This is a genomic window from Agromyces sp. GXS1127, from assembly GCF_050565425.1.
Classification (GTDB): domain Bacteria; phylum Actinomycetota; class Actinomycetes; order Actinomycetales; family Microbacteriaceae; genus Agromyces.
Window position 1 is genome coordinate 1 of record NZ_JBOCIG010000002.1, and the last position, 55848, is coordinate 55848.

A 55848-nucleotide genomic window follows, 5' to 3' on the forward strand; every position below is an offset into this window, starting at 1 on the left:
GAAATCACCCTCCAAGAGTGTCGGAGGGGTCAAGATTCAAACGTCGCCTCGGGGTCAGTATTCACCCGACGTCGACAAGCCTGCCTCGTGAGCCACCGTTCGCGATCCACTCCTCGGCGTAGGGCCCGAAGGGCGCGGTGCCGGCACGGTGGTCCCGGTACGTGCCACGCATCCGGTCGGCGCGGACTCCGGCGATGTGGTCCTGCGCTTCACGCTTCGTCGCGAACGTGCTCGGGGCGGTCATGGCGCGCCCGGCCGGGTCGGGATACCGCGCCTGCCACCGTCCTGAGGGAAGTTTCCGCACGCTCCCGAACGATGCCCGGTTGGACTTCTGCTTTCGGTCGCTCATCGGGCTCTCCTTGCTCGCGGTGGGGGTTACGGACTATCACTGACCGACCTGTCTGGAGGTGTCAATATAGCACCTGACCTGCGGTTTTCTTTCAATCCTACTCGTTCCTTCGTGTTATCTTGGGCACAACGGCACAGACGCCATCGGGGAGGCGAGGCAGGCGAGAGCCAGCCTCAGCCCGACCGCCAGAGAAGGACTCTGGGACGCACTCAACGCGACCCACAGGAGGTCCTCAACATGGCAAGACGGCCCGACAAGACCGAGGAGCGCGCCGCACTCACCGCGCGCCTCCTCGCCCACCCGATCCCCACGATCACCGTGGAGGAGTACGCGACCCTGGCCGACCGTGGACGCGCTCAGGCCTACGAGGACGTGCGCGAAGGCCGTGTCGAGGTTGACCGGCGCGGGCGCAACATTCGGGTGAAGTTGGTCCCGCTTATGCGGTCCCTCGGCTTCGACGTGGAGCCCACCCCGGCCCCGCTCCCGCGCTGAGGCAGCACCCGATGGATTCGACAACTCAGCACGAGGACGCCACAGCGGAGGCATGTGACCCGTTCGCTGGCCTCCGCGCGGCGATGGAACGGGTAAACCGCCGCCTGATCGAGTTCGAGCGAGCCGCCCGCGAAGAGGTTCCCGCATGACCGACGCACGCCTCCCCGGCCGGTGGCTCGTGGACCCCACCATTCGCACGCTCGGCGCTGACCGCTGGACCGTGTTCTCGTGGGCCCTGATGTGGAGCGCCGAGCAGGGCACAGACGGCCTGATACCGAGTCACATGCTTCCCCTGCTCCATCCAAGCGGAGCCACGACGAAGGACGCCGAAGCGCTCGTGAGCCTCGGCCTGTGGGAGGTCGAGGGTGACGGGTACCGGGTCCGAGAGTGGGGGCGCACGCAGTCCCTCGCTGCGGATGTGGAGCACCAGCGGGAGCGGAACAGGCGGAAGCAGCAGGCGTTCCGGGAGCGTGCCCGTCAGCAGGAGGACGTAACCGGTTACGTAACCGGGGAGTCCCCTAGGAGAGGAGAGGCTGAGGAGAGGCCAGGAGAGGCCAAGCCCTCCGAAGGTGACAAGACAACGCGCGCACGCACGCGCGCGAACGCTCACCGTGAAGGGCCCGACGAACGAATCCGCCGTCTCCTCGATGCCGCCGACGCGCTCGAAGCCGCGCCCAACCCGCCACCCGCCGCTGAATGGCCCGTCCGATCCATCCCCGAATGACCATCCAGACGAGAGGAGGCGGCATGTCCGCCATCGACACACCCGACCCCGACGAGTACCTCCTCGGGGACCGACCCCGCCCGCGGCGAGTCACGAAGATCGAGCGCGCCACGCGGAGGCAGGAGGCCATCGCGCTCCGCCGCGGAGGCGTCCCGGTGGATGCCATCGCCCAGCGCATGAAGGTCCACCCGAGCACCGTCTACGCGTGGATTCAGGACGCCATCCGGAACCTCCCGCGAGAGGAGGCGGAGGAACTCCGCGCCCTCGAACTCGACCGGCTCGACGCGATCTTCCGCGGCCACTTCGCTGCCGCCATCTCCGGGGACGTGCGCTCCGCTGACACCTGCCTGAAGGTCATGGAGCGCCGGGCGCGTCTCCTCAACCTGGACGCCGCCCCCACGGCCGGGCTGGAGCAGGTCGGGAACCTGCTCGACCGGCTCGTGCTCGGCACCGAGGAGGACTGAGGCATGGTCTACTCCCCTCCGCGCGAGTCCACATCTCTCGCCCTCGCGAAGCAGCGCCAACGTGACCACCACGACGTCTACCACGCCGCGCTCGCGTCGCTCCCCGCCGAACAGCGTGAAGCCGTCGCCAGGTACGTCGGCGCGGTGCGCGACGAGGCGGCCGCGCGCCGCGTGGAGGCCCGAGACGGAAGGGGCGGACGGTGAGCGCGCCCACCTACGATGCCGTGCACTACGCGCTCATCAAGACGCGAGGCTCCGCAGTGGGCGAGCCATGCTCTCACCCCACCTGCGACCGGCCCTCGACCGGCTGGGCGCTCCTCGACCACCCCACGCACATCGTCCTCAACTCCCACGGGAAGCCGGTGCGGCTCAGCATCGACCCCGACGCCTACGGCCCCGCATGCTCACGGCACAACGCCCAACTCGACCACGGCGGCAACTGGACCCTCTGCCCGCACGGACACGTCCGGTTCCTCTGGGGCACCGACTCCAAGGGCTCATGCCGGGGATGCCAGCGGTACCGGCACCGCAAGACCTCCCGCCAGAAGGTGGGGACCATCGCTCACGACGTGAGCACCGACAACACCGAAAGGGGGCGCTCTTGAACTCCGCGACGCTCATCCAGTCCACCGTCCAGGCTCGCGCCGACCTCCTCGCCACAGCCCTGATCCGCGACCCGCACCTGACGCCGGAGGGCCTCCGCGCCCGCCAGCGCCGCGAGGTCGAGGCCATCCGCGGACGCCTCGCCGCGCTCATGCCCCCGGAGCCCACCGCGCCCGACCGTCAGCCGGTCCTCGACGCCCTCACCCCGAAGGGTGCCGACGACATCGCGCTCCAGGCGCACCAGTGGGCGAAGGTGCGCGCCCTCCTCGACGCGGGGCGCGACCTGCCGACCATCATCGCGGACGCCGACCGAACCCGGCTCGCCGCGATCCTCGACAACCTGGAGACGATGCCCGAGGTCCTGGAGGACTCCCAGCCGGCCTCCGTGGTGGAGTTCATCCAGGGGGCCGTGTGGGACCGGCTCGTGCAGGTGGACCCTGCCGCCGAGCGCGTGGCCGTCGTCGAGCGCACGAACGCGCCCGCGGTGGCGTGGCGCACCATCCTGAAGGGCCTGCGCGAGACGGGCGAAATTCCGTTCGCGGGCCTCGTGCTCCTCCAGCAGTCGGATGCCGAGGCCTTCGACCTCCTGGTGGACGGTGACGCGGCCGTAGCCCCGGCACCGTCCGCGAACGCGATCCCGCTCCTCGTGGGCTCGCTGGAGCGAGTGCCCGCAGAGGCCTGAGCCCTCCCGGCGGCCGAGGGGCGGGCTGGCCTACCCGGCTGGCCCACCTCTCTGGCTGTCTCCGCCCGTCTCCGGCGATCGCACCGCGTCTGGCCCCGCTCCACCCGCAGACGAGGGCCGCGGCTGCAGAGGCGGCGCAGGCGGCGTCATGCGAGCGGACCTAAGCCACTCGCATCGTGCTTCTGCGGGTTCCCCTTCGGCGTTCGCCACGTGATCAGGTCCCTGATGGAGTGATCCTGTCCGTGCATCGCGCTGAGATACGAGACTAGGTACCCCTGATTGGCGGTCTCGCGACGCCGCTCACGCTCCTCGCGCCGCTCGCGCTCCTCCCGCTTCCAGGTGGCGAGCGCGCCAGGGAAGTCCAAGTCGATGAACTCGCCGTCCTCCAATCGCGGGGCCGTGCCCACAACCGTCTCCTCATCCACGGTTACCTGCACGCGCACATCTGCCGCGGCGTCGGAACCCAGGTTCTTGACGCGATACACGCCCGGACGCTCCCAACGGCAATCCCAGTCGATGCGGTGGAGTTCCGCGGCCCGCTCCACCTCATCCTTCGCGATCCGGTTGGCCTCCTCCGCGATCCGGTTGGCCTCGGCCGCGAGGTCATTCGCCGCCTTCGCCTCGTCGCGCGCCTTGCCTGCCTGGACGAGGCCCACGATGCCCACGACCAGGCCGCCCGCACCGAACAGCGCCGCTGCGCCGACTCCCCACCACGTCGCTATCGCGTTCGCCCACTCTGCCTCTTCCACAGGGCGAGGCTACTGGGGACCTCAGACGGGCTCCGCGAAGGCCCATCGTGCAAGAGTCAGGGACCGCGAATCGATGCCCTCCAGACCCCTCCCGAGTCCGTCGAGCGCGTGCCATCCGCGTGCCACTAGGGGCCGTCACGTGCCATAACTCGGGATCACAGACGATCACGACGGATGCCCCAGTTCTGCGCGGTCATGCGGGATTCCGGGGATCGGTGTAGCGCCGGGCACCTATCTTCCAAACTGATGGTGCGGGTTCGATTCCCGTCATCCCCTCCGTGTGGGAATTCCAGATCAGCGTCGTTTCTGCGTGCGCTGAGCGCAGGTCGGGGCGTCGCGTCCGCTCACGCCCGCCTGCGGGCTCCCAGCACCTGCACGACGTGCGTGAACGTCATCAGCAGGATGCCGCCGAGGAGGTTCCCCGCGGCGGCGATGAGGAAGCCCGTCGCGAGGTCGCCGGCATCGACCGCGGCGCCGAGCCACCACCCGAGCAGGAGGTGGGTCTCCGACACCACCACGTGGTCGAAGGGTCCGAGCGCCACGAGGAACCCGACCAGGTAGGCGAGGCCGGCACGCGCGACGACCTGGTCGGTCGCGTGCAGCAGGTACGACATGAGGGTGATGAGCGCGCCGGCGGCGACGCTCCGGGCCAGCGTCGCCCACCCGTCCCGGCTCGCGAGATCCTCGGCGATCCGCACGAGGACCTCCGGCGCACCGTCGGGAAGCGCCTGCGGCACGACGAAGATCGCCGCCATCATCGCGGCGCCGGCCAGGTTCAGGACCAGGACGATTCCCCAGAGCCGCAGGAGCCGCAGCACCCGCGCGCGACCGGGTTCTTCGAGGACCGCCGCGACCGGGTCGAAGAAGTTCTCGGAGAACAACTCGGTCCGGCCGACGACGAGGAACACGAACCCGATGCCGAACGCCAGGGCTCCGGCGATGCGGCCCGGGCCGGGACCGAGTGCCGATCCGACGTCCGCATCCGTGATGGCGAGCGCCACGATGCCGAAGACGATGGTGATGCCCGCGATGAGGGCGCCGGCAGCCTGCTCGAGGGCGGGCATCGCCAGTCGATGCCGGCCCTCGGCCTTCGCGCGGTCGTACATTGCGGTGCTCGTCGACGTCCGGCTCATGGGTCGGCACGGTAGCCGCCGTGCGTCGGCGCCGCGAGCGCCTTCACATATCCCGGCGATCGCGGTATCCGACGCGGGCCACGGCGTGGCCGTGCCCGCCGAACGGTGTCAATCCCCCTGCGAGTACGCGGGGAATCCGGCGGCCCCGGCGTACGTTGGCCCTACCGTGGCATCCGTACGGAACCAGTGGAAGGGGACCACATGACCGACTCGAAGACCGCACCGAAGTCCAAGGCGCCGATGAGCGGCGCCGACCCCGAGGTCGCCTCGGGGGTCTCTCAGTTCTTCACCCCGCTCGTGCACGAGCTCACCGTGCTGGCGATCAACGGCAAGCAGGCGCACTGGAACGTGCGCGGCCGCGACTTCCTCGAGGTCCACGAGTTCCTCGACACGGTCGTCGACCACGCTCAGGAGTGGGCCGATCTCGCCGCCGAGCGCGTCGTCGCATTGGGGCTGCCGATCGACGCGCGACTCGCGACGATCGCCTCCGAGACCGACGCCGCGAACCCGAAGGCCGGCTTCAAGCAGTCGGATGACACGATCGCCGACGTGGTCGCGCAGATCGACGTCGCGACCGCTCGCGTGAACGCCGCGATCGAGGGGCTGGAGGAACTCGACCCGGCGAGCCAGGACGTGGCCATCGCCATCCGCCAGGGTCTCGACAAGGACCGGTGGTTCCTCGCCGCGCACGTCAGCGTGAAGTAGCGCGGAACCGCACGCCGCACCGGGAGGTGCGGCCGGACGGGCCCGGGTGCAGAATGCCGCCATGGTGGATGCACCCGGGCCCGACCCGTCTCCGCCGCCGAGCGACGGCCCTGCGGCGACCGCGGCCGACCTGACCGACGCGCAGAAGTCGCTGCGCGCGCAGATGCTGGCGACCGAGCACTGGAGCCTCCTCGCATCGCGGAGCACCACGCAGAGCGAGGTCCTGACGCGCATCGCGATCTTCCTCACGCTCGTGTCGGCAGGGCTCGTGACACTCGGCGTCCTGGGCAACGCGACGCAGTTCCGGGGGTGGTTCGGCGTCGCCGCGCTCGGCGTGCTGCTGCTGCTCGCACTGCTCGGCCTCATCACGCAGAAGCGCGCGTTCAATGCGTCGCTCGACGACCTCATGTACGTGGTGGCGATGAACCGCCTGCGGGGCGCCTACCTCGATCTCGACCCCGGCCTCGCGCCGTACTTCATCTCCTCGGCGGATGACGACGAGGCCGGCAGCATCCGCACGTACTACGCGTTCGGTCCGCGTCCGGGCCAGATCCTGGCGAGTTCGGCGATGATCATCTCCGTGGTCGAGGGCGCGGTGCTCGGGCTGTTCGCCGGCGGGGTCGTCCTCGGCCTCGGCGGCGCGATCTGGCTGGCGATCACGGTCGGCGTGATCGTCGGCGTCGGGTCGCTCGTCCTCTGGATGGTGGTCGGCTTCCGCGGCTATCGCGACCTCTTCGACCGACACGAACCGCTGCGCACCACGAGCGGCGCATGACGGGCATCGGCGATCTCCGGGGCTAGCGGCGCAGCCAGGCGAGCACCGCGAGCACCCGGCGGTGGTCGGTGCCGGAGTCCTCGAGGCCGAGCTTCTGGAAGATCGCGGTGACGTTCTTCTCCACCGCGCCGACGCCGATGAACAGCTGCGAGGCGATGCCGGCATTCGTCCGCCCCTCAGCCATGAGCTCGAGCACCTCGCGCTCGCGCGGGGTGAGCGAGGCGAGCGGATCGCCGCGGCGGGCGAGCAGTTCGCGCACGACCTGCGGATCGAGCACCGTGCCGCCGTCGCGGATCCTCAGCACGGCGTCCTGGAGGTCGTCGAGCGACGCGACGCGGTCCTTCAGCAGGTACCCCATGCCGCCCTCCGCCGACGACAGGAGTTCGTGCGCGTAGGTGCCCTCGACGTACTGGCTGAGGAGCAGCACGCCGGTCCCCGGACGCCGCCGGCGCAGTTCGATCGCGGCCCGCACGCCCTCGTCGCGGAAGGTCGGCGGCATGCGCACGTCGAGCACCGCGACATCCGGTTCGGCCGTCGACAGCTCGGCGAGGAGCGCCTCGGCATCGCCGTAGGCGCCGACCGTCTCGAACCCGGCCTCGTCGAAGAGTCGGACGAGCCCCTCGCGGAGGAGCATCGAGTCCTCGGCGAGGACCACGCGGACGGGTCGGCCGGACGGCACGGTTTGGCTCACGCGGACACCCTATCGACGGGAGTGGACGGGAAGTGCGCGCCGATCACCGTCGGCCCGCCGGCCGGGCTGTCGACGAGGAGCACGCCGCCCAGCCCGCGAACGCGCTCGTCGAGGCCCGCGAGGCCGTGCCCGGGCACCGCGGCCGCTCCCCCGCGGCCGTTGTCGGTGACCCAGAGGTCGAGCCAGCGCCCGGTCGCGCCCGTGTCGCGTTCGGCGACGCGCAGGCGGACGGCGCTCGCGCCCGAGTGCTTGGCGGCGTTCGTGAGCAGCTCGGCGGCGATGAAGTAGGCGTTGCGCTCGATCGCGGCCGGGAGCGCGGCATCCGCCGGAAGCAGCCATTCGAGCTCGACGGGCACCGGACTGCGCGCGGCGAGCGATTCGAGCGCGCTCGCGAGCCCTCGGTCCTGCAGCAGCGGCGGCGCGAAGCCGCGGGAGAGGGCTCGGAGCTCGTCGAGCGTGTCGCGCGCCTGGTCGCGCGCCTCCCCGAGGAGCCCCTTCGCGGCCTCCGGGTCGGCGTCGAGCTTGCGCTCGATCGCGGCGAGGTCCATCTGCAGGCGAACGAGGCGCTGCTGGGGGCCGTCGTGGATGTCGCGTTCGAGGCGCCGGAGCGCGGCATCCTCGGCCTGCACCGCCGCGCCGCGCGAAGCGGAGAGCTGCTCCACCTGTCGTTCCAGCGCCTCGGAACGCCACGCGCCGAGGATGCCGCGACCGATGCCGTCGTGCATCCAGGTGAGTCCGGCGGCGACGAGCGGGAGCGTGAGGAGGAACACCGCGCCGAGGACGAACTGGGCGATGGACTCGAGCACGAGGGGGTCGAGGGCGAGCGTGTCGGACGTGCCCGGCGCGATGCGGTCGAGGAGCCACTCGGCAGGCCAGACGTCGCGCGAGTCGTTCGGCAGGAAGACCGCCCAGATCCAGTACGTGATCCCGCCGAGTGCGATCGAGACCCAGACGACCGTCACGGTCCAGCTGAACAGCGAGACGATCGGCGCGACGACCATGCCGTGCAGCAGGTACAGCCAGTAGTGCCCGTCGACGAACGGCGCGAAGAACGCGCGCCACGGGCCGTCGCCGGCGATGACCGGGCGGTCCCATCGGGGTCGGCGGATCGCCGGCCGCCCCGCCCACTCGAGCCGGACGAGCTCGAGCACGCCGAAGCCGCGGGCCGCGTACAGCGCGGCGACGACGATCGCGAGCCCGACGACGACCACGAGCAGGCTGACGCCGGTCGAGAAGAGCGTCACGAGCGTCACGAAGGCGACGAGGGCCACCGGGAATCCGAGGAGCAGGTAGCCGAGTTCGCGCGGCAGGCCCGCCCAGAGGCGGCCGTAGCCGCGGCGGCGGGGCGCGGCATCCGTCGGGGTGGCGGTCGCGCCGGGCACGGCGGGGTCAGTGAGCGTGGTCATCGTCGGTCTCCTCGGTCATCGTCGCACGCTGACCGGGTTCGACGACCGTGAACCGGCCCATCATCCCCTGGTCCTCGTGCAGCAGCAGGTGGCAGTGGTACATGTACGGCGTGTCCGGGTCGGCGTAGTCCTCGAACCGCAGGACGAGCTCGTACCGGCTGCCGGGGCGGGCGAGGATCGTGTCCTTCCACCCGGCGAGCTCGGCGGCAGGCGGGGCGCCGTCGACAGCAGCGATGCGGAACTGCACGTCGTGCACGTGGAAGCTGTGCGGCATCTCGCTGACGTTCTCGACGACCCAGCGTTCGGTGGTGTCGACCGTGACGGTCTCGTCGACGTGGTCCATGCGCATGGTGCGGCCGTTGATCTCGAACCCGTCGAGGCGGAACGTGCGGGTCGTCGCGACGTCGCCCTCGTCGACCTCGGGCAGCTCGGCGAGCCGCGGGGGCAGGTCGGGCGCGGGGTCGAGCGTGTCCGCGGCGCGCAGTTCGAGCACGTCGAACGCGTCGGTCGCGCCGTTCATCGCCGCGATGGGCGGCTTCAGGCCCGCCGCCTCCGGGGTCATCACCGACTGGAGCCGCAGCTGCTCGCCGGGCGTCATCCGCACCAGCACCTCGGCGCGCTCGCCGGGCGACAGCACGACGCGGTCGAGGGCGACGGATGCCTCGAGCAGCCCGCCGTCCGTCGCGATGAGGTCGACCGCGCGCCCGTCCTCCCACCCGAAGGCGTAGGTGCGCGCGGTCGAGGCGTTCAGCAGGCGCAGCCGGACGAGCTCGTCGCCGACCTCCGCGTACGGGGCGCGGGCGCCGTTCACGACGAGCTCGTCGCCCATGCGGCCCGCGAAGCCGCGGGCGGCCGACTCGAGCCGGCCGTCGTCGGTGAACGCGGCGTCCTGCACGACGACGGGCAGGTCGTCGACGCCGTACTCGCGCGGCAGCGGCAGGGACGTCTCGACGTCGTCGCGGACGAGGAACAGGCCCGCGAGGCCGCGGGCGACGTGCTGCTCGGTCTCGCCGTGCGGGTGCGGGTGGTACCAGAGCGTCGCGGCCTGCTGGTCGACCTCCCACTCGGGCGACCAGGTCTCCCCCGGGTCGACCATCTGGTGCGGTCCGCCGTCCATCTCGGCGGGCAGGTGCATGCCGTGCCAGTGCACGGTCGTGGGCTCGTCGAGCGCGTTGGCGACGTCGACGCGGATCCGCTCGCCGCGCTCGGCGACGATCGTGGGTCCGAGGTAGGCGCCGTCGAACCCCCAGGTCTCGCTCGGCACGCCGGGCGCGAACTCGGTCGTGCCGGCCTGCGCCTCGAGCGAGAACACGCGCGTGCCGTCGGCGGCGACGCTCGACTCGGCGAGCGGCGGGACGGGCAGGGCCGTGTCGAAGTCGACCTCGCCGATCGTGGAGACGGGGGTCGGGCCGACGAGCCCGCACCCCGCGAACGCGAGGGCGACGGCGGCGCCGATGGCCGCCGAGGCGGCCGTGGCGGCGAATGCGCGCGGACGTCGCAGCCGCGGTCGCGGGCGTTCGGGGCGGGGAGGCGGGGCGGTCCGGTCGATCATGCTTCGAGCCTCGCGGGCGACGCTCCCGCGACCCAGCCGACGGCCACCCGGGTCGGCACGGGGGTTCGCCGCCGTCCGCGCGGGGGTGGACCGGAGGCGGGCTCGCGCGCCGGCGGATCAGAGGGCGTCGTGCGTCGCGCGTCCGCCGAGCAGCGTGAGCGCCACCGGCATCCGCCTGAGGTCGTCGACGGATGCCGCGAGCGGATCGCGCTCGACGACGGCGAGGTCGGCGACCATGCCCGCGCGCACCTCGGCACCGGCGCCGTCGGTCGACGCGGCGAGCGCCGCCCGCGCGTCGAGGGCCTGCTCCGGATGCCACGGCTCGCGGCCGCCGCGGGAACGCCCGACCGCGGCGGCGATCGCGATCCACGGGTCGAGGGGTGCCACGGGTGCGTCGGAGCCGAGCGCGAGCTCGACGCCGGCCGCCGCGAGGTCGCACAGCATGAACGCACGCTCGGTGCGGCCGGCCCAGTAGACGTCGGCGACGTCGCGGTCGTCCATGGCGTGCTCGGGCTGCACGCTCGCGACGATGCCGAGCGCGGCGAAGCGCGCCAGGTCGTCGCGTCGCAGCAGCTGGGCGTGCTCGATCGACGCGCGCCCGTGCCAGCCGACGGGCCGTACGGCCTCGAGCGCGTCGAGCGCGCGCTCGTTCGCCCGGTCTCCGATCGCGTGGACGGCGGGCGCGAGCCCGATGCGCTCAGCATGCCGCAGGTGCGGGACGAGTTCGTCGTAGGGCACGTTCACGACGCCGTGCGGGTGCTCGTCGGCGCCGAGCCCGGGGTACGGGTCGACGCACCACGCCGTGCGCGTGTTCAGCGAGCCGTCGGTGATCACCTTGTACGGGCCGACGCGCACGAGTCCGGCGGTGCCCGCCACCTCGTCGCCGGTGCGGAGGCCCTCGACCTCGGCGCGGTCGAGGCCCTGCGTGTAGACGCCGAACCGCACGCGGAGCGCGTCGGCGCCGTTCGCCGCGCGGCGCGCCCAGTCGTCGCGGTTCCAGCGCATCTCGAGGTCGACCACGCCGACCACGCCGCGCGCGGCGGCCGCTCGCGACGCCTCGTCGACCCACGCGTCGAGCACGTCGTCGGGCAGGTCGTCGAGTTCGCGCACGAGCCGGAAGCAGTCGTCCTCGCGGAGCACGCCGCTCTCCCCCGCCTCCTCGGCGAGCCCGTGCCGCCGCGCGGCGGCGCGGTTCACCCAGCACGAGTGCAGGTCGGCGGCGACGAGCACGACCGGCACGTCGCCGGAGACCGCATCGAGCGCGTCGATCGTCGGGGCATCGGGCCAGAGCCCGTCGCGGTAGCCGAAGCCGACGACCTCGTCGGCGCCGCCGGTGACGGATGCCGCGACGAGCGTGACGGACTCGGCCGCCGACGCGACATGGCCGAGGTCGAGTCGCCGCGACACCATCGCCCACTGCGAGAGGTGCACGTGGCGATCCCACAGCCCGGGGACGATCCAGCGGCCGGCGAGCTCGAGGCGCCGGGCGCCGGGGATCGGCGCGACGCTGCCCGCCGGGGCGACGGTGCGCACGACATCGCCGTCGACGTGGACGTCGACGGGCAGCGCCTCGCCGGGCAGGCGCCCGCCGGCCAGGACCAGCGATTCCTCCGGATCCGGCGTCGCAGGGTGGTCGCTCATCGGTGCTCGCTCATTCCGCTCCTACGCCTGGCAGTTCGGGCACCAGTACAGCTTCCGGGCGCCCATCTCCTCGAGGAGGATGTTCGTCCCGCAGACGCGGCACGGCAGCCCCTCGCGCTTGTAGACCCAGTGCCGGTCGTCGCGGTTGGCCATCGCGGCGCGCCACGCCTCGCCCTCGAGGCCGTCCATGGTCATCATCTGGCCCGTCTCGACGCCGATGCGCAGCAGCCGGGACCAGTCTCGCCAGAGTTCGCGGACGGTCTCCTCGGGCACGAGCCGGCCCGGCGTGTGCGGGTTCAGGCGAGCGCGGAAGAGCAGCTCGGCGCGGTAGACGTTGCCGATGCCGGAGACGACGTTCTGGTCCATCAGCAGCAGTCCGATGGGCGTGGGCTTCCGGCGGACGACCCTCGTGAAGCGATCCTCGGCGTCGGCGCCGGGATCGAGCAGCGGGTCGGGGCCCAGCCTGGCGACGACCGCCTCCACCTGGGCCGGGTCGAGCACCTCGCAGGCGGTGGGTCCGCGCAGGTCGGCGACGACGGTGTCGGTGAGCAGGCGCACGCGCACCTGCCCGACGGGCTCGGGCGGGAAGGCCTCGAGCTCCGCGCCCTCCTTCTCCGACTCCGACATGCGCAGCCTCGTGCGCCGGGGCGCGCCGATCGAGGTGACCGAGTTCTCGCCCGCGGAATCGAACACGACGGCGTCGGGGTTCGGGCCCCCGAGGAAGGTGCCCCTCTGGTTCGTCTGGCCCATGCGGCCGTTCGCCGAGGCGATCGTGGCGTCCATCAGGATGTCGCCCGCGAAGTCCCACGCGCCGTACATGCCGAGGTGGACCCGGAGCCACCGGTCGCCCTCGAAGCCGAGGAACATCTGCTTGCCGACGGCGCGCGCGTCGGTCATCCGCCGCCCGTCGAGGTCGGCCGCGCCCTCGGCGAACCGGCCCTGCGGGCTCGACGCGCGCACGAGCCGGCCGACGAAGTTGCGCTCGAACTGCCGGGTGATGCGGTGGACGGAATGGCCTTCCGGCACCGGCTACTCCGCGGGCGCGCCGACGGCGCGACCGGTCGACCCGTCGACGTCGACGCCCTTGCCGGCGATGTCGCCCGTGGTCTCGTACTCGGCGAGCTGGCCGATGCGGCGCACGTGCCGCTCGTCGCCCGAGAACGGCTCGGCGATGAACGCGTCGATGTAGCGGATCGCCTCCTCCACCGTGTGCTGGCGGGCACCGATCGAGATCACGTTCGCGTCGTTGTGCTGGCGGGCGAGGATCGCGGTGTCCATGCTCCACACGAGCGCGGCGCGGATGCCGGCCACCTTGTTCGCCGCGATCTGCTCGCCGTTGCCCGACCCGCCGAAGACCACGCCCAGCGTCTTCACGCCCGCGGCCTGGTCGCGCACCACGGCGAGCGCGGCGTTGATGCAGAAGGCCGGGTAGTCGTCGAGCGCGTCGAACTCGGCGGGGCCGTGGTCGACGACCTCGTGCCCGCCGTTGGTGAGGTGCGCCTGGAGCGTCCGGCTGAACTCGAGGCCGGCGTGGTCGGTCGCGATGTGGATGCGCATGCGCCAAGTCTAGGGATCGCCGGTCCCCTCCCGGGCCGGATGCCGCGCGGCTAGGCTGATCTGGTTGCCCGCGCCACGAACGCCGGGCCGACGCATCCGTTCGACGCAGATGGAGACCTGAGTGCCTGGAGAGAACCTCACCCGCATCGAGGCCGAGGAGCGCGCCGCGCTCGTCACGGTGCACGACTACGACGTCCGGCTGGACGTCACCACCGGTCCGGAGGTGTTCCGGTCGGAGACCACCGTGCGCTTCGCCGCCCGGCAGGGCGCGGCGACCTTCATCGACGCGATCACCGCGGCCGTGCACTCGGTCACCCTGAACGGCCGCGAGCTCGACCCCGCCGAAGTGAGCGACGGCGTCCGCATCCGGCTGGACGACCTGGCCGACGAGAACGAGCTGACCGTCGTCGCCGACGGCCGCTACATGCACACGGGCGAGGGCCTGCACCGGTTCGTCGACCCCGTGGACGACGAGGTGTACCTCTACACCCAGTTCGAGGTGCCCGACTCGCGTCGCATGTACGCCGTCTTCGAGCAGCCCGACCTGAAGGCCGCGTTCCGCTTCACGGTCACCGCGCCCGCGCACTGGCAGGTCGTGTCGAACTCGCCGACGCCCGAGCCCGCCGACGCGCACGAGGGCGCGAAGACGTGGGCGTTCGAGCCGACGCCGCGCATCTCGAGCTACATCACGGCGCTCATCGCCGGCCCGTACGACGTCGTGCGCGACGAGCTCACCAGCTCCGACGGCCGCGTGGTCCCGCTGGGCGTGTTCGCGCGCAAGAGCCTGTCGGAGTACCTCGACGCCGACTACGTGTTCGAGAAGACCAAGCAGGGCTTCGAGTACTTCGAGCGCAAGTTCGGCGTGCCCTACCCGTTCGCCAAGTACGACCAGCTCTTCGTGCCCGAGTACAACGCCGGCGCGATGGAGAACGCGGGTGCGGTCACGTTCACCGAGGTGTACGTCTTCCGCTCGAAGGTGACGGATGCGATCCGCGAGCGCCGGGTCGTCACGATCCTGCACGAGCTCGCGCACATGTGGTTCGGCGACCTCGTGACCATGAAGTGGTGGAACGACCTCTGGCTGAACGAATCGTTCGCCGAGTGGGCGTCGACCATCGCGACCGCCGAGGCCACGGAGTGGGAGGGCGCCTGGACGACCTTCAACGCCATGGAGAAGAGCTGGGCGTACCGCCAGGACCAGCTGCCGTCGACGCACCCGATCGTCGCCGAGATCCGCGACCTCGAGGACGTGCTGGTGAACTTCGACGGGATCACCTACGCCAAGGGCGGCTCGGTGCTGAAGCAGCTCGTCGCCTGGGTCGGCGTCGACGAGTTCTTCGCCGGGGTGTCGGCATACTTCCGCAAGCACGCGTGGGGCAACACGACGCTCGCCGACCTGCTCGCCGAGCTCGAGACCGCGAGCGGCCGCGACCTGTCGGGCTGGGGGAAGCTCTGGCTCGAGACCGCCGGCGTGAACACGCTGCGTCCCGAGATCGAGACCGGCGACGACGGCCGCATCACCTCGTTCGCCGTGCTGCAGTCGGCGATCGAGGAGTACCCGACGATCCGCCCGCACCGCCTCGCGATCGGCTTCTACAACCTCGCCGACGGCAAGCTCGTGCGCGACCACCGCGTGGAGCTCGACGTCGACGGCGAGCGCACCGAGGTCGCCGAGCTCGTCGGCCTCGCCCGCCCAGACCTGGTGCTGCTCAACGACGACGACCTCGCCTATGCGAAGATCCGCCTCGACGCGGCCTCGCACGGCGTGGCGCTCGCGAACCTGTCGGAGATCGAGGACCCGCTGGCCCGCGCCCTCGTGTGGAGCTCCGTGTGGGATGCCACGCGCGACGCCGAGACCCGGGCGAGCGACTACCTCGCGCTCGTGCTCGGCAACATCGCGAGCGAGACCGAGTCGACGACGCTGCGCATCGTGCTCGCCAACTCGATCCTCGCGGCGAGCGCGTACACCGACCCGGCCCGCCGGGCCGACACGCTCCGGCTCCTCGCCGACGGCTTCTGGGACCTCGCGCAGGAAGCCGAGGCGGGCAGCGACGCGCAGTTCCAGTTCGTGAAGTCGTTCGCCGCGATCGCGGAGCACGGGTCGAACCTCGATGCGCTCGAGGACCTGTACGCGGGCACGGCGTCGCTCGAGGCCCTCGCCGTCGACACCGACCTCGGCTGGGAGCTGCTCATCGCCCTCGCCGCGGCGGGCCGCGCGAGCGACGCCGAGATCGAGGCGCGCCTCGCCGAGGACGACACCGTCACCGGACGCGAGGCCGCCGCGAAGGCGCGCGCCGCGATCCCCACGGCCGAGGCGAAGGAGCGCGCCTGGGCGTCGCTCGTCGACACCGACACCGCGACGAACTCCATCGTCCGCGACACGGCGATCGGGTTCGTGCGGTCCGCAGACCTGACGCTCCTCGAGGGCTTCGTCGAGCGGTACTTCGCGATGATCGGCCGGGTCTGGACCGAGCGGAGCTACGCGATCGCGGAGAAGCTCGTCGACGGCCTCTACCCGTCGACGCTCGCGAACCGCACCCTCGCGGACGCCTCGCGGAGCTGGCTCGACGCCAACCCCGACGCACCCGCCGCGCTCCGCCGCCTCGTGGTCGAGAACCTCGCGGGCGTCGACCGCTCGCTGGCCGCGCAGGCGCGCGACGCTCAGGCCGCCTGATGTCGGGGCGCCCCGACCTCACGCGGGCGGAGGCGGAGGAGCGCGCCGCGCTCCTCTCCTCCCCCGCCTACGAGGTCACGCTCGACCTCACGGGCGACGACGGCCGGTTCCGGTCCGACACGCTCGTCCGCTTCGCCGCGACGCCCGGCGCCTCGACCTTCATCGAGGCGACCACGGCCGACCTGCACGAGGTCGTCCTGAACGGACGCCGGCTCGACGCGGCGGAGGTGTCCGACGGGTTCCGGATCCGGCTCGACGGGCTCGAGGCCGAGAACGAGCTGCTCGTCCTGTCGACGCGGGAGTACACGAACACCGGCGAGGGCCTGCACCGGTTCGTCGACCCCGTCGACGGCGAGGCGTACCTCTACACCGAGTTCGCGGTCGCCGAGGCCAACCGCGTCTACGCGGTGTTCGACCAGCCCGACCTCAAGGCGTCCGTGCGGTTCACGATCACCGCACCCGAGCACTGGAGCGTGCTGAGCAACGCGCCCTCGCCCGAGCCGCACCCCGCGGCATCCGGCACCGCGGTCTGGGCCTTCGAGACCGGGCCCGTCATCTCGAGCTACATCGTCGCGATCATCGGCGGACCGTACGCGTCGTGGCACTCGTCGGCGACGAGCCGCGACGGGCGCGAGGTGCCGCTCGGCCTCTTCACGCGGGCCTCGCTCGCGCAGCACGCCGAGCCCGACGTGATGTTCGAGCTCGTCCGCGACGGCCTCGCGTTCTACGAGGACGCGTTCGGCGTGCCGTACCCGTACGGCAAGTACGACCAGGTGTTCGTGCCCGAGTACAACTGGGGCGCCATGGAGAACGTCGGCGCGGTCACGTTCAACGAGGGCTACCTCTTCCGCTCGCGCGTGTCCGACGCGCGCCGCGAGCAGCGCGCGATCGTGGTGCTGCACGAGCTCAGCCACATGTGGTTCGGCAACTCGGTGACGATGCGCTGGTGGAACGACCTGTGGCTCAACGAGTCGTTCGCGACCTGGGCGTCCACGCTCGCCACCTCGCGCGTCACGGAGTTCACCGACGTGTGGGCGACGTTCGCGACCGACGAGAAGACGCACGCCGCCGAGCAGGACCAGCTGCCCTCGACCCATCCGATCGTCGCCGAGATCCGCGACCTCGGCGACGTCGAGGTGAACTTCGACGCCATCACCTACGACAAGGGTGCGTCGGTGCTGAAGCAGCTCGTCGCGTGGGTCGGGCTGGAGGCCTTCCAGCGCGGCGTGGGCGCGTACCTCGCCCGCCACTCGGGCGGCAACGCCACGCTCGCCGACCTCCTCGAGGAACTCGAGCGCGCCGGCGGCCGCGACCTCGCCGACTGGTCGGCGAAGTGGCTCGAGACCGCGGGCGTGAACACGCTGCGGCTCGAGGTCGAGACGGATGCCGCGGGCGTGATCACCCGCGCTCGGGTCAGGCAGTCGGCGGCCGCGTCGCACCCGACGCTGCGCCCGCACCGCGTCGCGATCGGGTCCTACGACGACGTCGACGGTCGGCTCGCGCGAGTGCACCGGGTCGAGCTCGACGTCGACGGCGCATCCACCGAGGTGCCCGAGCTCGTTGGCCTCGCTCGGCCCGCGCTGCTGCTCGTGAACGACGACGACCTCACCTACGCGAAGGTGCGACTTGACGACGCCTCGTTCGCCGTCGCCCGCGACCGGCTGTCCGCGCTCGACGATCCCGTCGCCCGCGCCGTGATCCTCGGGTCGGCGTGGGACGGCGTGCGCGACGCCGAGATCGCCGCGTCCGACTTCGTGCGGCTCGTGGTCGCGAACGTCGGGCACGAGACGCAGTCGGCCGCACGAGCGCTCGCGCTGTCGCGGCTCGAGCTCGCGGCATCCAGGTACCTCGCCGACCACCACCGCGACGTGCTCGCGGAGGAGGCCGCGGACGCGATCTGGGCTCTCGCGGAGCTCGCTTCGGAGGGGTCCGACGCCCAGCTCCAGTTCGTGAAGGCCTTCACCCGGCTGGCCTGCGCACCCGCGCACGCCGACGTGCTCGAGGCGCTCGCGACCGGGGAGACGCGCCTGCCAGGGCTGCAGGTCGACCTCGACCTGCGCTGGGAGATCGTGATCGCCCGCGCGACGCTCGGCGCGGCCACGGACGACGAGATCGCCGCGGCGCTCGCGGCGGACGACACCGCGAAGGGCCGGCAGCTGGCCGAGACCGCGCGCGCCGCCCGCCCCGACCAGGCGTCGAAGGATGCCGCGTGGCGCCGGGTCGCGACCGACACCTCGCTCTCGAACGACCTCGCGCGCGCGATCGCCGACGGCTGGCAGCGCACCGCCGATCCCGCGCTCCTCGCCGGGACGGCCGGCGACTACCTCGGCATGCTCGACCGCGCCTGGTCGGAGCGGAGCTACACGATGGCCTCCCTCATCGTGCGACGCCTGTTCCCGGCCCCCGTGGTCGACACGGCACTCGCCGCGCAGGTCCGCGACTGGCTCGACGCGCACCAGGAGCCCGCGCCGCTGCACCGCCTGGTCTCCGAGCAACTCAGCGAGCTCGAGCGCGCGCTCGCCGCCCGCGAGTACGACGCGGCCACAGCCGGCTGAGCGGACCCGTTCGCATCCGACGCGGCCCGTCGGTCGCCCGCACCGGGCGCCCGACGGGCCGCCGGCCGCTCCGGGGGCGCGTCCAGCGACCGCCCCGATCGCCCTCAGTAGAATTCGAGCATCATGCGCCCGTCCGAACCGACCGACCCCGAGCAGGTCGACATCTGGGTCCAGCTCGACGGCTTCTGGCAGACCTGGTACGGCCAGGTGCTGTCGAACGTCATCCAGGTCGCCGCGATCGTCGCGATCGCGCTCATCGTGCGGTGGCTCCTGCACATCGTGATCCGCCGCACCGTGAACCGGATCGTCACGGGCGTCAAGCGCAAGCAGGACGTGACCGACACGCAGGCGCTGAACGCCGCCTCCCCGCTCGCGGCGGTGCGCGTCGTCCAGCGCACGCGCACGCTCGGCTCCGTGCTCACGAACATCGTCAACGTGACGATCGCCGTGATCGTGGTGCTCCTCGTGGTGCAGGTGCTCGCCCCCGACATCCTCGGCTCGTTCACGCTGCTCTCCGCCGCGATCGGCGCCGGCCTCGGCTTCGGCGCGCAGAACATCGTCAAGGACGCCCTGAACGGCATGTTCATGGTCGTCGAGGACCAGCTCGGCGTCGGCGACATCGTCGACCTCGGCCACGCGACCGGCATCGTCGAGGAGGTCCGCATCCGGGTGACCTCGGTGCGCGACGTCAACGGCACCCTGTGGTTCGTCCGCAACGGCGAGATCACCCGGGTCGGCAACATGTCGCAGGGTTGGGCGCGCGTCATCATCGACCTCGCCGTGCCGTACACGGCCGACGTCGAGGAGGTCGAGACGGCCATGCTGGCCACGGCGAGCGAGATGGCCAAGTCGGGCAAGTGGCGCTCCCGCGTACTCGAGAAGCCCGAGATCTGGGGCCTCGAGTCGGTCTCCGACGACGCGATGGTCATCCGCATCGTGATGAAGGTCCGGACCTCCGCCAAGGACGACGTCGCGCGGGAGCTCCGGGTGCGCCTGAAGCGCACGCTCGACGCGATGGACCTCAGCCTGCCGAGCCTCTCCAGCGTCGTGCTCACGGGCTTCGAGGGGGTCACGCGCGTCAAGGGCGCGAAGCCGCCGAAGACCGAACCGAACCCCGTGGTCGAACGACAGCAGCCGAGCAAGCGCCTGCTGCGCGCGATGCGCGCCGCCCGGACCGTGACCGGCACGGGCAGCATCCCCACGACGCCGGACACCGATGCCGACACCGGCCCGAAGGACACCCCGTGAGCCTGCCCGACAACCTGCCCTCGCCGAGCTTCTACGACCAGGTCGGCGGCCACGAGACCTTCGCACGGCTCGTGCACGAGTTCTACCGCGGCGTCGCGGAGGACCCGGTGCTGAAGCCCATGTACCCCGAGGAGGACCTCGGCCCGGCCGAGCACCGGCTCCTGATGTTCCTCGAGCAGTACTGGGGCGGACCCACGACCTACGGCGAGCAGCGCGGCCACCCGCGCCTGCGCCTCCGGCACCAGCCGTTCCGGGTCAACCCCGACGCGCGCGACCGCTGGCTCGCGCACATGCGCGCCGCCGTCGACACGCTCGACCTGCCGCCGGTCGCGGAGGCCACGCTGTGGGACTATCTCCAGCGGGCGGCCTTCGCGATGGTCAACACCTTCGAGGACTAGCCCGGCGGTGCCGAGGCACCGCCCGCATCGCCCGACACCCGCCCCGAGGCATCCGCGCCCCCTGAACCGGATGCCGCCCCGCCCGAGACGAAGGAGTCCCCCGTGGCCGACCCGACCACTCCCCCGGCCGCCACCGCCGAGTTCGACGCGATCGTCGTCGGGGGCGGCCTGTCCGGCCTCGTCGCCGCAGCCGAGCTCGTCGACGCCGGCAGGCGCGTGGCGATCCTCGACCAGGAGCCGGAGGCGAGCCTCGGCGGGCAGGCCTGGTGGTCGTTCGGCGGGCTCTTCCTCGTCGACTCGCCGGAGCAGCGACGGCTCGGCGTCCGCGACTCGCTCGACCTCGCGCGCCAGGACTGGCTGGGCACCGCGGGATTCGACCGCGACGAGGACGAATGGGGCCGGCGCTGGGCCGAGGCGTATCTCGAGTTCGCCGCGGGCGAGAAGCGGGCGTGGCTCCGCGAGAAGGGCCTGCGGTTCTTCCCCGTCGTCGGCTGGGCCGAGCGCGGCGCCGGCATGGCGATCGGGCACGGCAACTCCGTGCCCCGGTTCCACATCACGTGGGGCACCGGGCCGGGCGTGCTCGAGCCGTTCGTCGCGCGCGTCCGCGCGGGCGAAGCGGCCGGGCTGGTGTCGCTGCGCTTCCGGCACCGCGTCGACGAGCTCGTCGTCGAGGGCGGAGCGGTCGTGGGCGTGCGGGGCGCCCGGCTCGCCTCCGACGACGCCGAACGCGGCCAGGGCTCCAACCGCGACGTCGTCGGCGACTTCGAGCTCCGCGCCCCCGCCGTCGTCGTCGCCTCCGGCGGCATCGGCGGCAACCACGACCTCGTGCGGGCCGCGTGGCCGGAGCGGCTCGGCACGCCGCCCGCCGAGCTGCTGTCGGGCGTCCCCGAACACGTCGACGGCCGCATGATCGGCATCGCCGCGACATCCGGTGCCCGGGTCGTCAACGGCGACCGGATGTGGCACTACACCGAGGGCATCACCAACTGGGACCCGGTGTGGGCGCGCCACGGCATCCGCATCCTGCCCGGTCCGTCCTCGATGTGGTTCGACGCCACGGGCGCGCGACTGCCGGCGCCGCTGTTCCCGGGGTTCGACACGCTCGGCACGCTCGAGCACCTCGCGCGGTCGGGTCACGGCCACTCGTGGTTCGTGCTGACGCAGAAGATCATCGAGAAGGAGTTCGCGCTCTCCGGGAGCGAGCAGAACCCGGACCTGACGAACAAGGACCTCAGGCTGCTCGCCGACCGGCTCGGCTCCGGGGCGCCCGGCCCGGTCGAGGCCTTCAAGGAGCGCGGCGTCGACTTCGTCGTCGCGGACACCCTCCCGGAGCTCCTCGACGGCATGCGCCGCCTCTCGCCCGACGGCGTGCTCGACGCCGACAACGTCGAACGCGAGATCGTCGCGCGCGACCGCGAGGTCGACCACGAGTTCTCCAAGGACCTGCAGCTCACCGCGATCCGCGGCGCCCGGAACTACCGCGGCGACAAGCTCATCCGGGTCGCTCCCCCGCACCGCATCCTCGACCCCAAGGCGGGGCCGCTCATCGCGGTGAAGCTGCACATCCTCACGCGCAAGAGCCTCGGCGGCATCCAGACCGACCTCGACTCGCGCGCGCTCGGCGCCGACGGGGCGCCGGTGCCCGGCCTCTATGCGGTCGGCGAGGCCGCGGGCTTCGGCGGCGGCGGGGTGCACGGCTATCGCGCGCTCGAGGGCACGTTCCTCGGCGGCTGCCTCTTCACGGGGCGCGCTGCGGGCCGCGCGATCGCGGCGGGGTGACCCGAGCCGACGGATGCCGCGGCTACGCCTTGAGCGTCCAGGCCTTCCGCCGCACGAGCACGTGACCGCGACGGGAGCTCAGCCTCGTCCAGGGGCCGGTCTCGAAGAGGGCCGTCGGGTCGTCGCCGAGGAAGCCCAGGCTGAACGCCGCGAACGCCGCGCCGGTCGGCACGTACTCCAGCCCCTCGATGCCGCGTCCCCACACCTCCGAGCGGACGCGCTGCACCAGCTGCTCGCCGGTCCCCTCGGGAATCGCCTCGGCGACCTCGTCGATCCCCGCGCGCGCCGCACGCTCGAGCGTCGCGGCATCCGTCTCGCCGAGCGGGCGCCACCCGCCCCGGGGCGGCGAGATGCCCGCCCATGTGACCGTGTTCACCTCGGGCGGGCGGGTCATGGTCACCGGTCGCGATTCGTCCTCGTCGCCGATCTCGCCGCGCGCGCGGACGATGCGGTCGACCACGGACCGCATCGGCACCACCACGTCGAAGTCGTCGGTCTCGAAGAGCTGGAAGGTCCGCAAGCCCAGCACCGTCGGGCTCTCGTCGAGGATGCCTCGCGGGTAGAGGATCGCGGTGTACACGGCCAGGATCCCGTTCGCGGCGACGAGGCGCACCGAGCCGTCCTCCACGCGCGACGCGCGCTGGAGGTACGTGTGCAGATCGCCGAGCGACAGGCTGTCGGCAAGCGTGAATTGCTGGACCATGGCCTGTCTAGACTACCGAGAGAGCGCCGCGGCCCCGGCCGTCGGGCGCCCCCGATCGGCGGGGCGACGGGCGACCGACCCACACGGAGGAACCATGAGCGGTCCGATCGAGGGCCTGTTGAGCACGCTGCGACTCACCGACACCGGAGCGCGGACCGACGAGGACATCTTCACCGGACCGTCGCAGTGGATGCCGCGGGGTCGCGTCTTCGGCGGGCAGGTGCTCGCACAGTCGATCGTCGCAGCGAGCCACACGGTGCCCGACGACCGGCCGATCCACTCGATGCACGGGTACTTCCTGCGCCCGGGCGACGTCAAGCACCCGATCACGTTCTCGGTCGATCGCATCCACGACGGCCGGTCGTTCTCGACGCGGCGCACGCAGGCGTTCCAGCACGGGCTGCCCATCCTCTCGCTCATCGCCTCGTTCCAGACGCGAGACGACGGGCTCGAGCACCAGATCGGCATGCCGCACGACCTGCCCGACCCCGAGACGCTGCCGTCGACCGCCGACGTGCTGGGCCACCTCGACCACGACGTCGCACGGTACTGGTCGAGCGAACGCGCCTTCGACGTCCGTCACATCCCGTCACCGGTGTACCTCACGGTCGAGGGCGAGCGGATGCCGCACCAGGTCGTGTGGATGAAGGCCTACGGTCGACTGCCCGACGACCCCCGGCAGCACCGCGCCGCGCTCGCGTACGCGAGCGACTACTCCATCCTCGAGCCCGTGCTCCGCGCCCACGGCGTGGCCTGGGCGACGCCCGGCCTGAAGGTCGCGAGCCTCGACCACGCCATGTGGTGGCACCGCGATGCACGCGTCGACGAGTGGCTGCTCTTCACGATGGACTCGCCGTCGGCGAGCGGCGGGCGGGGCCTCTCGCTCGGGCGGATCTACACGCGCGACGGGGTGCTCGTCGCGAGCGTCGCGCAGGAGGGCATGGTCCGCGTGCCGGCGCCGGTGCCGGCCGCCTGATCGGCCGGCCACGACGCGCTGCCTGTGCGATCGCGGCGAATGCGGCATCCGTCGCCCGTTCTGCCGCAGAATGGCAGCATCGCCGCGCCCCGCGGCCCGATCAGGGAGGCAGCACCCGTGGACGATGCCCGTGAACTCTCGCGCCGCACGGCGCTCGCGCTCGGCGGGAGCGGCGCGCTCGGCGGCGCATTGATCCTGGCGGGCTGCGCCCCGACGGACTCCGGCGACAGCGGCGGCGACGGCGCCGGCGCCGACTCGGGCTCAACCACCGACGGCGGGTCGGGCGACGGCGCGTCGGCGCCGACGGATGCCGCCGGCGAGGACGTGGCGGCACTCGCCGACATCCCGGTCGGCGGCAGCATCAGCGCGACCATCGGCGGCGAGCCCGTGCTGCTGTCCCAGCCGACCGCGGGCGAGGTCGTGGCGTTCAGCGCGATCTGCACGCACCAGCGGTGCACGGTCGCGCCCGAACGCGCCTCGTTCGTGTGCCCGTGCCACGGGTCGATGTTCGACCCGACGACCGGCGAGGTCGAGCAGGGGCCGGCGCTCGAGCCGCTGCCGTCCGTGCCGGTCACGGTCGACGGGGACCGAGTGATCGCCGGATGAGCGAGTTCTTCGACTTCCAGGTCGCGGGGCTGCCGATGCACGTGCTCCTCGTGCACGTGATCGTGGTCGGGGTGCCGCTCCTCTCGGTGCTGCTCGTCGTCCTCGCGGCCTGGCCGGCCGCCCGGCGGGTGCTGTGGCTGCCGACGTTCCTCGGCGCACTCGTGCTGGTCGCGCTCGCGTGGCTCACCGTCGAGGCGGGCGAATGGCTCGTCGAGCGCGTCCCCGAGGCGCCGCTCATCGACGCGCACGCCGACCAGGGCGACGACATCCTGCCCTGGGTGGTCGCGCTCGCCGTCGTCGCGGCGCTCGTCGGCGCGCTCGCCCTCGTCGAACGCTCCGCCGCGCGCTCGGTCACCGACGCGGAGGTCGCCGCGGCGCGCGGGGTGTCGACGCCGGCTCGCCGGAGCCCCGTGCGCGTCGCGATCTCGATCCTGCTGCTGGCGGCCGCGATCGGCGTCGGCGTCGCGGCCGTCTGGACGACCGTGCGCATCGGCGAGGCCGGCAGCCGCGCCGTGTGGGAGGGCTCGTTCAGCGACGAGCCCCTCGAGGACCGATAGGACGGATGCCGCGCCGGCGCGTCAGCGGCGCCGGAACGCGACGGGATCGCCGAGGTACGGCTCCCAAGCGACCCGCTCCGCGTCCGTCATCCGCCGCGGCGTCTCGGTCGCCGCGTCGACGAGGACGATCGTGGTCGCCGCGCGCGTGTACAGCGTGCGCGGCTCGACGCCGGCGGGAGAGAACACCTCGTAGCAGACCTCGAGGCTCGCGCCGCCCATGCGACCGATCCAGAGCTCGATGTCGAGCGGAAGCCGCTGGTACGGGATCGGCGCGAGGTACTCCACCTCCTGGCGCGCGATGAGCGACAGCGTCGCCGAACCCGGCGAAGCGTCGATCACGGCGGTCGAGGCGCCGACCGCGTGCTCGGCGGTGCCGTCGTCGTTCACCCAGAACGCCTGGATGCGAGCCTCCTCGAGGAGGCTCAGCATCCGGGCGTTGTTCACGTGGCCGTACGCGTCGAGGTCGCTCCAGCGCAGCGGCGTCGGCACGTGCAGCCGCATGTCAGTCCCTCGTGAGCTTGCGGTAGGTGGAACGGTGGGGCTTGGCCGCGTCGGGTCCGAGACGCTCGACCTTGTTGGCCTCGTACGCCTCGAAGTTGCCCTCGAACCAGTACCAGTCCGCGGGGCTCTCGTCGGTGCCCTCGTAGGCGAGGATGTGCGTGGCGATGCGGTCGAGGAACCACCGGTCGTGGGTGATCACCACGGCGCAACCCGGGAACTCGAGCAGCGCGTTCTCGAGGCTCGAGAGCGTCTCGACGTCGAGGTCGTTCGTCGGCTCGTCGAGGAGCAGCAGGTTGCCGCCCTGCTTGAGCGTCAGCGCGAGGTTCAGGCGGTTGCGCTCGCCGCCCGAGAGGACGCCCGCACGCTTCTGCTGGTCGGGCCCCTTGAATCCGAAGGTCGAGACGTACGCGCGGCTCGGCACCTCGGTCTTGCCGACCTGGATGTAGTCGAGGCCGTCCGAGACGACCTCCCACAGGGTCTTGTTCGGGTCGATGCCGGTGCGCGACTGGTCGACGTACGAGACCTTGACCGTCTCGCCGATCTTGAGGCTGCCGGCGTCGAGCGGCTCGAAGCCGACGATGGTCTTGAAGAGGGTGGTCTTGCCGACGCCGTTCGGCCCGATGATGCCGACGATGCCGTTCCGCGGCAGCGTGAAGCTCAGCCCGTCGATGAGCATCCGGTCGCCGAAGCCCTTCTCGAGCTTCTTGGCCTCGAGCACGACGTCGCCGAGGCGCGGGCCGGCGGGGATCTGGATCTCCTCGAAGTCGAGCTTCCGGGTGCGCTCGGCCTCCGCCGCCATCTCCTCGTAGCGTGCGAGACGCGCCTTCGACTTCGCCTGGCGCCCCTTCGCGTTGGACCGGACCCACTCGAGCTCCTCCTTGAGGCGCTTCTGGAGCTTCTGGTCCTTCTTGCCCTGCACCTGGAGGCGCTCGGCCTTCTTCTCGAGGTAGGTCGAGTAGTTGCCCTCGTACGGGTAGAGCCGGCCGCGGTCGACCTCGCAGATCCACTCGGCGACGTGGTCGAGGAAGTACCGGTCGTGCGTGACGGCGAGGACGGCGCCGGGGTACTTGGCGAGGTGCTGCTCGAGCCAGAGCACGCTCTCGGCGTCGAGGTGGTTGGTCGGCTCGTCGAGGAGCAGCAGGTCAGGCTTCTGCAGCAGCAGCTTGCAGAGCGCGACGCGGCGCTTCTCACCGCCGGAGAGCACCGAGATGGGCGTGTCGCTCGGCGGGCACCGCAGGGCGTCCATGGCCTGCTCGAGCTGGGAGTCGAGGTCCCAGGCGTCGGCCGCGTCGATCTCCTCCTGGAGTGTGCCCATCTCGGCGAGCAGCGTGTCGAAGTCGGCGTCGGGGTCGGCCATCGCGGCGGAGATCTCGTTGAACCGGTCGATCTTCGCCTTGATCGGCCCCACGCCCTCCTGGACGTTCTCGAGGACGGTCTTGGTCTCGTCGAGCTCGGGCTCCTGCATGAGGATGCCGACCGAGTAGCCCGGCGTCAGTCGTGCCTCGCCGTTCGACGGCTGGTCGAGCCCCGCCATGATCTTCAGGATCGTGGACTTGCCGGCGCCGTTCGGGCCGACGACGCCGATCTTGGCCCCGGGAAGGAACGCCATCGTGACGTCGTCCAGGATCACCTTGTCGCCGACCGCCTTGCGGGCGCGGACCATCGAGTAAATGTAGTCAGCCACTGGGTTCCTCACGAGTGGAGTGCACGGTTCAGCCCTCCAGCCTAGCGGCCCTGGACGGGCGGGCCGATCGCCGCCTCCGCGACGCGCGCTACCGCTCGGCGGCGCCCGTCGCGCCGACGAGGCACCCGCCCGTCCCGAGCACGGCGGCCCCCATGCTCCGGTACCCGCCGGAGGCCCCGCCGTACTGGCCGACCAGGCACCGGTCGTCGACACGGACCGCGAACTGGATCGAGTCGGCCGGCTCGCCGAGTGTCGTCGTGTCGGACGTGACCTCGATCGCCCGACGGTCGAAGCCCGCCTCGGCGAGCGCGGCGACGAACGCGGTGCCCCCGGCCGAGGCATCCGCTGCGATGACGGCGCGGTTCACCGCGTCGAAGCGGTCGAGGTCGTCGGCTGCCGGCTCGGAGGCGGCGGGTCCCTCGGCGACCGCCGACGCGGTGGGAGACGCCGTGCCGACGGGGTCGTCGGAGAGCGGGGCGCCCGTGCATCCGGCGAGCGCGCCGGCCACCACGGCGACGAGCAGCAATGGAGGGAGCGACCGCTCGCGACCGCACGCGGCGACCGACCCCACGTTCCGCCCTCGATGGATCCCCACGGGGGTCGAGTCTAGGACTGGCCGGATCCGCGACGGGCCTGCCGTCTCGGATCCCGGCACGGCGCGGTGGGACGCGCGATCGGCGCGTCGCGGGCCGGACCGGTCGTCGGCGGCCGTCCCGTCGATACAGTGAGCGCCATGATGGCCATGGCGGCGGCGGGGAACGGCCTGGTCCACGCCGTGTTCGTCGCGGTCGGGGTCGTCGCGGGGGTCGCCCTCTTCGCTTGGGCTCGGCGTGCAAGCGGCCGCACGGACGACCGCCTCTGGGTCATCGCGGGCACGTGCCTCGCATTCGGCGCCATCGGGTCGCGGGTCGGCACGTGGTGGCAGCAGTTCGACCCCACCGCGAACGAGTCGCTGGCGCAGTGGTGGATGGACGGCAGCCGGAGCGTGCTCGCGGGGCTGGTCGGCGCCTGGATCGGCGTCTACGTCGGGAAGTTCATCACCGGCTACCGGGAATCGACCGGAGACCTGTTCGCCCCGGCGGTCGCGCTGGCGATCGGGATCGGGCGGATCGGCTGCCTCATGACCGAACTGCCGGGAAAGCCGACGGGTGCCGGGTGGGGCATCGTGCTCACGCCCGCGCAGGCGAATCTCCTCGGCGGCCCGGCCGACGTCGGGCTGCACCCGACCTACCTCTACGAGGTCCTCTTCCAGTTCGCCGCGGTCATCGTCCTGCTCGCACTGCGCACGCGGATGCGACGTCCGGGCGACCTGTTCGTGCTCTACGTCGCCGCGTACGCGGTCTTCCGCTTCCTCGTCGAGTTCGTCCGGGCCAACGAGGAGGTCTGGCTCGGGCTCACGCGACCCCAGTGGTTCCTGCTCGTCGTCGCGCCGCTGCTCGCCTGGCGGATCGCCCGGCTGGGGCGCCCCATACCCGTGCCCGACCCGTCCACCGCACCCACGACCGGAGGAACAGATGTCCGACCGACCCCCCGCACCGCCCGAGGACCCCGGCCCTCCTGACGGCCCGACCGAGCCGCCGGCCGGCTCGGCGGCCGCCCCGCCAGCCGCTCCTTCCCGCGGCCGCAGCGGCTCGATCTGGCTCGGCATCGTCATCGCGGTCGTCGCGGCGGCGCTCGTCTGGGTGGTGCCGTTCGCGGGCGTTGCGGACTCGGCGCAGCTCACCGTCTTCCTGTCCCTGCTGCTCGGAGTCCCCGTCGCGCTCCTCGTCGCGGGGATCGTTCTCGCGGTCATCCCGCGCACGCGGCGCACGGGCGGCGGACTGCTCATCGGCCTCGGCGCCGCCGTCCTGATCACAGGAGGCGTGTGCACGGCCATGCTCGCATCCTGGAACGTGTCGGCATGAGCCCCCTCGACTCGACCCGCGGCCGGCCGCTCGGTGCCGGGCAGCCCCTCCGCGGCGACCGGATCCACCGGTACGTCACCGCGTACTGCCCGGAGTGCCACGACCCGGACGCCGCCCTCGGGGAGGTGCGGCGGCTGTCCGGTGCGTTGATGGTGCGCGACGGCCGCGTCTGGCTCGAGCGCGGCTGCCCGACGCACGGACTCGTCACGACGCTGTACGACGAGGACCCGGAGATCCTCCGCTACCTCGAACGGTGGCAGGCACCGACGAAGCGGCACGTGCCCGACCGCCCCGGCAACTGGCTGCCCGTGCCCGAGGCGTACGCGTACGGGCTGCCCGAGATGCAGACCCAGCACACCTGCATCCTGCTCGAGGACGTCACGGAGCACTGCAACCTGCGCTGCCCGACGTGCTTCACCGCGTCCGGGCCGCAGCTGCGGGGCGTCGCGCCCCTCGAGGCCGTGCTCGCCAACGTCGACGCCCGCCTCGAGCGAGAGAACGGCCGACTCGACGTCCTCATGCTCTCCGGCGGCGAGCCCACCCTGTACCCGTGGTTCGAGGAACTGCTGCAGGAGCTGGTCGAGCGTCCGATCGTGCGGATCATGGTCAACACCAACGGCATGCTGGTCGCCACCGACGATCGCACCCTCGAGCTGCTCGCCCGGCATCGCGATCGCCTCGAGGTGTACCTGCAGTACGACGGACCGTCGGCCGAGGCGTCCGTCCACCACCGGGGCGGCGACCTGACGCGCTTCAAGGACCTCGCCATCGAGCGTCTGTCGACGGCCGAGGTCTTCACGACCCTCACCATGACCGCCGCGCTCGGCGTCAACGACGGCGACATCGGCGCCGTCGTCCTGCGCGCGCTCGAGACGCCCTTCGTGAGCGGGGTCGCGCTCCAGCCGGTGTTCGGCTCCGGACGGGGGCAGCACATCGACCCGATGGACCGCCTGACCCATACGGGCGTGCTCGCACGGCTCGGGCCGCAGACCGGCGGAGTCGTCAACTGGCACGACCTGACGGCGCTCCCGTGCTCGCACCCGCACTGCGCGTCGGTCGGGTACCTGCTGAAGGACGACGCCGGTGTGTGGCGTTCGCTCGTCGCGATCGTGGGACACGACGAGCTCCTGCGGTGGCTCGAGATCGCTCCCGAGAGCCTCGCGAACCGCGTCGCGGATCGCGCGATCCCGCTGCAGATGCGGGAGCTGGTGAAGAACTCGTTCCTCGACCTGCTCAGCGAGCAGGCATCGCCGGCGGACAGCCGGACCGCAGCCCTCTGGCAGAACATCTGCCAGCAGTGCGACCTCGGCATCGGCACGCTCGCGACGCTCGCCGCGAGTCGGCTGCCCGGGCAGCGCGATCGCATGCGTCGCCTGATGGGCGAACGCGTCAAGCGCATCACCGTGAAGCCGTTCCAGGACATCTCGACGATGCTGGAGGAACGGCTCGTGCAGTGCTGCGTCCACGTCGGGACCATCGGCGACGACGGCCTCGACCAGTGCGCCCCGTTCTGCGCGGTCCAGGCGTGGGGACCCCTGTCTCGCCAGCGGCTGAGCACCGCCTCTGCGCGCGCAGCCGATCCCGTCGGCGTCGGCGGGCCTGCGTCGACGACGACGCTGTCGAGCGTCGAGGACCTGCTCCGCACCGCACGGACGGCACGATGAGCGAGCGGGAGGCCGCCGCAGAGCGGATCGCACGCGGCCCGACGCCGGCCGACCTCGTCTCGCGCCGCGAGCACGCGCTCCGGAACGACGATGCCGCTCCGACGGCAGGCCCGGACGACCCGCTTCGGCTCTGCATCTTCGCGACGGTCGCGCTGCTCGGGTGGGCGCTCGGCCCGGTCGCCCTGATCGTGTTCGCCGCCGTCGGGTTCGCGGCCTACTGGCGGGCCTGGCGTGCGGGACTGACGCGCTCGCGCTGCTGGCTGCGCGACACCCGGTTGGTGCTCCTCTACCTGGGAGTGCTCGCCGCGGCCGGCGTCGCCGGTGCGGTCGTCTGGGCGACCGCCCTCGCGGCCCGGCTCTGACGGCCGGCAGGTGACCCGGGCTCGGCCCGGACCGCAGGGCGAATCGCCCGCACGCACGCCGGTCGCCGGGTCGCCGACCCGGCGACCCTCGGGCCGCATCGCGTGCGGATCAGCGTGCCGTCATCGCCTCGAGCTCGGCGCCGTCGGGCTCCAGCGCATCGTCCGCCCCGTCGATCTCGAAGGCGTCGTCGCCGAGCACCTGCGCGCCGTCGTCGCCGACCGGGACGGACCAGTCGGCGCCGGCCCCCCACTCGGTCACGTCGGTGCGCGCCGGCTCCGCGCCGGCGTTCGACGCGACATCCTCCGGCTCCGACTCGCCCGCCGGATCGACCAGCCGGGAGCCGGACGTCTTCGAGTAGACGGCGACGCCCCAGGACAGGTCGTGACCGATCGCGTCGGCGTCGATCTCGATGGCGGTGCCCGAGCGTTCGGCGGTCTCCCACGCGCGGATGCGGAGCCGGCCGTGGACGACGACGCGCTCGCCCTTGCGGAGCGAGCGCGCGGTGTTCAGCGCCAGCTGGCGGAACGACGAGACCGTGTACCAGTTGGTCTCGCCGTCCTTCCAGGCGCCGGTGGCGCGGTCGAAGATGCGGCGCGTGGACGCCAGCCGGAAGTTCGTGATCGGCAGGCCGGTGGCGGTGACGGTGTGGCGGGGGTCGCTGCCGATGACGCCGGTGATGGTCACGAGGTCGGACATGGGGTGCTCCTCAGGGCTCGACGCCGCCGCGGATCGACGGCTCGCGACATCCGGGGCCCTCGTGCCGGAACGACCCCGGATGCCGCTTCCGACAGCGTGTCGGTGCGCCCGGGACACCATCGGCGGCGCGACCCGACCCGTGGAACCGAGCGAGGCCGCGCCGGCTGGTGAGGAGGGGTCAGGCGACGATGTAGTCCGCGTACGAGCGACGGATCTTGTTCACCTTCGGCAGCGCGACCGCGAGGCAGTACCCCTGGCCCGGGTTCTTCGCGAAGAAGTCCTGGTGGTACTCCTCCGCAGCGAAGAACTCGCCGAGCGGCTCGATCGTCGTGACCACCTCGCCGGGCCACCAGTCGGCGGCGCGCGTGCGCGCCGCCTCGAACAGCTCGCGCTGCGCCTCGCCGTCGAAGAACATCGCCGAGCGGTACTGGGTGCCCACGTCGGCGCCCTGCCGGTTCAGCTGCGTCGGGTCGTGCAGCGTGAAGAACACGTCCAGCACGACCTCCCGGGGCAGCACCTCGGGGTCGAACCCGACGCGCACGACCTCGGCGTGCCCGGTCGCCCCCGTGCAGACGAGTTCGTAGGACGGGTTCGGCGTCGTGCCGCCCGTGTACCCCGAGACGACCTCGTGCACGCCGCGCAGGGTGCGGTACACGGCATCCAGGCACCAGAAGCAGCCGCCGGCCAGAACGAAGCTCTCCATCACGGCCCTAGGCTACCGGCATGACCTTCGTCGCCTCCCCCGATCGCTACGACCAGATGACCTACAACCGGATCGGGCGGAGCGGCCTGAAGCTGCCGGCCCTCTCGCTCGGCCTCTGGCACAACTTCGGCCAGGATCGTCCGCTCGACACGCAGCGCGCCATCGTCCGTCGGGCGTTCGACCTCGGCATCACCCACTTCGACCTCGCGAACAACTACGGCCCGCCGCCCGGCAGTGCCGAGGAGAACTTCGGCCGGCTCCTCGCGACCGACCTGAAGCCGTATCGCGACGAGCTCATCGTCTCGTCGAAGGCGGGCTACCTGATGTGGGACGGCCCCCACGGCGAGTGGGGCTCGCGGAAGAACCTGCTCGCCTCGCTCGACCAGAGCCTCGGCCGTCTCGGGCTCGACTACGTCGACGTGTTCTACTCGCACCGTCCCGACCCCGAGACGCCGATCGAGGAGACCATGGGCGCGCTCGCGCACGCGGTCCGGCAGGGCAAGGCGCTCTACGCGGGCATCTCGAACTACTCCCCCGAGCAGACGCGCGCGGCCGCGGCGGCGCTCGCGGCCGAGGGCGTCCCGCTCACGATCCACCAGCCGCGCTACTCGATGTTCGACCGGCACATCGAGGACGGCCTCTTCCCCGCGCTCGACGAGGTCGGGGCGTCGGCCATCGTGTTCTCGCCGCTCGCCCAGGGCCTGCTCACCGACCGCTACCTGTCGGGCGAGGTTCCTGCGGGCTCGCGGGCCGCGACCAGCCACTTCCTGCCGGCCGAACGCATCAGCGAGGACTACCTCGCCCGCGCCCGCGCACTGAACGCCATCGCCGAGGGCCGCGGCCAGTCGCTCGCCCAGCTCGCGCTCTCGTGGGTGTTGCGGGTGCCGCAGGTCGCGAGCGCCCTCATCGGGGCCTCGAGCGTCGCGCAGCTCGAGCAGAACGTCGCCGCGCTCGATGCGGCGCCGCTGGCCGACGACGAGATCGCGGCGATCGAACCGCACGCCGCCGACGGCACTGCGCTGGACTGAGTCGGATGGCGCGGCCGCGGCGGCGCGCGACGGCGCCGCGGTCGCGTGGCGCGCCGGGCCGCTTCGACGGCGTCGCCCTCGCCCGGCGCTAGCCTGCGCTCATGCAGTGGTGGAATGACTTCGTCGCCTGGCTCCTCTCGGACGAGACCCGTCCCGTGCTCTTCACGGCCGGCGTCGTGTTCGTCTCGGTCCTCGTCTCCGGGGTGCTCTCCGCGTGGATCGCCCGCTCCGCGGTGCGCGGCCTGATCCGCCAGCGCGACCGCGAGCTGCGTCACGCGGCGATCGCGACGCTCATCGACGCCGCGACGGAGGCGTCGGTGTGGAACTCGCTGACGCCGCAGGAGCAGGTGCTCGCGGACCGCGCGGTCGGCCAGGCCGACATCCAGGTGCGCCTGCTGCCGCTGCGCGGAGCGGATGTCGCCGCCGACTGGGCGGCCCACCAGCTGCACGAGCTCAAGCGCGCCTCGGCGACCTTCGGGTACCAGCTCGACCCCGCCGTCGCGGAGTTCCGCGAGCGGATGCTGGAGTGGCAGCGCCATCCGTCGCGCACGCGGCGCGACTTCCGCAACGACCTCGAGCGGTGGCGATTGCAGCGCGACGAGCCGGCGCAGGAACTCGCGGCCGAGCAGGACACGTGGGTGGCCGAACAGCACCACGAGCGCTACACGCAGGCCCCGCTCGTCGAGGATGCCGCGACGCAGCCGGTCGAGACCGCGACGCCCGCCGAGGCCGACGCGGTCGCCGACGCGGACACCGACCGGCGCGCGGTCGTCCAGCGCGACTGAGCGCCGCGCACGACCGAGCCGCGGGCCGCTAGTCGCGCCACCACGCGTCGAACATCGTGACCGGCTCGGCGCGCTTGTGGCGCGTCTGGAGGAAGCGCGCCTCGATCTTCTCGGCGACGAGGTCGTCGATCTCGCGGCCCTCGAGGAAGTCGTCGATGTCGCGGTAGCTGAGTCCGAGGTTCGCCTCGTCGGCCTGACCGGGGTCGTGGTCGAGCAGGTCGGCGGTCGGCGTCTTCAGGTACAGGCGCTCGGGTGCGCCCAGGTGCTGGAGCATCGCCCGGCCCTGCCGCTTCGTGAGTCCAGAGAGCGGCAGCAGGTCGGCGCCCCCGTCGCCGAACTTCGTGAAGAACCCCGTGACCGCCTCCGCCGCGTGGTCGGTGCCGACGACGAGCAGGCCGCCCTCGCCCGCGAGCGCGTACTGGGCGACCATGCGCATGCGCGCCTTGACGTTGCCCTTGCCGAAGTCGCTGATCGGGCCGCCGACGGCCGCCTCGAAGTCGGCGGCGAGCCCGTCGACCCCGCCCTTGACGTTGAACTCGACAATCTCGGACGGGCGGATGAACTCCAGCGCGAGGTCGGCGTCGGCCGCGTCGCGCTGCACCCCGTACGGCAGCCGCACGGCGAGGAACCTGGCCGGACGGCCATCGGCCTCGAGCTCCTCGACGGCCAGCTGGCAGAGCCGGCCGGCGAGCGACGAGTCCTGCCCGCCGCTGATGCCGAGGACGAAGCCGTTCGCCCCGGAGGCGGCGAGGTAGGCCTTCAGGAAGTCCACGCGCCGGCGGACCTGTTCGGCCGGGTCGATGGAGGCTTCGACGTGCAGTTCTTCGATGATCCGTGCCTGGAGGTCGCGCATGCCACGACGATACGACACGCGTGTGACGAGCGGATGACGCATCCGGCCGCAGCCCGACCGGGAACGGGGTCGGATAGCATTCGAGCGACGAAGGGGGCCCGCGTGCAGGTCGACGTACCCACTCTGGTGCTCATCCCGACGATCGCGGCGATCGCCCCGCTCGCGACCCGGGCGTTCGGCCGGTGGATCGCGATCCCCGTCGTCATCTTCGAGATCGTGCTGGGCATCGCGCTCGGTCCCTCCGCGCTCGGGTGGGTCCAGCCCGACGCGTTCATCGAGCTGCTGTCGGACTTCGGCCTCGCGATGCTCTTCTTCCTCGCCGGCCAGGAGATCGACTACGAGGCGATCCGGGGCCGACCGCTCGCGCGCGCGAGCATCGGATGGGCGATCTCGCTCGTGCTCGGCCTCGCCGCGGGCTGGTTCGTCGAACCCGACGCGGGAGCGGTGTTCATCGGCATCGCGCTCACCTCGACCGCGCTCGGCGCGCTCCTGCCCATCCTGCGCGACGCCGGACTGCTGCGCACGCCGTTCGGGGTCTCGGTGCTCGCGATCGGCGCGGCGGGCGAGTTCCTGCCCCTCATCGCGATCTCGATCTTCCTCTCGGGCCGATCGCCGCTGCACGCCGCGATCGTCCTCCTCGCGTTCGCGGTGATCACGGGCCTCGCGATCTGGCGCGCGTCGAAGGGCGACGGACGCAGGCTGCACGAGGCGATCGCCGCCACGCTGCACACGAGCGGGCAGTTCGCGATCCGCCTGGTGATGCTGGTCCTGCTCGCGCTCGTCGGACTGTCGATCGTGCTCGACCTCGACATGCTGCTCGGCGCGTTCGCCGCGGGCGTGATCGCCCGGCTCCTGCTCGAGGGTGCTCCGGAGTCGGATCGACGCACCATCGAGGTCAAGCTCGACGGCATCGGGTTCGGCGTGTTCGTGCCGATCTTCTTCATCTACACGGGCGTCACCTTCGACCTCGAGGCGCTCTTCGCCGACACGCGGACGGCCGTGCTGCTGCCGCTGTTCACGGTGCTGCTGCTCGTCGTGCGCGGCGTGCCCTCCGCGCTGCTCGCGCCGCCCGGCGCGCCCCCGCACGAGCGCGTGTCGACCGGCCTGTTCGGGGCGACGGGCCTGCCGATCATCGTCGCCGTGACGGCGATCGGCGTCGAGGCCGGCGACTTGGACTCCGGCACGGCGTCGGCCCTCGTGGGGGCGGGCCTGCTGTCGCTGCTGCTGTTCCCGTTGACCGCCATCGCGATCACGAATCGCGGGTCTCGGCGCCCTCGGCAGGAATCGAACCTGCGACCAAGAGATTAGAAGGCTCCTGCTCTATCCGCTGAGCTACGAGGGCCGATCGCCACCACGATACCCCAGCCTCCTCGGTCGTCCCCGGCCCGCGCGCACGGCGACGTGTCGGCGCCCGGCGATAGACTCGCGGCATGGCTTCCTCGAGCGACCGACTGGTCTGGATCGACTGCGAGATGACCGGGCTCGACCTCGAGGTCGACGAACTGGTCGAGATCGCGGTCGTCATCACCGACTACGACCTCCAGCCGGTCGACGGAGGCCTCGACATCGTCATCAAGCCCGACGCGAGCGCTCTCGAGTCGATGGGCGACTTCGTACGGGCGATGCACACGCAGTCCGGCCTCATCGAGGAGATCCCCAACGGCGTCTCTGTGGCCGACGCCGAGTACCAGGTGCTGGAGTACGTCCTCAAGCACGTCCCCGACGAGCAGAAGGCGCCGCTCGCCGGCAACTCCATCGGCACCGACCGGGCGTTCATCAGCCGGTTCATGCCGCGCCTCGACGCGCACCTGCACTATCGCAACGTCGACGTCTCGTCGATCAAGGAGCTCGCGAGGCGCTGGTACCCCCGCGCCTACTTCAACGCTCCCGCGAAGGACGGCGGGCACCGTGCGCTCGCCGACATCCTCGAGTCCATCCGCGAGCTCCAGTACTACCGTCGGGCGGTGTTCGTCGCCGATCCCGGGCCGACCAGCCAGGAGCTCCAGGCGATCTCCGCCGAGGTGGCCGCCGAGGTGGCCGCCGAGGGCGACGCCGTGTCCACGAGCACCTCGAACGTGGTGTAATCTCGTAGGGTTGCCGCTCGTGCGAACGAGCCGGAACATGGTGGGTATAGCTCAGTCGGTAGAGCGCCTGGTTGTGGTCCAGGAGGTCGCGGGTTCAAGCCCCGTTACTCACCCCAATGGCACCTGAACCGGTGCTGCATCTTCCGGGCAGGGCGCGGGTTCGAGCCCCGTCACCCACCCCATTCGCCTCCAGGACGGAGCAGTTCGTGGAACTCGACGCCGAGGCCTTCGAACGGCTCGTCGTCGATGAACTCGACGAACTGCCCGACGACATGGTCGACGGACTCGAGAACGTCGTGTTCGTCGTCGAGGACCGCCCCGAGGACGGCTCGCTCGATCTCCTCGGCCTGTACGAGGGCGTCTCGCTGACCGAACGCGACCGGTACGGCTTCGGCGAGATGCCCGATCGGATCGTCCTCTACCGCGAGCCGCTCCTCGCGGTCGCCGAGACCGAGGATGAGCTCCGCGACGAGATCCACGTCACCCTCGTGCACGAGATCGCGCACTTCTACGGGATCGACGACGACCGACTGCACGAGCTGGGCTGGGCGTGACCTCGCGCGCGCTAGCCTGATTCGCATGAGCCCCTCCCCCGGACGCGTCATCGGCATCGCCGTGGGCGCGCTCGCGATCCTCGGCATCGGCGTCTACGGGCCGGCCATGCTGCTGGGTCCGCTTCCCGACGTCCAGGTCCGGGTCGATGCCGAGCAGGCCGCGGCACCGGCGACCGCCTCGGTGGCGCTGCCCGCCGAGGACGCCTCGGCGGTCGCGTTCATCGGCGACGACGGGGAGGCGGTCGGGGTCGCGGCATCCGCCGACGACGAGCCGTCCCCGATCGGCGGCGCGGCGAAGCTGGTGACCGCACTCGTGGTCCTCGACTCGCTGCCGCTCACCTCGGACGACGACGGCCCCTCGATCCGCATCGGCGCGGAGGACTACTCGGACTACCTCCGCTACTCCGGCGAGGGTTCCCGCACCGTCCAGGTGTCGCCGGGCGACTCCTGGACCGAGCGGGACGTGGTGCGGGCCGTCGTCCTGGGATCGAGCAACAACCACGCGGACACGCTGGCGAGGTGGGCGTTCGGCAGCGTCGACGCGTACGTCTCGACGGCGAACGACTGGCTCGAGGAACAGGGGTTCGCGACGGTCAGGGTGGTGGATGCCACCGGCCTCTCGGGCGAGAACGTCGGGACGGCGACCGAGCTCACGCAGCTGGCGGCCAGAGTGCTCGCGGAACCCTCGCTGTCCGCGATGTTCGAGGGCGACGACGACGCGCCGACGCCGACCGACGACCGCCGCATCCCGGACGCCGTCGCCCACCTCGGCGACGAGGGCATCCGGGCGATCAGCCGGAGCTTCACCGACCAGGCCGCGATCACGTTCGTCTGGACGGCCGAGCTGGTCTCCGGCGACGACCGCCGGACGATGGTGGGAGCGATGACCGGCGTCGACGACTACGAGACGCTCGACCCGGCGGTCCTCGGCGCGGTCGACGCGATGCAGGCCGCCTCGGAACCGATCGAGGTCATCACCGCCGGTGCGGGCTACGGCGAAGTCGACTCGGCCTGGGGCGATTCCGCGCGACTGGTCGCGGCCGCGGGGCGGACGGATGCCGCGTTCGGCGCGGTCGCGGGAGACGCGACCGTCGACGTCGAGCCCTTCAGCACCGCGCCCGCGGGGCGTCAGGTCGGCACGGTGACGGTCGTGATCGGCGAGCGCGAGGTCAGCTCGGCACTGGAGCTCGACACGGCCATCTCCGATCCAGGCCCGATCTGGCGCCTCACCCATCCCGGAGAACTCATCGGGGCGTTCCTCGACGACGGCTCCTGAGCCCGGTCGGGGCGCCGTCCGGACCGCTCACGCGGCCGGTCTGCGGGCCCGTCAGTCGTTCTCCTCGTCGGACTCGACCGGGTCGGAGTCCGTGGCGTCGAAGCGGAATCGGACCCGCAGCTGACCGCCGACGTCGCGCTGGTCGACGGCGTCGTACCAGAACAGCGATTCGAGCCCGTCGACGGCGGCCACCATGCCCACCCGCTTCTCCGGCTCGCCGCGGACGAGGGCCCGCTGCTCGAAGTCGCCCTCCAGCGGCCCGTCGATGAACTCCGCCACATACGTCGCATCAGCCATGTGCCGAGCGTAGTCCCGGGCGGGTCCGCAGCACAGCACCCGCGTGGATCAGGCGAGTCGCACGCGGATCGCGTCCTCGCGGTCGGCTCCGGACTGACGCCGGTAGCGACGCCAGTCGGACTCCCATCCGGCCCAGAACGCGTCGAACGCGCCCGAATCCCGTCCGAGTGCCCGGTCGCGCCGCGTCGCGTACGGCGCGTCGAGCCACACGCGCACGGCGTCCGGCGCGCCGGTGCCGGCGAGGAAGGCCCCGCAGCCTTCGAGCACGAGCGGGCGGCCGGGCGGGCGCCGGTGCGTCCCGCCGGGACGGTCGCCGTCCCAGTCCCACCGGTCGAGCGTGCCGACGCGGTCGGCCACGTGCGGCTCGACGAGCCGAGGGCCGAGGGCGGCGGCCCCGCGACGGAGGCCGTGCCATCCGGGAATCGCCTCGTCCACGCGGACGAGCGAGGGGGATCGGCCCGGCCACGTCGCCACGAGCGAGGCCGCGAACGTGCTCTTCCCGGCGCCGCTCGGCCCGTCGACGAGGACGATCGGATGCCGCCGCGCCAGCGCCGCACGAAGCGCCGCCGAGACGCCCGGCCGCAGCGCGAGCGCGCCGGCCGCGCTCACGCCCACACCGGGTGGTAGGTGCCCGCCCAGACCGCCCCGGCAATCGCGGCCGCCGCGATCACCGCCGCGATCGCCACGAGCACGACGTCGGGAACGCCGACCCGCGACGGTCGCGCCCACGTTCGCGTCGTGTCGGCACCGAATCCGCGCGCCTCCATGGCGGTCGCGAGCTTCGACCCGCGCCTGAGCGCGAGGACGAGCAGGCCGAACGCCATGGTCGCCGCCCGGCGCACGGCGCCGTGGTCGCCGATGCCGCGAGCCCGGCGTGCGAGCCCCATCGCGCGCCAGTCCTCGACGAAGAGCCCGACGAGGCGCGTCGCGGCGAGCGCGCCGAGCACGAACCGCGCGGGCAGCCGCCACACCTGCGCGAGTCCGTCGGCGAGGTCCGTCGGGTCGACGCGGAGGAACAGCAGTGCGGCCGGCAGGCCGATGGCCAGCACGCGGAGGGTCACGGCGATCGCGAGCTGGATCGAGCCGTCGGTGACCTTCGCGAGCCAGAACTCCCAGTACACCGTGCCCGACGGCCGGCCGTAGAGGAGCATGCTCATGCCGGCGAGCGGCGCCGCGACGAGGATCGGCCAGGTGCGACGCACGAGCAGACCGGGGGTCACCCCCGCGAGCGCGAAGAGCACGAGCTGGATGCCGAGCGCGATCGCCGCGCTCACCCAGTCGACGGTGAGGAGGAGCGGCGTCGTCAGCACCATCGCGGCGGCGAGCCGGGTGGCCGGGTTCACTCGGTCGACGAACCGGAGCGCGGGGCCCGCGGGCGCGTCGGCGATCTCCACGGCGCTCATGCGCGCCCACCCCGGGTCGCAGCGGCATCGAGCGGTGCACGGACGTCGAGCGCGATGCGATGCGCTCCGAGCGAGGCGATGAACGCCGCGTCGTGCGTCACCGACAGCAGCGTCGTGCCGTCCCGCACGAGTTCGTGCAGGAGCCGGACGAGCTCGACCCACCCGAGGCGGTCCTGGCCGAACGTCGGCTCGTCGAGGATCACCGCGCTCGGACGGGTCGCGAGCACCGCTCCGACGGTGAGCCGCCGCGCCTCGCCTCCCGAGAGGGTGAACGGGTTGGCCGCGGCGAGGTGGTCGAGGCGGAGGCGCTGCAGCACCTCGTCGACGCGGGCGTCGACCTCCTCCTCCGGGAGCCCGAGCGCGCGCGGTGCGACGGCGACCTCGTCGCGCACCGTGCCGGCCACGAACTGGTGCTCGGGCTCCTGGAAGACCGTGCCGATCCGGGTGAGGAGCTCGCGGGAGCGCCATCGGACGGGGGCGTCGCCGATCCCGCGCGCGAGCGCGGGCGCGGCGACCACGCGCCCGGCACGCGGCGCGAGCAGCCCGCCGAGCGTGAGCGCGAGCGTCGACTTCCCTGCGCCGTTCGGTCCTGTGAGGACCGTCGAGGATGCCTCCGGCACCACGAGCTCGAGGTCCTCGTGCAGCACGGCGCCCCGCGCTCGAGCGATGGCGAGCGCCTCCGTCGAGAGCGCGGCGCCCGCCTGCGCCGCCGCCGCGGCGGTCGCCTCCGGCACCTCGAGCGGCATGCCGGGAACCCAGACGCCCGCCGCGGCGAGCGACTCGCGGCGCTCGTCGAGCACCGAGTCCGGCGGGCCGTCGGCGAGCAGCCGCCCGTCCGCCCCGAGCACCACGACGCGATCGACGAGGTCGATCCAGACGTCCACGCGGTGCTCCACGACGACGAGCGTCGCGCCCGTCCGGTCGAGCACGCGCCCGACGGCCTCGCGCACCTCGGCGACACCGGCGGGGTCGAGGTTCGCCGTGGGTTCGTCGAGCAGGAGCAGGCCCGGCCGCATCGCGATCGCGCCCGCGAGCGCCATCCGCTGCTTCTGCCCGCCCGAGAGCCGCGACGTCGGATGATCGAGCGGCAGGCCGAGGCCGACCGCGTCGATCGCCCCGCGGACGCGCTCCCAGATCTCCGCTCGCGGAACGCCGAGGTTCTCGCAGCCGAAGGCGACGTCGTCGCCCACGCGGGCCAGGATAACCTGCGAGTCGGGGTCCTGCAGCACGAGACCCGCTCGTCCGCGCGCCTCCGCGGGCGCGCGACCGTCGAGGAGCAGCCGGCCGTGGTGCTCGCCCTCGTCGTCGCCGCCGAGCACGCCCGCGAGGGCGTGCAGCAGCGTCGACTTGCCCGAGCCCGACGGACCGAGCAGCAGCACGCGCTCCCCCGGGTGGATCCGCAGGTCGATGCCCTGCAGGGCCGCCCGGCGGCGGCCGGCGTGCCGCCAGCCCCACCCGGCGGCCTCCACGCGGGCGGGGCCGGCGGCCAGCGAAGCCCGGTCCATGCTCAGACCCGCCCGGTCACGTCCCGTCCGGCGGCGAACCGGTTGAGCGCGCCGGTCGCCGCGAGTGCACGGACGACGATCCAGCCCAGCAGGCCCGCGAGGAGGGCGCCGGAGACGACCACCGTGCCGAAGTACAGCGCGAGGAACTCGGCCGACTTCTGGAGGTTGCCCGAGAGGAACAGTTCGAGGGTCCACGCTGCGGCGCCCGCGGCGGCGCCCGCGAGCATCGCGGTCACGACGCCGAATCGGCGGTAGCCGGTCGCGAGGAACACCAGCTCGGCGCCGAGTCCCTGCGCAAGGCCCGAGTAGATCGTCTCGATGCCCCACTGGTTGCCGATGAGCGCCGACACGATCGCTGCGAGGAGCTCGACGTAGAGCGCGGCGCCGGGCTTGCGGATGATGAGGCCGCCGAGCACGCCGCCGATGAGCCAGATGCCGACGGCGATCCCGCCGAGGCCGGGCGTCAGTGCGTCGGCGGCACTGAACCACGCGTAGCCGACGTTGTTCCAGATGAGGAAGACCAGGCCCGTCGCGACGCCGATCACGCTGGCGACCACGATGTCGACGACGCGCCAGCGGGTGCTGCGCGCGGCCGCGGACTCGCGATCGCCGTTCGTGCCGGCCGTGGGGGTCTGGTCGGTGGATGTCTCGTGCACTGTCGTGCCCTTTCGTCTCGAGGAAAGCGGCACGGGAATGAGATCGGATGCCCTCCCTGCGCTGGCATGACCCAGATCAGGTTCGACGGTCGAAGGTTGAGAACCTTCCTCTCAGCCCGGCTCACCGGACTCCCGTGTTCGCCCCCGAGTATACGCGCGTCGCGCACCCCGACGGCACGCCGGACGTCCGATGACCGCGCATGACAAGGAGCGGATGCCGCGTGCGGCCGCGGCGCCCCCGGACTACTTCTTCAGCGCGCGGATCACCATCCGCAGCGCCTTGCCCGTGACCACGACCAGCGGGATGGACACGATGAGCAGGCCGAGCACGTTCGGCTCGAACCGGACATCGCCGCCGCGGCCGACGTAGGCGCCGAGCGGAACCGACCAGCCGCCGCCTCCGCCGCCGGAGCCCTCGCCCTGCTGGTCCGAGCTGTCGGTGCCGCTGCCCGCGCCGCCGCCGAAGCCGTAGGCGCCGAGGGCGACCGGCACGACCTCGGCGCCCCCGATCTCCACCTTGTCGGCGTACGAGGTGCGGACGCCGACGCCGGCGACCTTGTCTGCGAGTTCGAGCACGAAATCAGCCATGCGGCCACGGTACCGGCGCAGCGTGAGCGTCGGAAGGGCGTTGACGGATGCCGCGGGCACGCGTCCGCTCGCTCGGGCGCCCTGCACGTCTCACCAGAACGAACGCGGCCCGGTGGGCGGGTGCTCCTCGGTCGCATCGCGCACGGTCGGCGCCGCCGACTCGACCGCGGGACGCACGAGCGCGGCGGGCCGCACGGCCCCGCGCCCGAATCGCCGGACGACCTCGTCGATCGTGCGCTCGGCGTCGCGCCACTCCTCGTCGGGGTCCCACAGCGGCGCCCCGTCGCCGGCCGGTCGCAGCTGCTCGGCCCGCACGCCGATGAGCCGGACCCGCCGCCCGTCGCCCACGAGGTCGCCGAGGGGCACGAGCGCCTCCTCGTAGATGCGGCGCGCGACATCGGTCGGCTCGGCGAGCGTGCGCGATCGCGTGACGGTCGTGAAGTCGCCGTACCTGAGCTTCAGGGTCACCGTGCGGGCGAGCACGCCCGCGCGTCGGAGGCGCACGCCGACGTCCGTCGCGAGCCGGAGCAGCTCACGGGCGATCTCGTCGTGCGCGACGAGATCGTGGTGGAACGTCGTCTCGTGCCCGATGCTCTTCTCCGTGCGCCGCGTCTCGACGTCGCGCGGGTCGATGCCGTTCGCGAGCCGCGCGAGCCGCGCCGCGAGGGCCGGACCCACCGCGCGGGTCAGTGCCTCCTCCGGCATCTGCGCCACATCGCCGACCGTGCGGAGCCCGAGCTTCAGGAGCGACTCCTCGGTCACGCGCCCGACGCCCCACAGCGCCGATACCGGCAGCGGGTGCAGGAACGCGGTGGTCTCGGACGCGGGGACGACGAGCATGCCGTCGGGCTTCGCGCGGGACGACGCGACCTTCGCGACGTACTTGCTCGCGGCGACGCCGACCGAGCACGTCAGGCCGGTCTCGTCGTGCACGCGACGGCGGATCGTCCAGGCGATCTCGGCCGGGCTGCCGTGGAGCCGTCGCGCGCCGGAGACGTCGAGGAACGCCTCGTCGATCGACAACGGCTCCACGAGCGGGGTGAGCTCGCGGAAGATCGTCATGACGCGCTCGGAGTACTCGGAGTAGCGACGGTGGTCGCCGCGGAGCACGACCGCGTTCGGGCACCGCTGCAGGGCGAGCGACATCGGCATGGCCGAGTTGACGCCGAAGCGCCGGGCCTCGTAGCTCGCCGCCGCCACGACGCCGCGCCCCGCGGTGCCGCCCACCAGCACGGGCCGGCCGCGCAGCTCGGGCCGACGGAGCAGCTCGACGGACACGAAGAACGCATCCATGTCGACGTGCAGGATCGGCGTTCCGGAGTCGTCGACCGGCGCGATCGTCACCTGGCGCGACGAGCCGTCCTGCTTGCTCACGGAGCGACCCTACCGCTCGCCGCCGACACCCCGGTCAGAAGCCGAAGTCGCCGAAGTCCCCGCCGCCGCCGAAGTCGCCGAAGCCGCCCCAATCGCCGCCCGCGTCGCCCGCACCCGCGGCGTCGACCGAGCCCGCGTCGGCGCCGGCGCCGGCATCCGCGCCGCCGTCCCCGGACGCGTCGAACGCGGACGGATCGGGCAGGAACGCCTGCGCGATCGCCGAGCCGATCACGACGCCGGCGACGGTGCCGAGGAGCGAGCCGCCGACCATCGACCCGAACGACGGCCCCGGCCGCACGGCCGACGAGGCGCCCGCGGCGCCCGGCGCAGCGGCCGTTCCGGCGAAGGCGCGCTCCATCGATCCCGGCCGGCGCAGCTCCTGGCGCGTGGCCGCCCGTGCCAGGGATCGAGGATCGTCCGCGGTGAGCCGCTCACCCTCGGGCGCCTGCTCGGCCAGCGAACGGAACACCTGCTGCCGCTGCTCGGGCGTGAGCTTCGCGAACGCCTCGGCGTGCACCGCCTCGATCGACTCGGGCGGCGCCGTGCGCAGCAGGTAGCGGTAGCGCTCGATGGCGAGCTCGTCCTCGCTGGGACGTCGCGCCTGCGGCGCTGGCGGTACGGAGGGGGCGGGTCGTGCCGAGCGGTCGTCTCCGCCGCCGAAGAGTCGGTCCAGGAATCCCATGGTGTCCTCGCAAAGGGGTCGGAGGGCTCACGCTACCCACGCACGCCAAGAGCGCGCTGTGAGACGACGGATGCCGCGGCGCGACCACGCGCTCCGCGGCATCCGCATACGTGGTGACTCAGGTGTCGGCGGCGGCGCGCTCGAGGACGAGCTCGCGCACGCGCGCCGCGTCGGCCTTGCCCTTCATCGCCTTCATGACCGCGCCGATGACGGCGCCCGCGGCCTGCACCTTGCCGTCGCGGATCTTCGCGAGCACGTCGGGCTGCGCCGCGAGCGCCTCGTCGATCGCGGCGATGAGCGCGCCGTCGTCGGAGACCACCGCGAGCCCGCGGGCGTCGACGACCTCGCGCGGCGAACCCTCGCCCGCGATGACGCCCTCGAGCACCTGGCGCGCCAGGCGGTCGGTCAGGGTGCCCTCGTCGACCAGCGCTGCGAGCTCGGCCACGTGCGCCGGCTCGGCGAGGCCCGCGGCATCCGCGCCCTGCGCGTTCGCGATGCGGGTGAGCTCGCCCGTCCACCACTTGCGGGCGGCCGCGGGGGTCGCACCGGCCTCGACGGTCGCGGCGACCTCGTTGAGCAGGCCGCCGTTGGCGACGTCCTGGAACTCGAGGTCGGTGAAGCCCCATTCGGACTTCAGGCGGCGGCGGCGCGCGGCGGGCGGCTCGGGCAGCGCGGCACGCAGCTCCTCGATGACGGCCGGGTCGGGCTCGACCGGGAGCAGGTCGGGCTCGGGGAAGTAGCGGTAGTCGTCGGCGTCGGACTTCGGACGCCCCGGGCTCGTCGTGCCCGTGTCCTCGTGCCAGTGGCGGGTCTCCTGCGTGATCGTGCCGCCGTCGGCGAGGATCGCCGCCTGGCGCTGGATCTCGTAGCGGACCGCGCGCTCGACCGAGCGCATCGAGTTGACGTTCTTCGTCTCGGTGCGCGTTCCGAACTTCTCCCGGCCCTTCGGGCGGAGCGAGACGTTCGCGTCGCAGCGGAGGTTGCCGCGTTCCATGCGCGCCTCGGAGATGCCGAGCGAGAGCACGATGTCGCGGATCGTCGCGACGTACGCGCGGGCGAGCGCCGGAGCATCCGCCCCGGCCCCCACGATCGGCTTCGTGACGATCTCGACGAGCGGCACGCCCGCGCGGTTGTAGTCGACGAGGGAGTACTCGGCGCCGTGGATGCGACCGGTCGAGCCCACGTGGGTGAGCTTGCCGGCGTCCTCCTCCATGTGCGCGCGTTCGATCGCGACCTCGAACGTGCGGCCGTTCTCGAGCTCGACCTCGACCGAGCCCTCGAAGGCGATCGGCTCGTCGTACTGCGAGATCTGGTAGTTCTTGCCGAGGTCGGGATAGAAGTAGTTCTTCCGCGCGAACCGGCTGGACGGCGCGATCGAGCAGCCGAGCGCGAGCCCGAGCGAGATCGAGAAGCGCACCGCGGTGCCGTTCACGGCCGGGAGGGAGCCCGGCAGGCCCATGTCGACGGGCGCGACGAGCGTGTTCGGCTCGGCGCCGTGGAATTCGTCGTTCGCCGGGTTCGGCGCCGACGAGAACATCTTCGTCTTCGTGTTGAGCTCGACGTGCACCTCGAGGCCGATCACCGGCTCGAAGCGCTCGAGTGCCTCGTCGAAGTCCATGAGTGCCACGCGCGCCATCAGACCACGCCCTCCTCGGTCGCCTTGAGTTCGTGGGTGGAGAGGTCGGGAGCCTGCGCGAGCAGCGGACCGCCCCAGCGGTCGACGAGGAGCGCCTCGAGGGCGCCGCCGACGTTGTAGAGGCGGGCGTCCTCGCGCGCCGGCGCGAGGAACTGGATGCCGACCGGCAGGCCGTCCTCCGGGGCGAGGCCCGCCGGGACCGAGATGCCCGGCACGCCCGCGAGGTTCGCGGGGATCGTCGCCACGTCGTTCAGGTACATCGACAGCGGGTCGTGCAGCTTCTCGCCGAGCTTGAACGCCGTGGTCGGCGCGGTGGGCGTGGCCAGCACGTCGACCTTCGCGAACGCCGCGTCGAAGTCCTGCTGCACGAGCGTGCGCACCTTCTGCGCGCTGCCGTAGTACGCGTCGTAGTAGCCGGCCGACAGGGCGTAGGTGCCGAGGATGATCCGGCGCTTGACCTCGGGGCCGAAGCCCGCCTCGCGCGTGGCCGCCATGACCTCCTCGACCGTGCCGCCGCCCTCGGGGACGACGCGGAGGCCGAAGCGCACCGAGTCGAACTTCGCGAGGTTGGACGACGCCTCGGCGGGCAGGATCAGGTAGTACGCGGCGATCGCGTACTCGAAGTTCGGCGCACTGACCTCGACGATCTCCGCGCCGTTCGCCGCGAGCAGCTCGAGCGACTCGTGGAAGCGCTGACGGACGCCCGCCTGGAAGCCGTCGGAGTCGAGCTCCTTCACCACGCCGATGCGGAGGCCCGAGACATCCGCTCGGCGCACCGCCTCGGCCATCGACGGCCACGCGTCGGGGATCGATGTCTGGTCGTGCGGGTCGTGCCCGGCGATGACGTCGTGCAGCAGCGCTGCGTCGAGCACGGTGCGGCTCACGGGGCCGATCTGGTCGAGCGACGAGGCGAGCGCGATCGAGCCGTAGCGGCTGACCCCGCCGTAGGTGGGCTTGGTGCCGACCGTGCCCGTGACGTGCGCGGGCTGGCGGATGGAGCCGCCCGTGTCGCTGCCGAGCGCGAGCGGCGCCTCGAAGGCCGCGACGGCCGCGGCCGAGCCGCCGCCCGAGCCGCCGGGGATGCGGTCGAGGTCCCACGGGTTGTGCGTCGGGCCGTAGGCGGAGTGCTCCGTCGAGGAGCCCATCGCGAACTCGTCCATGTTGGTCTTGCCGAGCGGGACCATGCCGGCCTCGCGGACCTTGCGCACGGGCGTGGCGTCGTACGGCGGAACCCAGCCCTCGAGGATGCGCGAACCCGAGGTGGACGGCATCCCCTTGGTCACGAGGACGTCCTTGATCGCGATCGGCACGCCGGCGAGCGGGCCGAGCTCCTCGCCGGCCGCGCGCCGGCGGTCGACGTCGGCGGCGGCCTGGAGCGCCTCGTCGTTGACGTGCAGGAACGCGTGCACCGCGCCGTCGACGGCGGCGATGCGGTCGAGGTGGGCCGTGGTCGCCTCGACCGACGAGACCTCGCCGGTGGCGAGCTTCGCGGCGAGGTCGGCGGCGCTCAGCCGGATCAGGTCGCTCACTGCTCCTCCCCCAGGATCGCCGAGACCACGAAGCGGGTGCCGTCGTGCTCGGGCGCGCCCGACAGCGCCTGCTCGACACTCAGGACGTCGGCCGGCACATCCTCGCGAAGCGGGTTGTGCAGCGGGATCGGGTGGCTCGTGGGCACCACGTCGGGCGTGGCCACCTCGCTCACCTTCTCGACCGCCTGCATGATCTGGCCGAGCTCCGTCGTGAGGTGCTCGATCTCTTCCTCGGTGAGCGCGATGCGTGCGAGGTTCGCGAGGTGCGCGACCTGCTCGGCGCTGATTTCAGACATGCTGCTCCGTCGTCCGGGAATGGGGATGCAGCGATTCTATCGAGGCGCGACGGAGCGGCCGACGCCGGACCCCGGCCCTCACACGTCGAGCGCCGCCGGACCCTGCGTCACGAGGACCGCGAACTGCGCCGCGTCGATGATCCGGACACCGAGCTCCTCGGCCCTGGCGAGCTTCGAGCCGGCGCCGGGGCCGGCCGCCACGAAGTCGGTCTTCTTCGAGACGCTCGACGCCGCCTTGCCGCCGGCGGCGATGATCGCCTCCTGGGCGCCCTCGCGGGTGAATCCATCGAGGCTGCCGGTGGCGACCACCGTCAGCCCGGCGAGCACGCCGCCCGCGTCGGCGGCCCGGCCCGGCCCCGGGTGCCCGGGGGTCGCGAACCGCACTCCGGCCGCGGCCCATCGCTCGACGATCTCGCGGTGCCAATCGACCTCGAACCACTCGAGGAGCGAGTCCGCGATGATGCCGCCGACGCCCTCGACCTCCGCGAGTTCCTCGCGGCTCGCCGAGCGGATCGCGTCGAGCGAGCCGAAGTGGTCGGCGAGTGCGCGCGCGGCCACCGGCCCGACGTGGCGGATGTTGAGCGAGACGAGGATGCGCCAGAGCGGCTTGGTCTTGGCCTTCTCGAGTTCGGCGACGAGCTTCGTCGCGGCTTCGGAGGGCAGGAGCTCGCGATGGTCCTTCCGGATGCCGGCGGCCCGGCGCTCGGCCGGCGTCATCCGCTCGGCACCCGGCGGATAGGTGATGCGCACCTTCTGGAACGGCGCCCGCCGGACCTCCTCGCCCGTGACCGGGTCGGTTCGCGGCTCACCGGTCTCGGCATCGCGGACCACGACCTCGATCGGCACCAGCTCGTCGACGGTGAGCTCGAACAGCCCGGCCTCCGTCGCGAGCGGAGGCGTCGCCGGCACGTACGGTTGCGTGAGCGCCGCGGCGGTGACCTCGCCGAGCGCCTCGATGTCGAGCGCTCCGCGCGAGCCGATGTGCTCGACGCGGCCTCGCACCTGCGCGGGGCAGCTGCGCGCGTTCGGGCAGCGGAGGTCGATGTCGCCCTCCTTCGCCGGCCGGAGCGGCGTGCCGCACTCCGGACAGCGTTCGGGCATACGCCACTCGCGCTCGGTGCCGTCACGCAGTTCCTCGACGGCGCCGAGGATCTCGGGGATGACGTCGCCGGCCTTGCGGAGCACGACGGTGTCGCCGATCAGCACGCCCTTGGCCCGGACGACCTCCTGGTTGTGCAGCGTCGCCTGCTCGACGGTGCTGCCCTGCACCTTGACGGGCGCCATCACCGCGTACGGGGTCGCCCGGCCGGTGCGACCGACCCCGACGCGGATGTCGAGGAGCTTCGTGTGCACCTCTTCGGGCGGGTACTTGTAGGCGATGGCCCAGCGCGGCGCGCGGCTGGTCGCCCCGAGCTCGTCGTGCAGGGCGAGCTCGTCGATCTTCACCACGATGCCGTCGATCTCGTGTTCGACGTCGTGCCGGTGCTCGCCGCGGTCGGCGATGAAGGCCGTCACCTCGTCGATCGTGTCGAACACGCGGGAGTGCGGCGAGACGGGCAGCCCCCAGCCTGCGAGCAGCCCGTAGATCTCGGACTGGCTGGAGACGGGCGGGTCCGCCCACGCGCCGATGCCGTGCAGGTACAGGGCGAGCCGGCCGAGCCGCTCGCGCATGAGTTCGAGTTGGAGCGCGGTCTTGTTCTCGCGCCGCTGCCTGAGGCTGCCCGCGGCCGTGTTCCGGGCGTTCGCGAACTCGGGGAACCGGGTCGGGACGGACTCCTCCGCCCGGCCCTTCGCCCGCTGCTCGGCGGCGAACTCGGCCTGGAGCGCATGCTGGCGACGGTTCAGTGCCTCGAAGTCCTCGGAGCGGAGGAAGACCTCGCCGCGGACCTCGAAGAAGGGCGGGAACCCCTCGCCCTCGAGCCGCCTCGGGATCGCCGGGATGAACTCGACGTTCTCGGTGATGTCCTCCCCTACGCGGCCGTCGCCGCGGGTGGTCGCGGTCTCGAGGACGCCGTCGCGGTAGCCGAGGCTGATCGCCAGGCCGTCGATCTTGAGCTCCGACAGCCAGCGGACGGGACGCCCGGCCGCCGCCTGCGCCTTGCTCGCCCACTCGGCGAACTCGTCGAGGCTGAACACGTTGTCGAGGCTCAGCATGCGCTCGGCGTGCTCGTGGGGCGGGAACCCGACGGAGACGAGCGCGGCGCCGACCTGCTGCGTCGGGCTGTCCTGCCCGGCGAGCTCGGGGAAGGCGCGCTCGATGGCCTCGAGCCGGTGGAAGTCGGCGTCGTACTCCGCGTCGCTGACGAGGCTCACGCCCTCCGAGTAGTACGTGGTCCGATACCGCTCGATGCGCTCGCGGAGGGCCTCGGACTCGCTTCGGGCGTCGTCGAACCCGGTGGGGATGTCGGTCACGTGAGCCATCCTAGGAGCGCCCTCCGACGTCGCCCTCGCATGGGAAGGGAGCGCACCCGAGGCGGGTGCGCTCCCTTCCCGAGGCCGGATCCGCGACGATGCGCGAAACCGGCGGGCGTCACCGGACCGGCTCGGTGCCGAAGCCGACCGCGTCGACCTTCCGGTGGTAGCGGGTACCGGCCTTGCCGCCGAGGACGGCGCCGCCGAGGCTCGCCGCGAGGACGATCACGAGCGTCGCGATACCGGCGATCGTCAGCTCGCCTTCGGTGACGGGGATGCGCGGGAAGGCGTTCAGGCTCGCGAGGACGTCGTACTGGCTGCCGGCGATCGCAGCGATGACGGCGCCCACGACGGCCACGATGATCGCCCAGAGCCACACGGCGAGGCCCTGCTTGAGGCCGTTGAAGCGCGCCATCCGTCCGGCGACGTAGCCGCCCGCGAAGTAGGCGACGAACAGGATGACGAGCAGCACGATGGCGCCGACGATGCCGACCGTTCCGGCGTTCGCGGCCGCCGCCTCGTCGAGGTCCTCGCCGAGGGTCCCGAGACCGAGCGCGGCGCCGGTCGCCGCGAGGAACGCGGTGAGCAGGACCGCCACGCCGACGGCCGTCAGCCAGCCGAAGAAGGCGGAGCCGAACTTCATGCCCCCGAAGCGTTCGCGCTCGCGATCGAGCATCGCCGCCCGCATCGCCGGATCGGCCACCACGGGCCGGTCGTCGTGCGCGATGCGCCCGTCTCGGTCGACGACCTCGCGGTCGTCGCGGACGCCGTCGCCGTCCCGGTCGGCCGCCGTGCGGTCGTGGACCGGATCCGCGCGGCGGCCCACCGCCTCGCGGTCGTCGCGGACGCCGTCGCCGTCCCGGTCGACGACCTCGCGGTCGTCGCGGACGCCGTCGCCGTCCCGGTCGGCGGGAGTGCTCGCGAATCGGTCGCGGGCGGGTCGATCGGATGAGGTGCTCATGATGGGTCCCCTCTCTCTCGTCGCCGCGGGGCATCGCCCTGCCGGCACGACAGCGACCCTACGCGGGGCCCGCGACGGCCGCGCGGGCCTTGACAAACCGCCCGCTTCCGCACTCGCGGCGTGCAGCGAACATCCAGCAGGCACTCAGGCGTGCGGCGAATCGACGTCCCGGTCCGGCTCCGGGGCCGGATCCGACCCGGAGCGGCCCGCTCAGTCGTCGAGCCCCACGCGGTCGACCCGGCGGTGGTATCGGACGCCGACGACCCCGCCCAGCACGGCGCCGCCGAGGGCGACGACGCCGGTCGCGACCGCGGCGATGATCCCGGCCGTCAGGAGCACGTCGCCGGGGACCGGAACGCGCGGCACCGCCGCCGTCGCGCGCGCGAGGACGTCGTACCGCCCGTCCAGCAGCACCACGCCGATGGAACCGGCGATCCCGATCGCGATCGCCCACACCCACACGGCGATCCCCTGCGCGACGCCGCTGAAGCGCGCCATCCGCCCGGCGACGTACCCGCCGCAGTAGGAGGCGGCGAGCACCATCGCGAGGAGCGCGCCGACGACGACCCATCCGGCCGAGGTCGCGTCGAGCGGACCGATGCCGCCCGACGCCCAGGGATCCGGGACGACCCCCAGTCCGAGCATCTCGTCCGCGACGACGAGCGCCGCGGCGAGCAGGACCGCCGTCGCCGCGGCGACGAGCACGCCGAAGAACGCGGCGCCGATCCTCGGACCGCCGAACGCCTCGCGCTGGCGCTCCACGACCTCCTCGGGGGTGACCGGCCGGGCGTGGACGGCGTCGTCGAACGCGTCGGGGCCGGGATCGATGACCAGCGTCGGCTGCGTGGCCGGTGCCGGGTCGAGGTTCCGGAACGGATCCGCCGGGTCGCGGGCGTGGTCGACCGGCGGGAACGAGTGCGAGTACGTCATGGGGAACTCCTCACGCGACGTCGCCGGGGGTGCGACGCCACCCTGCGACCCTACGCGAATCGACCCCCGAATGGGGGACAGATTTCACTCAAGCGTCGACGGGGACCGCGCTCACGGTGCGGTCGATCGTGCATTGGCCGAGCACCCGGGTGCCGACGTACACGACCGCCGTCTGGCCCGGCGCGACGCCGTCGAGGGGCGTCTCGGGAGTGATCACGAGCTCGGCGGAGCCGGCGGCATCCGTCGTCACCCTCGCGATCGCGGGCACCGGGTCGGCGTGCGCCCGGATCTGCACCTCGCAGCCGAACGCGTCGCCGTCGGCGCCGACGAGACCGGATGCCACGGGGCCGGCGCCGGCCCAGGAGAACCGGGTGCCGGCGACCTCGGCGACGGCGAGCGCCGCCTTCGGGCCGACCACCACGGTGCGCTCCTTCGGCCGGACCTCGAGCACGAACCGCGGCTTGCCGTCGGCCGCGGGCGTTCCGAGCCGGAGCCCCCGCCGCTGGCCGACCGTGTACGCATGCGCGCCGTCGTGGGCCCCGACGACGGCGCCCGAGCGGTCGACGATGTCACCCGGCGCCGCGCCGACCTTCTCGGCGAGCCAGCCCTTGGTGTCGCCGTCGGAGATGAAGCAGATGTCGTACGAGTCGGGCTTCTGCGCGACCGACAGGCCGCGCCGCGCGGCCTCCTCGCGGACGAGCTGCTTCGACGGCGTGTCGCCGAGCGGGAAGTACGCGTGCGCGAGCTGCTCGGTCGTGAGGACGCCGAGCACGTAGCTCTGGTCCTTCGCCTCCGCACTCGCGCGGTGCAGCTCCCGGCGGCCCGCGGCATCCGTCGTGATCTTCGCGTAGTGGCCGGTGGCGACGGCGTCGAAGCCGAGCGCGAGCGCCTTCTCGAGCAGCGCGGCGAACTTGATGCGCTCGTTGCAGCGCATGCACGGGTTCGGCGTGCGGCCGGCGGCGTACTCGGCGATGAAGTCGTCCACGACGTCGGCCTTGAACCGCTCGGAGAAGTCCCACACGTAGTACGGGATGCCGAGCACGTTCGCGGCGCGCTGGGCGTCCATCGAGTCCTCGATGGTGCAGCAGCCGCGACTGCCGGTGCGGAGCGTGCCGGGCATGCGGCTGAGCGCGAGGTGCACGCCGACGACGTCGTGACCGGCATCGACGGCGCGCGCGGCCGCGACGGCGCTGTCGACGCCGCCGCTCATCGCTGCCAGGACTCGCACGCCTCCCAGTCTACGAACCACCTCCTGAACGGATGCCCCGAGGCCGCCCTCAGCGGTCGAAGCTCGTGACCCGGTCGGCCATGCCGGCGCGGGTCGCGCGCTCGACGGCGGCCGGGAGCGCCTCGAGGAACGCGTCGACGTCGGCGCCGGTCGTCGTCCGGCCGAGCGTGATGCGCAGCGCACCGCGCGCCTCGGCCTCGGTGCGACCCATGGCGAGCAGCACGTGCGAGGGCTCGGGCACGCCGGCCTGGCACGCCGATCCGGTCGAGACGGCGACGCCCGCCGCATCCAGCAGGAAGAGCAGGGAGTCGCCCTCGCACCCCGGGAACGAGAAGTGCACGTTGCCGGGCAGTCGTCCGGCCGGGTCGGGGTCGCCCGACAGGCGCGCGTCGGGCACGGATGCCGCGACCGCCGCCACGAGACGGTCGCGCAGGCGCGACATCCGTTCGTCCTCGGCCGCGGCGTGCGAGGTCGTCGCGCGCGCGGCCGCGGCGAACCCGGCCGCCGCCGCGACATCCTGCGTGCCCGAGCGGATGCGTCGCTGCTGGCCGCCGCCGTGCAGCAACGGCTCGATGCGGGTCGACCGGTCGAGGACGAGCGCGCCGATGCCGACCGGTCCGCCGACCTTGTGCGCCGACACGCTGATCGCGACCAGCCCCGCACCCGGAGGGGCCGTGGTCTCGCGGCGGATCGCACGCAGGTCGATCGCCACGTGCCCGTACGCGGCGATCGCGTCGACGTGGAACGGCACGCCCGCCCGCGCGCAGAGCTCGGCGACCTCGAGGACCGGCTCGATCGTGCCGACCTCGTTGTTCGCCCAGAGCATCGTGACGAGCGCGACGGATGGCGCATCCCGCGCGAGTTCCGCGGCGAGCGCGTCGACCGGCAGACGTCCGACCTCGTCGAGGGGCAGCTCGACGACCTCGGCCCCGGCGGTCTGCCCGAGCCACTCGACCGTGTCGATCGTGGCGTGGTGCTCGCCGCCGGGCAGCAGGATGCGGTGGGCGCCGGCCTCGGCACGCCGGCGCCAGAAGAGGCCCTTGATCGCGAGGTTCACGGCCTCGGTGCCGCTGCCCGTGAAGACGACCTCGATCGGGTCGGCGCCGAGCGTGGCGGCGACCTGCTCGCGCGACTCCTCGAGCAGGCGCTTGGCGTGCTGCCCCGCGCTGTGGATCGAGGCCGGATTGCCGACGAGCCCGAGTGCGTGCGTGATCGCGTCGATCGCCTCCGGGCGGAG

At 72.6% G+C, this 55848-nt stretch carries 57 protein-coding genes, 2 tRNA genes and 1 riboswitch (1 of these 60 only partly in view); of the genes, 27 read left to right on the forward strand and 32 right to left on the reverse strand.

Going from position 1 to position 55848, the window contains the following annotated elements; all coding sequences use genetic code 11:
* The first annotated feature begins 586 nt into the window (after window positions 1–586).
* The 6 genes from ACQ393_RS02960 (at window position 587) to ACQ393_RS02985 (ending at window position 3314) form a co-directional block, all read left to right on the forward strand.
* A complete protein-coding gene (locus tag ACQ393_RS02960; RefSeq protein ID WP_430645343.1) occupies window positions 587–841 on the forward strand; it encodes a hypothetical protein in 255 nt (84 codons plus the stop codon).
* Window positions 842–986: 145 nt separating this feature from the next.
* Window positions 987–1565, forward strand: coding sequence for a hypothetical protein (locus tag ACQ393_RS02965; protein WP_430645344.1), 579 nt, complete (start codon window positions 987–989; stop codon window positions 1563–1565).
* Window positions 1566–1588: 23 nt separating this feature from the next.
* Window positions 1589–2029 carry a helix-turn-helix domain-containing protein gene (locus ACQ393_RS02970; RefSeq protein WP_430645345.1) on the forward strand — a complete coding sequence of 147 codons (441 nt, stop codon included), beginning with the start codon at window positions 1589–1591 and terminating at the stop codon, window positions 2027–2029.
* 3 nt (window positions 2030–2032) lie between these two features.
* Window positions 2033–2233: a hypothetical protein gene (locus ACQ393_RS02975; RefSeq protein WP_430645346.1), complete on the forward strand. Its 201-nt coding sequence runs from the start codon at window positions 2033–2035 to the stop codon at window positions 2231–2233.
* Window positions 2230–2634, forward strand: coding sequence for a hypothetical protein (locus ACQ393_RS02980; protein WP_430645347.1), 405 nt, complete (start codon window positions 2230–2232; stop codon window positions 2632–2634). Before ACQ393_RS02975 ends, ACQ393_RS02980 begins: the two co-directional genes overlap by 4 nt.
* Complete coding sequence (locus tag ACQ393_RS02985; protein WP_430645348.1) at window positions 2631–3314, forward strand: hypothetical protein; 684 nt, start codon at window positions 2631–2633, stop codon at window positions 3312–3314. The genes ACQ393_RS02980 and ACQ393_RS02985 overlap by 4 nt, the downstream gene beginning before the upstream one ends.
* A gap of 146 nt (window positions 3315–3460) precedes the next feature.
* Here ACQ393_RS02985 and ACQ393_RS02990 read toward each other — a convergent pair whose 3' ends face one another.
* Both ACQ393_RS02990 and ACQ393_RS02995 read right to left on the reverse strand, forming a co-directional pair.
* A complete protein-coding gene (locus ACQ393_RS02990; protein WP_430645349.1) occupies window positions 3461–4063 on the reverse strand; it encodes a hypothetical protein in 603 nt (200 codons plus the stop codon).
* A gap of 344 nt (window positions 4064–4407) precedes the next feature.
* Complete coding sequence (locus ACQ393_RS02995; protein WP_430645350.1) at window positions 4408–5169, reverse strand: formate/nitrite transporter family protein; 762 nt, start codon at window positions 5167–5169, stop codon at window positions 4408–4410.
* Between the two features lie 228 nt (window positions 5170–5397).
* Here ACQ393_RS02995 and ACQ393_RS03000 point away from each other — a divergent pair, with 228 nt between their 5' ends.
* Both ACQ393_RS03000 and ACQ393_RS03005 read left to right on the forward strand, forming a co-directional pair.
* Window positions 5398–5901, forward strand: a complete 504-nt coding sequence (locus ACQ393_RS03000) for a Dps family protein (protein WP_430645351.1) — start codon at window positions 5398–5400, stop codon at window positions 5899–5901.
* A 61-nt stretch (window positions 5902–5962) separates the two neighbouring features.
* The gene (locus ACQ393_RS03005) at window positions 5963–6676 is read left to right on the forward strand and encodes a hypothetical protein (protein WP_430645352.1); all 714 of its coding nucleotides are present in this window, start codon (window positions 5963–5965) and stop codon (window positions 6674–6676) included.
* 22 nt (window positions 6677–6698) lie between these two features.
* Here ACQ393_RS03005 and ACQ393_RS03010 read toward each other — a convergent pair whose 3' ends face one another.
* The 6 genes from ACQ393_RS03010 to ACQ393_RS03035 form a co-directional block, all read right to left on the reverse strand.
* The gene (locus ACQ393_RS03010) at window positions 6699–7367 is read right to left on the reverse strand and encodes a response regulator transcription factor (protein WP_430645353.1); all 669 of its coding nucleotides are present in this window, start codon (window positions 7365–7367) and stop codon (window positions 6699–6701) included.
* Window positions 7364–8773 (reverse strand): sensor histidine kinase, encoded by a 1410-nt coding sequence (locus tag ACQ393_RS03015; protein ID WP_430645354.1) that lies wholly within the window; start codon window positions 8771–8773, stop codon window positions 7364–7366. Before ACQ393_RS03015 ends, ACQ393_RS03010 begins: the two co-directional genes overlap by 4 nt.
* The gene (locus ACQ393_RS03020) at window positions 8757–10325 is read right to left on the reverse strand and encodes a multicopper oxidase family protein (protein ID WP_430645355.1); all 1569 of its coding nucleotides are present in this window, start codon (window positions 10323–10325) and stop codon (window positions 8757–8759) included. Before ACQ393_RS03020 ends, ACQ393_RS03015 begins: the two co-directional genes overlap by 17 nt.
* Window positions 10326–10442: 117 nt before the next feature.
* Complete coding sequence (locus ACQ393_RS03025) at window positions 10443–11966, reverse strand: amidohydrolase (protein WP_430645356.1); 1524 nt, start codon at window positions 11964–11966, stop codon at window positions 10443–10445.
* 21 nt (window positions 11967–11987) lie between these two features.
* A complete protein-coding gene (locus ACQ393_RS03030; RefSeq protein ID WP_430645357.1) occupies window positions 11988–12992 on the reverse strand; it encodes an Fpg/Nei family DNA glycosylase in 1005 nt (334 codons plus the stop codon).
* A gap of 3 nt (window positions 12993–12995) precedes the next feature.
* Entirely contained in the window at window positions 12996–13523 is a 528-nt protein-coding gene (locus tag ACQ393_RS03035) for a ribose-5-phosphate isomerase (protein WP_430645358.1), read from the reverse strand.
* Window positions 13524–13644: 121 nt separating this feature from the next.
* Here ACQ393_RS03035 and pepN (ACQ393_RS03040) point away from each other — a divergent pair, with 121 nt between their 5' ends.
* The 5 genes from pepN (ACQ393_RS03040) to ACQ393_RS03060 all read left to right on the forward strand — a co-directional run bounded on the left by pepN (ACQ393_RS03040) (window position 13645) and on the right by ACQ393_RS03060 (window position 22177).
* Window positions 13645–16197 (forward strand): aminopeptidase N, encoded by a 2553-nt coding sequence (gene pepN / locus ACQ393_RS03040; protein ID WP_430645359.1) that lies wholly within the window; start codon window positions 13645–13647, stop codon window positions 16195–16197.
* A complete protein-coding gene (gene pepN / locus ACQ393_RS03045) occupies window positions 16197–18752 on the forward strand; it encodes an aminopeptidase N (protein WP_430645360.1) in 2556 nt (851 codons plus the stop codon). Before pepN (ACQ393_RS03040) ends, pepN (ACQ393_RS03045) begins: the two co-directional genes overlap by 1 nt.
* Window positions 18753–18875: 123 nt before the next feature.
* Window positions 18876–20000: a mechanosensitive ion channel family protein gene (locus ACQ393_RS03050; RefSeq protein WP_430645361.1), complete on the forward strand. Its 1125-nt coding sequence runs from the start codon at window positions 18876–18878 to the stop codon at window positions 19998–20000.
* A gap of 14 nt (window positions 20001–20014) precedes the next feature.
* The gene (locus ACQ393_RS03055; RefSeq protein ID WP_430645798.1) at window positions 20015–20398 is read left to right on the forward strand and encodes a globin; all 384 of its coding nucleotides are present in this window, start codon (window positions 20015–20017) and stop codon (window positions 20396–20398) included.
* Window positions 20399–20500: 102 nt separating this feature from the next.
* Window positions 20501–22177: an FAD-binding dehydrogenase gene (locus ACQ393_RS03060; protein WP_430645362.1), complete on the forward strand. Its 1677-nt coding sequence runs from the start codon at window positions 20501–20503 to the stop codon at window positions 22175–22177.
* Window positions 22178–22199: 22 nt separating this feature from the next.
* Here the strand turns inward: ACQ393_RS03060 and ACQ393_RS03065 are convergent, their stop codons facing one another.
* Window positions 22200–22880: a hypothetical protein gene (locus ACQ393_RS03065; RefSeq protein WP_430645363.1), complete on the reverse strand. Its 681-nt coding sequence runs from the start codon at window positions 22878–22880 to the stop codon at window positions 22200–22202.
* A 94-nt stretch (window positions 22881–22974) separates the two neighbouring features.
* Here ACQ393_RS03065 and ACQ393_RS03070 point away from each other — a divergent pair, with 94 nt between their 5' ends.
* The 3 genes from ACQ393_RS03070 to ACQ393_RS03080 all read left to right on the forward strand — a co-directional run bounded on the left by ACQ393_RS03070 (window position 22975) and on the right by ACQ393_RS03080 (window position 25019).
* Window positions 22975–23856, forward strand: coding sequence for an acyl-CoA thioesterase (locus ACQ393_RS03070; RefSeq protein ID WP_430645364.1), 882 nt, complete (start codon window positions 22975–22977; stop codon window positions 23854–23856).
* 117 nt (window positions 23857–23973) lie between these two features.
* The gene (locus tag ACQ393_RS03075; RefSeq protein ID WP_430645365.1) at window positions 23974–24462 is read left to right on the forward strand and encodes a Rieske (2Fe-2S) protein; all 489 of its coding nucleotides are present in this window, start codon (window positions 23974–23976) and stop codon (window positions 24460–24462) included.
* Window positions 24459–25019 (forward strand): hypothetical protein, encoded by a 561-nt coding sequence (locus ACQ393_RS03080; protein ID WP_430645366.1) that lies wholly within the window; start codon window positions 24459–24461, stop codon window positions 25017–25019. Before ACQ393_RS03075 ends, ACQ393_RS03080 begins: the two co-directional genes overlap by 4 nt.
* 21 nt (window positions 25020–25040) lie before the next feature.
* Here the strand turns inward: ACQ393_RS03080 and ACQ393_RS03085 are convergent, their stop codons facing one another.
* From ACQ393_RS03085 to ACQ393_RS03095, 3 genes are all read right to left on the reverse strand, one after another.
* A complete protein-coding gene (locus tag ACQ393_RS03085; protein ID WP_430645367.1) occupies window positions 25041–25520 on the reverse strand; it encodes an acyl-CoA thioesterase in 480 nt (159 codons plus the stop codon).
* A gap of 1 nt (window position 25521) precedes the next feature.
* Complete coding sequence (gene ettA / locus ACQ393_RS03090) at window positions 25522–27204, reverse strand: energy-dependent translational throttle protein EttA (protein ID WP_430645368.1); 1683 nt, start codon at window positions 27202–27204, stop codon at window positions 25522–25524.
* 88 nt (window positions 27205–27292) lie between these two features.
* Complete coding sequence (locus tag ACQ393_RS03095; RefSeq protein ID WP_430645369.1) at window positions 27293–27799, reverse strand: DUF6993 domain-containing protein; 507 nt, start codon at window positions 27797–27799, stop codon at window positions 27293–27295.
* 138 nt (window positions 27800–27937) lie between these two features.
* Here ACQ393_RS03095 and ACQ393_RS03100 point away from each other — a divergent pair, with 138 nt between their 5' ends.
* Genes ACQ393_RS03100 through ACQ393_RS03115 form a run of 4 tightly spaced genes read left to right on the forward strand, consistent with a single transcriptional unit; the run spans window position 27938 to window position 31134 of the window.
* On the forward strand, window positions 27938–28765 hold the full coding sequence (locus ACQ393_RS03100; RefSeq protein ID WP_430645370.1) for a prolipoprotein diacylglyceryl transferase: 828 nt from the start codon (window positions 27938–27940) through the stop codon (window positions 28763–28765).
* Window positions 28719–29108 carry a hypothetical protein gene (locus ACQ393_RS03105; protein ID WP_430645371.1) on the forward strand — a complete coding sequence of 130 codons (390 nt, stop codon included), beginning with the start codon at window positions 28719–28721 and terminating at the stop codon, window positions 29106–29108. Before ACQ393_RS03100 ends, ACQ393_RS03105 begins: the two co-directional genes overlap by 47 nt.
* Complete coding sequence (locus ACQ393_RS03110) at window positions 29105–30772, forward strand: radical SAM protein (RefSeq protein ID WP_430645372.1); 1668 nt, start codon at window positions 29105–29107, stop codon at window positions 30770–30772. The genes ACQ393_RS03105 and ACQ393_RS03110 overlap by 4 nt, the downstream gene beginning before the upstream one ends.
* On the forward strand, window positions 30769–31134 hold the full coding sequence (locus tag ACQ393_RS03115; protein WP_430645373.1) for a hypothetical protein: 366 nt from the start codon (window positions 30769–30771) through the stop codon (window positions 31132–31134). The genes ACQ393_RS03110 and ACQ393_RS03115 overlap by 4 nt, the downstream gene beginning before the upstream one ends.
* 109 nt (window positions 31135–31243) lie before the next feature.
* Here the strand turns inward: ACQ393_RS03115 and ssb are convergent, their stop codons facing one another.
* On the reverse strand, window positions 31244–31831 hold the full coding sequence (gene ssb, locus ACQ393_RS03120) for a single-stranded DNA-binding protein (protein WP_430645374.1): 588 nt from the start codon (window positions 31829–31831) through the stop codon (window positions 31244–31246).
* 178 nt (window positions 31832–32009) lie between these two features.
* Window positions 32010–32534 (reverse strand): peptide-methionine (S)-S-oxide reductase MsrA, encoded by a 525-nt coding sequence (gene msrA, locus ACQ393_RS03125; protein WP_430645799.1) that lies wholly within the window; start codon window positions 32532–32534, stop codon window positions 32010–32012.
* 20 nt (window positions 32535–32554) lie between these two features.
* Here msrA and ACQ393_RS03130 point away from each other — a divergent pair, with 20 nt between their 5' ends.
* Together ACQ393_RS03130 and ACQ393_RS03135 are read left to right on the forward strand one after the other, a co-directional pair.
* Window positions 32555–33562 carry an aldo/keto reductase gene (locus ACQ393_RS03130; RefSeq protein WP_430645375.1) on the forward strand — a complete coding sequence of 336 codons (1008 nt, stop codon included), beginning with the start codon at window positions 32555–32557 and terminating at the stop codon, window positions 33560–33562.
* Between the two features lie 101 nt (window positions 33563–33663).
* Entirely contained in the window at window positions 33664–34347 is a 684-nt protein-coding gene (locus ACQ393_RS03135) for a hypothetical protein (protein ID WP_430645376.1), read from the forward strand.
* A gap of 28 nt (window positions 34348–34375) precedes the next feature.
* On the opposite strand, the gene nadE is transcribed toward ACQ393_RS03135, so the two are convergent.
* The gene (gene nadE / locus ACQ393_RS03140) at window positions 34376–35200 is read right to left on the reverse strand and encodes an ammonia-dependent NAD(+) synthetase (RefSeq protein ID WP_430645377.1); all 825 of its coding nucleotides are present in this window, start codon (window positions 35198–35200) and stop codon (window positions 34376–34378) included.
* A 33-nt stretch (window positions 35201–35233) separates the two neighbouring features.
* Here nadE and ACQ393_RS03145 point away from each other — a divergent pair, with 33 nt between their 5' ends.
* The gene (locus ACQ393_RS03145; RefSeq protein WP_430645800.1) at window positions 35234–36508 is read left to right on the forward strand and encodes a cation:proton antiporter; all 1275 of its coding nucleotides are present in this window, start codon (window positions 35234–35236) and stop codon (window positions 36506–36508) included.
* Here ACQ393_RS03145 and ACQ393_RS03150 read toward each other — a convergent pair.
* A tRNA-Arg gene (locus tag ACQ393_RS03150) sits at window positions 36470–36542 on the reverse strand. The genes ACQ393_RS03145 and ACQ393_RS03150 overlap by 39 nt on opposite strands.
* 88 nt (window positions 36543–36630) lie before the next feature.
* Between ACQ393_RS03150 and orn the strand changes: the two genes are divergently transcribed.
* The 4 genes from orn (at window position 36631) to ACQ393_RS03170 (ending at window position 39114) form a co-directional block, all read left to right on the forward strand.
* Window positions 36631–37284, forward strand: a complete 654-nt coding sequence (gene orn, locus ACQ393_RS03155; RefSeq protein ID WP_430645378.1) for an oligoribonuclease — start codon at window positions 36631–36633, stop codon at window positions 37282–37284.
* 40 nt (window positions 37285–37324) lie between these two features.
* Window positions 37325–37400: transfer RNA gene (locus ACQ393_RS03160), tRNA-His, on the forward strand.
* Window positions 37401–37490: 90 nt separating this feature from the next.
* Entirely contained in the window at window positions 37491–37838 is a 348-nt protein-coding gene (locus ACQ393_RS03165; protein ID WP_430645379.1) for a metallopeptidase family protein, read from the forward strand.
* Between the two features lie 25 nt (window positions 37839–37863).
* Window positions 37864–39114 carry a hypothetical protein gene (locus tag ACQ393_RS03170; RefSeq protein ID WP_430645380.1) on the forward strand — a complete coding sequence of 417 codons (1251 nt, stop codon included), beginning with the start codon at window positions 37864–37866 and terminating at the stop codon, window positions 39112–39114.
* A gap of 51 nt (window positions 39115–39165) precedes the next feature.
* Here the strand turns inward: ACQ393_RS03170 and ACQ393_RS03175 are convergent, their stop codons facing one another.
* The 16 genes from ACQ393_RS03175 to ACQ393_RS03250 all read right to left on the reverse strand — a co-directional run.
* Window positions 39166–39411: a hypothetical protein gene (locus tag ACQ393_RS03175; protein WP_430645381.1), complete on the reverse strand. Its 246-nt coding sequence runs from the start codon at window positions 39409–39411 to the stop codon at window positions 39166–39168.
* Window positions 39412–39459: 48 nt separating this feature from the next.
* The gene (locus ACQ393_RS03180) at window positions 39460–40020 is read right to left on the reverse strand and encodes an ATP-binding protein (protein ID WP_430645382.1); all 561 of its coding nucleotides are present in this window, start codon (window positions 40018–40020) and stop codon (window positions 39460–39462) included.
* Entirely contained in the window at window positions 40017–40814 is a 798-nt protein-coding gene (locus ACQ393_RS03185) for an energy-coupling factor transporter transmembrane component T family protein (protein ID WP_430645383.1), read from the reverse strand. Before ACQ393_RS03185 ends, ACQ393_RS03180 begins: the two co-directional genes overlap by 4 nt.
* Window positions 40811–42319 (reverse strand): ABC transporter ATP-binding protein, encoded by a 1509-nt coding sequence (locus ACQ393_RS03190; protein ID WP_430645384.1) that lies wholly within the window; start codon window positions 42317–42319, stop codon window positions 40811–40813. The genes ACQ393_RS03185 and ACQ393_RS03190 overlap by 4 nt, the downstream gene beginning before the upstream one ends.
* Before the next feature lie 2 nt (window positions 42320–42321).
* Window positions 42322–42975 carry an ECF transporter S component gene (locus tag ACQ393_RS03195; RefSeq protein WP_430645385.1) on the reverse strand — a complete coding sequence of 218 codons (654 nt, stop codon included), beginning with the start codon at window positions 42973–42975 and terminating at the stop codon, window positions 42322–42324.
* Window positions 42976–43011: 36 nt separating this feature from the next.
* Window positions 43012–43121, reverse strand: a riboswitch (TPP riboswitch).
* 97 nt (window positions 43122–43218) lie between these two features.
* Window positions 43219–43563, reverse strand: a complete 345-nt coding sequence (locus tag ACQ393_RS03200) for a hypothetical protein (protein WP_430645386.1) — start codon at window positions 43561–43563, stop codon at window positions 43219–43221.
* A 90-nt stretch (window positions 43564–43653) separates the two neighbouring features.
* Window positions 43654–44937, reverse strand: a complete 1284-nt coding sequence (locus ACQ393_RS03205) for a DNA polymerase IV (protein ID WP_430645387.1) — start codon at window positions 44935–44937, stop codon at window positions 43654–43656.
* A 34-nt stretch (window positions 44938–44971) separates the two neighbouring features.
* On the reverse strand, window positions 44972–45619 hold the full coding sequence (locus ACQ393_RS03210; RefSeq protein WP_430645388.1) for a hypothetical protein: 648 nt from the start codon (window positions 45617–45619) through the stop codon (window positions 44972–44974).
* 118 nt (window positions 45620–45737) lie between these two features.
* Window positions 45738–47255, reverse strand: a complete 1518-nt coding sequence (gene gatB / locus ACQ393_RS03215; RefSeq protein WP_430645389.1) for an Asp-tRNA(Asn)/Glu-tRNA(Gln) amidotransferase subunit GatB — start codon at window positions 47253–47255, stop codon at window positions 45738–45740.
* Entirely contained in the window at window positions 47255–48784 is a 1530-nt protein-coding gene (gene gatA, locus ACQ393_RS03220) for an Asp-tRNA(Asn)/Glu-tRNA(Gln) amidotransferase subunit GatA (protein WP_430645390.1), read from the reverse strand. Before gatA ends, gatB begins: the two co-directional genes overlap by 1 nt.
* Window positions 48781–49080, reverse strand: a complete 300-nt coding sequence (gene gatC / locus ACQ393_RS03225; RefSeq protein ID WP_129234694.1) for an Asp-tRNA(Asn)/Glu-tRNA(Gln) amidotransferase subunit GatC — start codon at window positions 49078–49080, stop codon at window positions 48781–48783. The genes gatA and gatC overlap by 4 nt, the downstream gene beginning before the upstream one ends.
* A gap of 78 nt (window positions 49081–49158) precedes the next feature.
* On the reverse strand, window positions 49159–51501 hold the full coding sequence (ligA, locus tag ACQ393_RS03230; RefSeq protein ID WP_430645391.1) for an NAD-dependent DNA ligase LigA: 2343 nt from the start codon (window positions 51499–51501) through the stop codon (window positions 49159–49161).
* 109 nt (window positions 51502–51610) lie between these two features.
* Window positions 51611–52453: a hypothetical protein gene (locus tag ACQ393_RS03235; protein WP_430645392.1), complete on the reverse strand. Its 843-nt coding sequence runs from the start codon at window positions 52451–52453 to the stop codon at window positions 51611–51613.
* 210 nt (window positions 52454–52663) lie between these two features.
* On the reverse strand, window positions 52664–53383 hold the full coding sequence (locus ACQ393_RS03240; protein ID WP_430645393.1) for a hypothetical protein: 720 nt from the start codon (window positions 53381–53383) through the stop codon (window positions 52664–52666).
* 88 nt (window positions 53384–53471) lie between these two features.
* Window positions 53472–54611: a tRNA 2-thiouridine(34) synthase MnmA gene (gene mnmA / locus ACQ393_RS03245; protein WP_430645394.1), complete on the reverse strand. Its 1140-nt coding sequence runs from the start codon at window positions 54609–54611 to the stop codon at window positions 53472–53474.
* A 49-nt stretch (window positions 54612–54660) separates the two neighbouring features.
* Window positions 54661–55848, reverse strand: partial view of a cysteine desulfurase family protein gene (locus ACQ393_RS03250; RefSeq protein WP_430645395.1) — the 3' portion only. Its footprint extends 48 nt past the window's final position; the window shows 1188 of its 1236 coding nt (coding positions 49–1236); the start codon falls outside the window, past its right edge — the gene reads right to left on this strand; the stop codon is at window positions 54661–54663.

Coding starts and splice junctions, on each gene's coding strand:
- ACQ393_RS02960 (WP_430645343.1), top strand. CDS start 587: ATGGCAAGACGGCCCGACAAGACCGAGGAGCGCGCCGCACTCACCGCG.
- ACQ393_RS02965 (WP_430645344.1), top strand. CDS start 987: ATGACCGACGCACGCCTCCCCGGCCGGTGGCTCGTGGACCCCACCATT.
- ACQ393_RS02970 (WP_430645345.1), top strand. CDS start 1,589: ATGTCCGCCATCGACACACCCGACCCCGACGAGTACCTCCTCGGGGAC.
- ACQ393_RS02975 (WP_430645346.1), top strand. CDS start 2,033: ATGGTCTACTCCCCTCCGCGCGAGTCCACATCTCTCGCCCTCGCGAAG.
- ACQ393_RS02995 (WP_430645350.1), bottom strand. CDS start 5,169: ATGTACGACCGCGCGAAGGCCGAGGGCCGGCATCGACTGGCGATGCCC.
- ACQ393_RS03000 (WP_430645351.1), top strand. CDS start 5,398: ATGACCGACTCGAAGACCGCACCGAAGTCCAAGGCGCCGATGAGCGGC.
- ACQ393_RS03005 (WP_430645352.1), top strand. CDS start 5,963: ATGGTGGATGCACCCGGGCCCGACCCGTCTCCGCCGCCGAGCGACGGC.
- ACQ393_RS03015 (WP_430645354.1), bottom strand. CDS start 8,773: ATGACCACGCTCACTGACCCCGCCGTGCCCGGCGCGACCGCCACCCCG.
- ACQ393_RS03020 (WP_430645355.1), bottom strand. CDS start 10,325: ATGATCGACCGGACCGCCCCGCCTCCCCGCCCCGAACGCCCGCGACCG.
- ACQ393_RS03025 (WP_430645356.1), bottom strand. CDS start 11,966: ATGAGCGACCACCCTGCGACGCCGGATCCGGAGGAATCGCTGGTCCTG.
- ACQ393_RS03035 (WP_430645358.1), bottom strand. CDS start 13,523: ATGCGCATCCACATCGCGACCGACCACGCCGGCCTCGAGTTCAGCCGG.
- pepN (WP_430645360.1), top strand. CDS start 16,197: ATGTCGGGGCGCCCCGACCTCACGCGGGCGGAGGCGGAGGAGCGCGCC.
- ACQ393_RS03050 (WP_430645361.1), top strand. CDS start 18,876: ATGCGCCCGTCCGAACCGACCGACCCCGAGCAGGTCGACATCTGGGTC.
- ACQ393_RS03065 (WP_430645363.1), bottom strand. CDS start 22,880: ATGGTCCAGCAATTCACGCTTGCCGACAGCCTGTCGCTCGGCGATCTG.
- ACQ393_RS03070 (WP_430645364.1), top strand. CDS start 22,975: ATGAGCGGTCCGATCGAGGGCCTGTTGAGCACGCTGCGACTCACCGAC.
- ACQ393_RS03080 (WP_430645366.1), top strand. CDS start 24,459: ATGAGCGAGTTCTTCGACTTCCAGGTCGCGGGGCTGCCGATGCACGTG.
- ACQ393_RS03085 (WP_430645367.1), bottom strand. CDS start 25,520: ATGCGGCTGCACGTGCCGACGCCGCTGCGCTGGAGCGACCTCGACGCG.
- ACQ393_RS03100 (WP_430645370.1), top strand. CDS start 27,938: ATGATGGCCATGGCGGCGGCGGGGAACGGCCTGGTCCACGCCGTGTTC.
- ACQ393_RS03105 (WP_430645371.1), top strand. CDS start 28,719: ATGTCCGACCGACCCCCCGCACCGCCCGAGGACCCCGGCCCTCCTGAC.
- ACQ393_RS03110 (WP_430645372.1), top strand. CDS start 29,105: ATGAGCCCCCTCGACTCGACCCGCGGCCGGCCGCTCGGTGCCGGGCAG.
- ACQ393_RS03115 (WP_430645373.1), top strand. CDS start 30,769: ATGAGCGAGCGGGAGGCCGCCGCAGAGCGGATCGCACGCGGCCCGACG.
- ssb (WP_430645374.1), bottom strand. CDS start 31,831: ATGTCCGACCTCGTGACCATCACCGGCGTCATCGGCAGCGACCCCCGC.
- msrA (WP_430645799.1), bottom strand. CDS start 32,534: ATGGAGAGCTTCGTTCTGGCCGGCGGCTGCTTCTGGTGCCTGGATGCC.
- ACQ393_RS03130 (WP_430645375.1), top strand. CDS start 32,555: ATGACCTTCGTCGCCTCCCCCGATCGCTACGACCAGATGACCTACAAC.
- ACQ393_RS03135 (WP_430645376.1), top strand. CDS start 33,664: ATGCAGTGGTGGAATGACTTCGTCGCCTGGCTCCTCTCGGACGAGACC.
- nadE (WP_430645377.1), bottom strand. CDS start 35,200: ATGCGCGACCTCCAGGCACGGATCATCGAAGAACTGCACGTCGAAGCC.
- ACQ393_RS03145 (WP_430645800.1), top strand. CDS start 35,234: ATGACGCATCCGGCCGCAGCCCGACCGGGAACGGGGTCGGATAGCATT.
- orn (WP_430645378.1), top strand. CDS start 36,631: ATGGCTTCCTCGAGCGACCGACTGGTCTGGATCGACTGCGAGATGACC.
- ACQ393_RS03170 (WP_430645380.1), top strand. CDS start 37,864: ATGAGCCCCTCCCCCGGACGCGTCATCGGCATCGCCGTGGGCGCGCTC.
- ACQ393_RS03175 (WP_430645381.1), bottom strand. CDS start 39,411: ATGGCTGATGCGACGTATGTGGCGGAGTTCATCGACGGGCCGCTGGAG.
- ACQ393_RS03185 (WP_430645383.1), bottom strand. CDS start 40,814: ATGAGCGCCGTGGAGATCGCCGACGCGCCCGCGGGCCCCGCGCTCCGG.
- ACQ393_RS03190 (WP_430645384.1), bottom strand. CDS start 42,319: ATGGACCGGGCTTCGCTGGCCGCCGGCCCCGCCCGCGTGGAGGCCGCC.
- ACQ393_RS03200 (WP_430645386.1), bottom strand. CDS start 43,563: ATGGCTGATTTCGTGCTCGAACTCGCAGACAAGGTCGCCGGCGTCGGC.
- ACQ393_RS03210 (WP_430645388.1), bottom strand. CDS start 45,619: ATGGGATTCCTGGACCGACTCTTCGGCGGCGGAGACGACCGCTCGGCA.
- gatB (WP_430645389.1), bottom strand. CDS start 47,255: ATGGCGCGCGTGGCACTCATGGACTTCGACGAGGCACTCGAGCGCTTC.
- gatC (WP_129234694.1), bottom strand. CDS start 49,080: ATGTCTGAAATCAGCGCCGAGCAGGTCGCGCACCTCGCGAACCTCGCA.
- ligA (WP_430645391.1), bottom strand. CDS start 51,501: ATGGCTCACGTGACCGACATCCCCACCGGGTTCGACGACGCCCGAAGC.
- ACQ393_RS03235 (WP_430645392.1), bottom strand. CDS start 52,453: ATGAGCACCTCATCCGATCGACCCGCCCGCGACCGATTCGCGAGCACT.
- ACQ393_RS03240 (WP_430645393.1), bottom strand. CDS start 53,383: ATGACGTACTCGCACTCGTTCCCGCCGGTCGACCACGCCCGCGACCCG.